Below are 44,041 nucleotides of genomic sequence, written 5' to 3'. Positions count from 1 at the left end.
AATCTCCAGGGAAATGGCATTTCATCCGGTCTAAATGACCTTGAAGAATGCCCCGGTATTAAGTATACTCACGCGATTTCAAGAGACGTTGCGAGGAGGAGTGATTGATGAGCGATATTCTTGGCGGTTGGAAGCGGAGTCATTATTGCGGCAACATCACGAAGGCTGATGTCGGCAGTGAAGTTGCCCTCATGGGGTGGGTGCTGCGGCGCCGGGACCACGGTGGGCTGATTTTTGCCGATCTTCGCGACCGCGAGGGTCTTGCCCAGATAGTATTCGATCCCGCCAAGGATGCCGAAGCCCATCAGAAAGCCGAAGCAATCCGCAATGAATATGTTGTCGCCATCAGGGGTGAGGTCGTTCCCCGTCCTGAAGGAACCATCAATCCGAACATGAAGACAGGTGAAGTCGAGGTGCTTGTCACTGAATGCAAGATCCTCAACCGATCGAAACCTCTTCCCTTTACGCTTGATGATTATGTCGAGGTTGCAGAGAACCTGCGCTTGAAGTATCGCTATCTCGATCTGCGTCGTCCATCCCTTCAGCAAAACCTGATTCTCCGCTCGAAGGTTGCCCAGATTGCCCGTCAGTACCTCACCGATAACGGATTTCTCGAAATCGAAACCCCCTTCCTGACCAAGTCCACTCCAGAAGGTGCTCGTGATTTCCTCGTCCCTTCCCGAATCAACCAGGGGACGTTTTACGCTTTGCCTCAATCCCCGCAGATTTTCAAGCAGATACTCATGGTTTCGGGGTTTGACCGTTACTTCCAGATCGTTCGCTGCTTTCGGGACGAGGACCTGCGTGCCGACCGGCAGCCGGAGTTCACGCAAATTGACTGTGAGATGTCCTTTATCGACCGCGAGGATATCATTTTGGTGATGGAAGGGCTTATTGCCCGGATTTTCGGCCAGGTCAAGGGGGTCGACGTGCCGCTTCCGATGCCCCGTATGACTTATGCCGAGGCGATACGCCGGTATGGCGTCGATAACCCGGACGTTCGTTTCGGTCTGGAGCTGGTCGAACTGACCGATATCGTCAAGGGAGCCGGATTCAAGGTTTTTGCCGACGTGGCTTCGGGCGGGGGGATCATCAAAGGGCTCAATGCCAAAGGATGCGCGAAATTTTCCCGCAAGGAAATCGACGATCTTACCGAATTCGCCAGGATATACGGCGCCAAGGGACTTGCCTACGTCAAGATTGAAGGGGGCGAGTGGCATTCTCCCATTGCCAAATTCTTTACCGCGGAGGAGATTGCGGCGATGAACGTGGCCTTTGGCGCCGAAGAAGGTGACCTGCTGCTGTTTGTTGCCGATAAACCGAAGGTGGTCAACGATTCTCTCGGCAAGCTCCGCAATCATCTTGCCGCGCTGCTCGGACTAACTGACAAGAACACGTTCAAGTTTGTCTGGATCACCGACTTTCCGCTTCTTGAGTGGGATGAAGAGGAGAAGCGATGGGCGGCCGTGCATCATCCGTTCACCGCCCCGATGGATGAAGATGTCGAGAAGGTTGAATCTGATCCCGGCACCTGCCGTGCAAAGGCGTACGATCTGGTTTTGAACGGCAACGAGATCGGTGGAGGAAGCATCAGGATCCATCAGCAGCACGTCCAGGCCCTTATGTTCAGGATGCTCGGTCTTCCGGAAGAAGAAGCCCGCCTCAAGTTCGGGTTCCTGCTTGATGCTCTTGAGTGCGGTACGCCGCCGCACGGAGGAATTGCCTTCGGGATGGACCGTCTCATTATGCTTCTTACCGGAAGCGATTCTATCCGCGACGTCATCGCCTTCCCTAAAACGCAAAAGGGGACCTGTCTCATGTCTGAAGCTCCGTCACATGTGGACGCAAAACAACTTCGGGAACTTGGTCTCAAGGTTACGATCAAGCAGTGAAGTGATACTGAGTATCCAACGGTGTTGAAGCAATCTGCAGCTATTGCCGGGGCTCTGATAGTATCCGGCTGCGCTTCCAGCCTTCCTCACTACAGGATGGAGGCGCTTACAAGGGCGTATGCCATCAAGGCTCAGGGTGCGCAGGGGTGCTTCCCCGGTGAGTATGCGAGTCTCCTTGCAGCTCTTGATGCCGGGGACAGGCTTATGCAGAAGGACGGCAGTGAGGAAGCAGACCGATACTATCTGCTGGCATTAAGAAAGGCCGACATACTTGCGCGGAAGCTGGCTGAGGCGAAGGAGCGTCAGGAAGCCGACCGCCGTGAGGCCGAGGAACGGCAACGGGAGGCCGACCGACGGAAATCTCTCGAGGATTTGCGGAGAAAGCTGGAGGCAGAGCGGATCCGGAATGAACGCGAATCCCGGACGATGACCGAAAAGTCCGGCTCCGTCGGCGTAAAAGAGCGAGAGTCGCGTCAATTGCCGCAGTACCATACAGTCAAGAGAGGAGAGACGTTGCCGCAGATCGCGGCCCAGCCTGAGGTGTATAACGATGTCACGTTGTGGCCGCTACTGTATCGTGCCAACCGCGACCAAATCAGGGACCCCAGGCGCATATGGCCAGGCCAGATGCTCAGGATTCCCCGCAATGTGAGCCGCGAGGACATAGCTGAGGCACGACGTTATGCTCAAGAGCGGCCAGCGCCGTGATCCGATGTTGTATTCGAGTGGAAAAAGCCGGGTAAAACCCGGCTTTTTTGCGTTTAATCTGTTGGTTTTTTGTTGTATACAAAAAATGGTTTTTGCTTGACAGTAAAAAACCTTTTGTATACTGTATACAAACCGAGTTGATGTATGTTGGCGCACCCTAATGTAAGGGCTCCGGATTGCAAAATGCCCGGCTGTATGAGGCCGGGAGTCATGGCTCTGATGCCGAGCACCAAATACAATGCTAAGGAGAGAACATGGCAACACACAAGATTATTTGGACGGAAATTGACGAAGCACCTGCTCTGGCAACCTACTCTTTGCTCCCGATAGTCCAGGCGTTTACCAAGAGTACCGGTGTCGAGGTCGAAACAAGGGATATTTCTCTGGCCGGCAGGATTCTCGCCAACTTTCCCGAATCCTTGACGGAGAGCCAGAGGATTCCCGATTATTTGACCCAGCTGGGTGAGCTTACCCAGAGCCCGGAAGCGAATATCATCAAGCTTCCTAATATTAGCGCTTCGGTTCCTCAGCTCAAGGAGGCCATTAAAGAGCTCCAGAGCCAGGGGTATAAGGTCCCCGACTACCCCGAAAATCCCAAGACCGACGCCGAGAAAGAGATTCAGGCACGTTATGCCAAGGTGCTCGGCAGCGCAGTCAATCCGGTGTTGCGCGAAGGCAACTCCGATCGTCGCGCCCCGCTTTCCGTGAAGAACTTTTCCAAGAAGAACCCGCACAAGCTCGCCCCTTGGTCACCCGATTCCAAGGCACACGTGGCCCACATGAACGGCGGCGATTTTTACGGTAATGAGAAGTCGGTCGTCATGGAAGAGGGTGGCGATTTCAGGATCGAGCTGGTCGGCAAGGACGGGAAGACCGCCATCCTGAAGGATAAGCTGACCGCTGCCAAGGGAGAGATTCTCTCCGCCACTTTCTTGAGCGCCAAGGCTCTGCGGAACTTCTATGCCGAACAGATTGAGGATGCGCAGAAAACGGGGCTGCTCCTCTCCCTGCACCTCAAGGCAACCATGATGAAGGTCTCCGACCCGGTCATGTTTGGCCATGGTGTGTCCGTCTTCTTTAAGGATGTCGTTGAGAAGCATGCCTCAACCTTCAAGGAGCTGGGCGTGAACCCCAACCTGGGCCTGGGCGAGCTCTACAAGAAGATCCAGGTGCTGCCGGAAGCCAAGCGGGCGGAGATCGAGGCAGATATCAAGGCGGTCTACGCAAAGCGCCCGGCCCTGGCCATGGTCGATTCCGACAAGGGGATCACCAACCTGCATGCGCCCAACGACATCATCGTTGACGCCTCTATGCCGGTTGTGGTGCGCGACGGCGGCAAGATGTGGGGTCCCGATGGACAGCTGCACGACACCAAGGCCCTGATTCCCGACCGCTGCTATGCCACCTTCTATCAGGAGATCATTGAAGACTGCCAGAAAAACGGCGCCTTTGATCCGGCCACCATGGGTTCGGTGCCCAACGTGGGTCTCATGGCCCAGAAGGCCGAAGAATACGGCTCACATCCCACCACCTTCATAATCCCGACCGACGGGGCCCTCCGCGTGGTGGATGCGGCCGGCAAGGTGCTGATGGAGCACGCTGTCGAGCAGGACGACATCTGGCGTATGTCCCGTGTAAAGGACATCCCCATTCAGGACTGGGTCAAGCTGGCCGTGAACCGGGCCCGGGCCACTGGTGCCCCCGCCGTCTTCTGGCTGGACAAGAACCGGGCTCACGACAGAAATGTAATCGCGAAGGTGGAAAAATACCTGAAAGACTATGACACCACTGGCCTGGAGTTCCATATCTTGGCACCTGTTGATGCCATGAAGTTCTCCCTTGCCCGGATCCGGAAGGGCCTGGACACCATTTCGGTAACCGGTAACGTCCTCCGGGACTACCTGACCGACCTCTTCCCGATCCTTGAGCTGGGCACGAGCGCCAAGATGCTCTCCATCGTGCCGCTTCTGGCCGGTGGCGGTCTGTTCGAGACCGGAGCGGGCGGCTCGGCTCCCAAGCACGTGCAGCAGTTCGTGAAGGAGGGGTACCTGCGCTGGGATTCCCTCGGGGAGTTCTCGGCCCTGGCCGCATCCCTGGAGCATCTTGGCACCACCTTCAAGAACGACAAGGCCCTAGTCTTGGCTGAGACCTTGTACCAGGCTATCGCCAAGTTCCTGGACAACAACAAGTCGCCCGCCCGCAAGGTTGGCCAGATCGACAACCGGGGGAGCCACTTCTATCTCGCCATGTACTGGGCCCAGGCACTGGCCGCCCAGACCAAGGACGCCGGGCTGCAGGCCAAATTTGCCAAGGTTGCCAATCAGTTGGAAGAAAACGAAGCCAAGATCAACGAAGAGTTGCTGGCAGCTCAGGGTAAGCCGGTTGACATGGGGGGATACTACCACTCGAATTTCGAAAAAACTTCCAAGGCAATGCGCCCAAGCGCCACCTTGAATGCAATCGTTGATGCTATTTGATCGAAATAGAGAAGCGACGCGGTAGGAAAACAATACAGACAAGGAGGAAACAGTAATGGCACGTAAGAAGATTGCTCTTATCGGTGGTGGTCAGATCGGTGGCGTTCTTGCTCAGCTTTGCGCCCTGCGAGAACTGGGTGACGTGGTAATGTTCGATATCGTGGAAGGTCTCCCCCAGGGCAAAATGCTCGACATCGCCGAAGTCGGCCCCGTTGACCGTTTTGACGTCAATCTGAAAGGGACCAACAGCTACGCAGATATCGAAGGCTCCGACGTCGTTATCGTTACCGCAGGCCTCCCCCGCAAACCCGGCATGAGCCGAGACGACCTTATCGAGGTCAACTCTAAAATCATGACGCAGGTCGCCGAAGGGATCAAGCAGTACGCGCCCAACTCCTATGTTATCATCATCTCCAATCCGCTTGATGCGATGGTGACCCTCTGTCAGAAGATTACCGGCTTCCCTTACAATCGCGTCATTGGTCAGGCTGGCGTGCTCGACTCGGCTCGATTCGCCAGTTTCATCGCTTGGGAGCTGGGCGTTTCGGTCAAGGACGTGAATGCCATGACGCTGGGCGGTCATGGTGACGACATGGTACCCCTGGTCCGTTATGCCAGCGTCAACGGTATCCCGGTCATGGAACTGCTGGAGCAGAAGTACAAGAGCGCCGAGAAGGCCAAGGAGGTCATGGAGACCATGGTCAAGCGGACCCGCGGGGCAGGCGGCGAGGTAGTCGCCCTTCTCAAGACCGGTTCTGCCTTCTACTCACCGGCCTCCTCTGCCATTGCCATGGCCGAGTCGATCCTCAAGGACCAGAAGCGCGTTCTCCCGACCTGCTGCTACCTCCAGGGTGAGTTCGGGGTGAACGGCTATTATGTTGGCGTTCCCGCCGTTCTCGGCGAGAAGGGCGTGGAGCGGATCATTGAGTTCAAGCTGGATGCCGAAGAGCAGGCAATGATGGACAAGTCGGTTGCGGCTGTCAAGAGCCTTGTCGACAGCCTGAAATAAAGGGTAATACGAGTTCTGAAGCATGGCAAGAGAAGGGCTAGCGGCCCTTCTCTTGCCATATTTGAGGCAGTATCACCGATTCGCTCGGCATCTATCCCAGATGCACTATTGTGTTTGTATACACCACGTGTTATATACCGTATGCAATTTTGTGCCGCAAAGGCATCAATTCTGTAAAGGAGCGTACCTAGATGGAAAAGAAGCTTCCAACAATCGAGATCATCGAGAAGTACTGCAAGGGCTGCCACATCTGTGTCGAGTTTTGCCCGACAAAAGTACTTGAGATGAAGGGTTTCGTTGCCTCCGTTAAAAATCTTGAGGCTTGCATCAAGTGCATGCAATGCGAGCTGAGATGCCCGGATTTCGCGATCAAGGTGACACCTTAATTTATTCATTCAGGAGGTAGATGTCGTGGCTAAGAAAGTTGCATTCATGCAGGGTAACGAAGCGGCTGCGCAAGGCGCTCTTTATGCCGGTTGTAAGTTCTTCGCCGGTTACCCGATCACTCCTTCCACGGAGGTGGCCGAGGTCATGTCGGGTGAACTACCCAAGGTAGGCGGCAAGTTCATCCAGATGGAGGATGAGATCGGCGCCATGGCGGCTGTTATCGGCGCTGCTCTGACAGGAAAGAAGGTGCTTACCGCAACCTCCGGTCCGGGCCTTTCCCTGAAGCAGGAGAGCATCGGCTATGCCTGCATCACTGAAGTGCCGTGCGTCATTATCAACGTCATGCGTGGCGGCCCCTCCACCGGCATGCCGACAGGCCCTTCCCAATCTGACGTCATGTGCGCCAAGTGGGGCACCCATGGCGATCACCCGGCTATCTGTCTCGTTCCCGCGTCCGTCCAGGAGCTTTTTGAAGAGACTGTGCGTGCCTTCAACCTTGCAGAGAAATACCGCACGCCGGTTATGGTCATGCCTGACGAAATCGTCGGTCACATGCGCGAGCGGATCGTCTTCCCCGAGCCGGGCGAACTGGAGGTCATTAACCGTACCCAGCCTACGGTTCCCCCCGAGCAGTACAAGCCTTACGATACCCAGTTCGGCGATGTTCCTCCGCTAGCGGCCTTCGGTTCCGGCTATCGGTTCCATGTGACCGGCCTCAACAAGATGGCCGACGGTTTCCCTACGACCAAGGCTGCGATTGTTCAGGCTGAGGAGGAGCGTCAGGTTCGTAAGGTCGAGGCAAACAGGGCCGACATCATGAAGTGGGAAGAGTATCTGGTTGATGACGCTGAAGTCGTGGTTGTCGCCTTTGGATCGACCTCCCGTTCGGCTCGCTTCGCCGTTAATGAGGCACGCAAGCAAGGTATCAAAGCCGGTCTTTTCCGCCTGATCACCTTCTGGCCGTTCCCCGAGGAGCGGCTTCTCGAGATTTCCAAGAAGGTCAAGGCTTTCATTACCCCCGAGATGAACCTCGGCATGTGCACCGGCGTAGTAAAGGGGTGTATCGAGGGTAATGCCCCGGTTCACGGCATCTTCCGTGTGGACGGAGAGCCGATTAACCCCAATGAGATCCTGAGCAAGATGAAGGAGGTCAAGTAACCATGGCTTTTGATTATGATAAGTACATCCGCCCTGGCAAGCTGCCGCATATCTGGTGTCCCGGCTGCGGTCACGGGATTGTCATGAAGGGCCTCATCAGGGCTATCGATGCTGTTGGCCTCGAGAAGAACAATACCGCCATTGTTTCCGGCATTGGCTGTGCCTCACGTCTCCCCGGTTACATGGATTGCTGCACTCTCCACACCGCTCACGGCCGTGCCGCTGCGTTCGCCACCGGCGTGAAGATGGCTCGTCCCGAGATGAACGTGATCCTTGTTGGTGGTGACGGCGATGGTACCGCCATCGGCGGTAACCATTTCATCCACGCCTGCCGCCGCAATATTGATATGACCTATATCATCATGAATAACAACATCTACGGAATGACGGGCGGTCAGTTCTCTCCCTGCACCCCGACCGGTGCCAAGGCGTCGACTACCCCCTATGGTAACCCTGATCCGGCGTTCGATGTTGCCAAGCTGGCAATTGGTGCCGGTGCAACATTCGTTGCCCGCGGTACCGCATACCACGCAACGCAGATTGACAAGCTCATTGTGGAAGCAATTCAGCACAAAGGCTTCTCTGTTGTCGAAATTCTCGATGATTGCCCCACCACCTATGGCCGGCGCAACAAATTCCGTTCGGTTATCGAAATGATGAACCGGCTCAAGGAGGTTGCGGTACCTGTGAAGGCTGCGGAAAAGATGACCCCTGAGCAGCTCGAAGGGAAGATTCTGACTGGAGTTCTGCACAAGGTCGAGAAGCCTGAGTACACTGCGGAATACGCAAAGGTCATCGAGCGGGCCCAAGCCGCGAAGTAATCTATCAACGTAAAAGGAGAAAGACAGATGTCTGGAAGATATGAATTGAGATTTTCCGGTGCCGGCGGCCAGGGTCTGATCCTTGCGGGTGTCATCATGGCAGAGGCTGCTTCCATCTACGATGGCAAGCAGGCGGTTCAGTCCCAGAGCTATGGTCCTGAAGCCCGTGGTGGCGCCTCCAAGTCTGAAGTCGTGATTTCAGAAGGCCCGATCGATTATCCCAAGGCGACGGTTGTCGACGCGCTGCTTGCTCTTACCCAGGAAGCGTGCGACAAGTATAGTCATGACCTGAAGGAGGGAGGGGTGCTCCTCATCGATTCCGATCTGGTCACCAAAGCCCCTGCTGGCAACTACAACGTTGTTTCGTTCCCGATCATCAACACCGCCAAGAATGAAGTAGGGCGGGAGATTGTTGCGAACATCGTGGCCCTCGGCGCAATGGTTGCTCTTACTGGCGTCGTGTCGAAGGAAAGCGCCGAGAAGGCGGTTCTCGCACGTGTTCCCGAGGCCTTTGTCGATCTCAACAAGAAGGCTTTCCAGATGGGGTATGAAAAGGCCATGGCCGCCAAGAAGTAAAGGATTGCCCTGTTGATGAATAAGGCCCGGCGCTTAATGTGCCGGGCCTTTTCTTATGGGGAAGGCTCCCTTGCGTGAGCCGGCGTTTTGGAGTATAAGGTACCGATACTAAGCCAAGTCGCCAGTTTCTGCTTTAACGGGGGTGCAGCATGAGCCTGGAACTGTGCAGAATGTCTCTCCAGCAAACTCGGGATCTGCTGGAGCTCACGGATACTACGCTCCGAAGTCTCTGTTGCAGGCGTTTCACCAACGAAGAGTTGTATGTCGAGGCCATCAGGAGAGTCCTCGGCGGCAAGGGGAGACGGGGGCCGCACAGCATTTTTCTTGTCATCGACGGGGAGCCAGGCTCGTTGAGCCGCGGTCGGGTCTTTCATCTCCGTCCCGGCGAGATGGTTGAGGCATCGGAATACGTCGTAATAGATCCGGGCTCCGTCTATGCTATCCCTTTTATCAAAGATGCCGTACTTGTCTCTAACTGGGATGAAAAGACCGAGTCGATGGACAAGTACCAGGCGTCGTTTCATCCGCAGATCAAGGAATTTGTCGGCGTCCCCATAACCAACTTTATTGCGTGTCGTATCAGTGGCGAGTACCGAGGAGCGATATTTGCCTTCAATTATGCGCGTGAGGCTACGGAGTACGATGCAGGGGTCCTCGTAATCCTGGCGGTAGTCATCGGTTCCTTGGTTACGCTTTCCAATGAGGTACGGGAGACCGAACGCGCGTTCGTGTACACTATCGAGGCCCTGGCCCGGGCCTGTGAGGCTGCCGAAGAATCGACCGGAGAACATATTGTAAGGGTGAACCGTTATGCCGGTGCACTCGCCGCCAATATGGGACTATCCACGGATTTCGTCGAAACTATTTCTTACTCTGCCCAGATGCATGACGTTGGGAAGATAAAGGTCCCGAATGAAATTTTGTTGAAGCCGGGTCAACTTACTCCCGAGGAAGAACGATTGATCAAGCTTCACCCAGTCTTTGGAGAGCGGATTCTGGGTGATTCGCCCCGGTTGCGCATTGCCCGCGAAATAGCTATTGCTCATCATGAGAACTGGGATGGCAGTGGCTATCCATATGGTTTGAACGGGGACCGGATCCCCCTGGCTGGTCGTATAGTAAAGGTTGCCGACGTTTATGATGCTCTCAGGTCCCGTCGAAGCTATAAGGCTCCCATGGGCCACCGTGAAGCCCTTGAGGTTTTTCGCTCTGGGGATGCCCGTATCGATCCGAAGAGGCATTTCGATCCGGAAATACTGAAAACCTTCTTTGAAATTGAGCATATGTACGAGGCTATTTACGAAAGTGTTACAGGTGCCACGACGCACGACTGGTTATTTTGACTTTGACTGATCTGCAGAAATCTATTATTAATCTGTGAAAAACTTTTTGACCAAGGAGTCCCGATGTTTCTTCTTCCCAAGGGAAATCCGTTGTATGAGAATATCGCGGCGACAAAAGTCAAGCTGCCGGAGCTGTTAGACAAACTGAAGGGAAGCTCCTTTACCGGCTATCTGAAATTTACCTTTCCCTCAGCCCTGGCAGTCCTTTTTTTCGAGGCGGGGAAGCTGATCAGTGCGATGCTCGAACAGGAGGGGAAGAAATCCAGCGGATTTGAAGCGATTGCAGGGTTGTGCAATCTCATTTTTGGAGGGGGCGGATCGCTCAGCGTCTATAAACTCTCTAAGGACCTGACGATGTGTCTCCATGCCATGATTCACGGGGATGTCCTGTACCAAGGGCAGGAACTCAAGCTGATCGACATCAAGGGCCTTCTTGAAAGACTTAAGGCGCAACGGCTTAACGGCTGTTTGCGTATTTATACCGACGACCGTGCCGCCCTGATCTTCTACAAGGAAGGTGCTCCTCTGGGGTTCTTCCACGACGGGTCTACGGACATAGAGACATCCGCCTCGGAGTCGCAGAAGATTGCCGGCTTGCCGGGTGCGAAGATTGATGTTCTCTCCACAAAGAGTGCCGATGAATTGATGCATTACGACCTGCTGGAAATGGTCAATATAGGAAAGCTTTGGGAGTCGACCGCAGGCCGCTTTGCGACGGAGCGCGATCAGATCAGAAGAGAAGCGGAAGCCGTCGACAGGAAACAGTCGGACGAACAGCTGAAGGAGCTTGAGGATGATCTCAAGGAAGTTGCTGTGGCCTACTTGGGAAGGATGGGCGCTTCCTTGGTCGATAAGGAACTGGGTGACCGCGGTGGACGAGCGATACTGCGCGACGCTTCCCAGGTGGCGGAGTTCCTTGCTGGCATGGAGCGGGGCTCAAAGATGCTGACCAGTATCTCCAAGACCAAGGAGATGCTGGAAACGATGAAGAACGAGATTGCTGAACGTACCAAGGGCTGAGAATTTATTTTGAGTGTGCACGTGGGGGGACAATGGCAGATATCAGCACGGTTGATCTGATACAGATAATTTTCTGGTTCCTGGCTGGATGTATCAGTTTCTACTTCAGCATAGGCAATGCCCGGGTTTGGACCAGTATCTCGATGGGGTTCTTTCTCATCTTTCTGAGCCAACTGTATGTCGTCGAAAAGGCCCTTGACGCACCCTGGACCGCATACACACAGCTTGAGGCGATACATTACATCATTGGTACCATCTCGATCATGGTGATGACCCATGGCTTTCAGGAATACTACATCTTCAGCCGCACTCTGGAGCTGGGCGGGAGCAAGCAGGCGGTTTATCTGACAATATTAGGTCTGCTGGCTGCCTCGGCAGGATTCGTTTTTATCAATCCCGAGCCTCAGTACACCATGCTGCGGAATATCCGCATGATCGAGAACACCACCTGGGTCTTTCTGTCACTCGTCAACCTCGATATGGTCAGAAAGATATACCTCCAGATTCGCGATTCGGTCATCGCCAGGGGCTTCATTGCCTTCGGTGTTGTTTTTGTCGCGATCTTCCTCTGGAAAGGGTCGGAACTTTATCTGCAAGTCTATAACTGGGACACTGACTGGAAGCTCATAATGCTGAATCTCGGTGCCACCGTGCCTGATCAGTTCATGGGACGAAGAGATTTTTCGGTTCTTGTCCATGATGTTGCCGGACTTCTTTCCGGTTTTTCGGTGGGAGGTACGTTCATCTATCTCGTCAGGCTGCTCCGTTGAGGCGATTTTCGCGATACGCTTTCAGGGGAAAGGGCTGCAAGGCCCTTTTCTTATTTCGACGGCGTTCCCTGACCGTGCATAGAGAGGCGGAGACGTAGTGGAGCATCTATTCAGGGATTATCTTGAGAACCACCATGGGTACTGGGTGCTCTTCGTCTGGACGTTCCTGGAGGGGGAAGCCGGTCTGATCCTGGCAGGTTTTCTCGCATACCAGGGGTATCTCTCCCTTCCTGCCGTGATTGTCACTGCCGCCGGCGGAGCCTTCCTTGGAGACCAGTTTTATTTTTACCTCGGACGATGGCAGGGGAAATGGCTGCTCAAGGCGTTTACTCTGATTGCCCGGAAGTTCCGTAAGGCATTGCGTCTCATTGAACGTTACGGCACGTTTGTAGCGTTCGTATCCCGTTATACCTATGGGTTCCGCATCATACTTCCCATTATTCTCGGCATGTCAACGTTTTCAGCTCCCCGCTTCCTCTGGTTGAATGTTTTGAGCGCACTGGCCTGGGCGCTCATCTTTTCGATGGCGGGGTATATCTTCGGCAAAAGCGCCTCACTCTTCGTGGAGGACGTTGGCCGTTACGAAATCCATTTACTCGCTGTGCTGGCGGGATTAATATTCTCTATGTGGCTCTTGCATCTCGTCCATGCACAACTGAGGCGTAAGCCGGCACGCCAGAGGCTCAAGCGGATGAGAGACGGGCGCAAAGCCAGGGAGGAACGGTGAGCAGCAGTGAACGGGAGTCAGCAAAGGTAAGCCTGCAAGAGCGAATCTCGGTGGTTCTGGTCGAACCGCAGAGCCCGGGGAATGTGGGGATGGTCTGTCGGGCCATGAAGAACATGGGACTGCGCGAGTTGCGTATAGTCAAGGGGGGCCGGCTCGATCATCCCGAAGCTACCAAGTTCGCCGTTTCGGCGAAGGATCTGCTCGAAGGGGCACAGGTTTTTCCGTCGCTTGAGGAAGCCCTTGCCGACACCGAGTTGACGGTTGCCACCACCCGGCGCCACGGTAAGTACCGGCAGGAGATCTTCACCCCGGGGGAGATTGTCGGGAAAATTGGCGCTAACCTCTCCGGAAACAAGGTTGCTCTTGTATTCGGTCGAGAGGACAACGGCCTCACGACCGATGAGCTTTCCCTCTGCCGCTGGCATGCGACCATCCCCACGTCGGAGGAGTACGGCTCCCTGAATCTGGCTCAGGCAGTGCTGGTTTTCTGCTACGAGCTCTTCAAGGGATTGGGCGAATGGTCTTCGGAACGAGAGGGGAGAGGGCTTGCCGGTACGTCGGAATTGGAGTCGCTCTTCGGCCAGATGGAGCACACGCTGTTGCGAATCGGTTTTCTTAATCCCCAGAACCCGGCGCATTTGATGAGGAGTCTGCGGCGCATCTTCTCCCGGGCCGAACTGGATGAGCGTGAAGTCGCCATCCTGAGGGGGATGATGACGCAGATCGACTGGGCAGCGGATCAATTCCGAGGCAAGAAGGGACGATGAACAGCGCAACGTTACTCGGGCTTGTGGCAGGGGCCATCACCAGCATCGCGGCCGTCCCTCAGGTGGTTAAAGCCTATCGCTCGCGACAGGTTCGGGATATTTCCATCTGGCAGCCGGTATTGCTTGTTGCCGGCATGGTTCTCTGGCTTGTGTACGGCGTACTGCTGGGGGATATACCGCTCATCGCCGCAAACATCTTTTCCATTGCCTGCAACGGGATTCTCATAGTCATGAAATTCTGCTACCGGGAAAATGACAAGATCCCGGCCGATGATTATTCTTTAGAAAACATTCAGAAGACGGAGGAGCTATGAAACGGATTGCATGGCTGCTATTGGCAGTGTTTGCCTTCACCGGGCTTACGGGGTGCGGGTACAATGTCATGCAGGCGAAGGAAGAAGCGGTTTTCGCGACCTGGGGCGATGTCGAAGCGACCTATCAGCGTCGCGCCGATCTTATCCCGAACCTTGTGGAAGTGGTGAAGGGATACGCCAAACACGAAGCCGACACCCTGAAGGCGGTGACCGAAGCGCGGGCCAAGGTCGGATCGGTGCGGGTGAGCAAGGAGATGCTCGGCGATCCCCAGACCTTCAGCAAGTTCCAGCAGGCCCAGGGGGAGCTTTCCGGGGCACTGTCGCGCCTGATGGTCGTTGTGGAGCGCTATCCTGACCTGAAGGCCAACCAGAATTTCATGGATCTCCAGAACCAGCTCGAGGGGACCGAAAACCGCATCAATGTCGCCCGCACCCGATACAACCGGGCGGTACAGGATTTCAACACCAGCATCCGGACCTTCCCGAACAGCCTCACCAATTCGCTTCTCCTGCACCTGACGCGAAAAGAACCGTTCAAGGCCGATGAAGGGGCGAAGAGCGCGCCCAAGGTGAAGTTCTAGAGTGTAATGAAGAGATTCCTCCTTGCCATACTCCTGTTGTGCCTCCTTCCAGGCGTTGCTGCGGCGCTTGACGTCCCCCCGCTGAAGGGATATGTCAACGATTACGCCGCGTTGATTTCGGGAGAGACCGCCCAGCGGCTCGAACAGAGTCTTGCCGCGTTTGAGAGAAGCGATTCCACCCAAATTGTCATCCTCACGGTTCCTTCCCTTGAGGGAGATGATCTGGAAAGCTTTTCCATCAGGGTGGCAGAGGCGTGGAAGATCGGTCAACGAGGGAAGGACAACGGCGTAATCCTTCTTGTCGCGAAGGCTGAGCGGAAGGTGCGGATCGAGGTGGGGCGGGGGCTCGAAGGTAAACTGACCGACCTTGTCTCGGGGCGGATCGTGAGAGGGGAAATCACCCCGCGGTTCAAACGGGGAGATTTTGACGGTGGAGTGGTTGCCGGCGTGTCGGCAATCATGGCGACGGTCCGGGGTGAATATGCCGCCACCCCTCGGGACCTCCGGCACGGGAAAAAGAGCGCCCCTCCGCTCATCGGGCTGCTGATTTTCCTCGGGGTCGCCTGTGTCTTTTTCGGGGCCATCTCCCGCATACTGGGGGCCCTGGCAGGAACTGTCGGCCTGCCGGTTGTGGCACTTCTCACGTTTCCCGGGCTTGGGCTCGCGGTACTGGCAGTGCTGGCGGTTGCCGGCTTTCTGCTTGGCCTCTTCTTTGTGGCTCTTTTCGGTGGCGGCGGAAGGGGCGGCGGGATGTTCTGGGGAGGTCCCCCCTTTGGGGGAGGATTCGGTGGCGGGTGGTCTTCTGGGGGGGGCGGATTCTCCGGCGGCGGCGGCGATTTCGGTGGTGGTGGCGCTTCGGGCGACTGGTAGTTACGGCAAAGGACGGAACGTGCAACGGGCGGAAACCTTTTTCTCACCCGCGGAGCGGGAACAGATCAGGAAGGCGGTGGCATCGGCGGAAGCGACCACTTCCGGCGAAATTGCCACGATGGTCGTCGAGTCGAGCGATAGCTATCGCGAGGCCCAGACCCTCGGTGCGGTCCTGCTGGCGGGGTTTGTGGCGGTCGTGGTTGCGGTCGCCTTTCACCATGTCACGATCTGGTCCTACATCCCCCTGGTCTTTGGGCTCTATTTCCCGGCCCTGCTTCTCTTTCGGGCGTTTCCGCGCCTGAAGCTCTCTTTCGTCGGCCGCCGTCGTCTCCATGAAGCCGTCAGGGAGAGGGCGTTCAGGGCCTTTTACGAAAAGGGACTCTACCGGACGCGCGAAGAAACCGGGATCCTGATTTTCATTTCATTGCTGGAGCGAAAGGTCTGGATACTCGGCGACCGTGGGATCAACGAAAAGATAGCGCCGAATTTCTGGGGGGAGATAGCCGGCACCCTTGCGGGGGGACTTCGCGAAGGGAAGGGGGGGGAGACCCTCTGTGGCGCCGTTGCCGCCTGCGGTGCCGAACTTTCCCGGCATTTCCCCCGCAGGCCTGACGATATCAATGAACTTCAGGACGAGATTCTCGCTTCGGACCTCTCTTCCGACTGATCGTCCGCCCCCTTTCGTCAGTGCATGCCCGGGCCTGCTCCGAGCTTCGGTCTTCGCAGCAGCAGGAGGAGGGGGATGACCCCGAGGAACGTGAGCCCGACGATCCAGAAGATGTGGTTGTAGGCCAGCATTCCCGCCTGACGCCGAACGATGCCGTAGAGGGCCGCCAATGTCTTGGTTTCGGCGGTCGCACCGTCGACCCCCCGCATGATCATCGCCTGCTTCATCACCCCGATCCGTTCGCGCGCGAGCGGATCGAACGCACTGACGTTGCCGACGAGGACGTTCTGGTAAAATTGGGCATAGCGTGCCAGGAGGGTTGCAGCCACGGCGATCCCGACGCTTCCTCCGATGTTTCGCAGAAGATTGAACATCCCGGTGGCATTTCCCATTTCTTCCCGCGGAATCGAGGCGAGGGTCACGGTGGTGAGGGGGACGAAGAGCATGGCAAGCCCCACGCCGAGAATGACCCGCGGCCAGACGAAATCCCAGTAGGAAGCCTCAAGCGTGAAGCGCTGCATCAGAAACATCGAGGCGGCCCCGATCAACAACCCCGCCAGAACCACCTTCCGACCGTCGTACTTCGAAATTATCACCCCCACAAACGGCATCGTGATCAGGGTCGCAAGCCCCCCTGGGGCAAGGACCATTCCGGCCAGGGTCGCATCGTACCCCATGAGCGTCTGCAGGAAGAGGGGGATCAGCATGATGGAACTGTAGAGGCAAAAGCCGATCATGAACATCACGAAGTTGCCGGCCGAAAAGGAGAGATCCTTGAAAAGTCGGAGGTTGATGATCGGGTGTTCGTGTTTCAGTTCCACGTAAACCAGCGCCAGAAGCGTGACGGCAGAGAGGACCGAACAGGCGACGATGAAGGAGGAGTTGAACCAGTCGTCCTGTTGCCCCTTGTCGAGGACGATCTGGAGCGCACCGAGCCCCACCGTGAGGAGGGCCAGCCCCCACCAGTCGATGGCGGCCCGGGCCCGGCGCAGGTAGGGAGGGTCGAAGATGAAGTAGGTCGCCATGATCACGGCGATGATGCCGATGGGGATGTTGATGTAAAAGATCCAGCGCCAGTTCAGGTTGTCGGTGATCCAGCCGCCGAGGGCCGGGCCGATGATCGGGCCGAACATGGCGCCGATGCCGAAGATGGCGTTCGCCATGCCCCGTTCGTGGGGTGGAAAGGTTTCAAGGAGGATCGCCTGGCTGCTCGGGATGAGGGCACCACCCGCCGCTCCCTGGATCACGCGGAAGAGGATCAGGGTGGCGAGGTTGGGCGCAGCGCCGCAGAGAAACGATGCTGCCGTAAAGAGGGTGATGCAGGTGATGAGAAACCGCTTGCGGCCGAAAATGCGCGAGAACCAGCCGGTCATCGGCAAGACCACGGCGTTGCTGACCAGGTACGAGGTAAGCACCCAGGTAATCTCGTCGGTCCCGGCGTTGAGGCTCCCCTGCATATGGGGAAGCGCAACGTTCGCCACGGAGGTGTCGACGATCTCCATGATGGTCGGAAGCATCACCGTGATGGTGATAAGCCATTTGTTGACGACCTTGTCCGGCGCGTTCATGCAAACCTCGATGCGACCAATTGCTAGAAAGGCCAGAGACCCCGGAGTACGTCGCCGGCTTTGCGATCCACGGAGACCGTCGGCACGACGCTCATGCCTACCCGCAGCAGATGTTGCGGATCGCTGTTCCTGTCGATGGTGATTTTTACGGGTATGCGCTGGACGACCTTCACGTAGTTCCCCGTGGCGTTTTCCGGCGGGAGGAGGGAGAATGCGGCGCCGGTCCCTGCCATGATGCTGTCGACGTGACCCGAGAAGGTTCGGCCCGGGTAACTGTCGACGGTGAATTCGACCTTTTGCCCCGGCCGCATGTGGGTGAGCTGGCTTTCCTTGTAATTGGCCGTAACCCAGATATCGTCCAGCGTCACTACCGCCAGGAGCGGCTGGCCGGCCTGAACCGTATTTCCCACCTCCACCGATTTGCGCGTCACGTACCCCTCGGCGGGAGCATATATCTTTGTGTACGAGAGGTTATTGACGGTTTCTTTGAGTATCGCTTCACGCTGGGCCACCCGGGCTTCCCGGCCGCCGTTTCCCGAGAGCCCCAGTTCTGCCCGGGCTTTGTGAACCCTTTCTTCCGCCTCCGTCAGTTGGGCGGCGGCGACCAGACGGGCGGTGCGAAGGCGGTCGAGCTGCTCCTTCGGGATCACTTCCTTTGCGTAGAGGGCATCGCCGCGCTTAAGGTCCGTTTCCGCCTGCTCCAGCCGGGCGCGGGCGTTGGTTGCCGCGGCCCGTGCCACCTCGATGGCGGCGTAGTCGCTGCTCGTCTCGTTTCTGGCCATGTCGAGCGCGGCGGCCGCCTCTTTCACCTTCACGCCGTAATCGGTCGGGTCGAGCTCCACCAGAAGCTCTCCCTTCCTGACGGCCTGATTGTCCTCGACATACACCGCCACGACCGAGCCGGGCACGCGAGCCGAAACCGCATGAACGTGGGCCTCGACGAAGGCGTTGTCCGTTGAGATGTGGGTCTGGCTGCGGATGAACCAGCGGACCCCGATGACGAGGCCGACGATGATGATGACAAGGAGGATGATCCCGGCCCGTTTCCGCCCCCCGTTCCCACGGGGCTTGGGATCCTTCGGGAGCGGGGTGCCCGTGTCGGTGTCTGACTTGATATGTTCTTGCGGTGCAGACTCTTCTGTGGCCATCTTTAAAGTTCTCCCATAGCTTTTTTGACCCGTGCCGTTGCCACCTGACTGTCATAGATCGCGCGATAGAAATCGGTCTTGATCTGGGTGAGGAGTGTCTGGGCATCGAGCACGTCGGTGGCGGTTCCTACCTGTTCTTTATAGCGGTCGCGATTGATCCGCAGGTTCTCTTCCCCTTGGCGGATCGCCTCCTGGACGGTCGCGATCTGTTCCTCCGCCACCCGGGCATCGTTCAGGGCAGTCTGGATCTCGACCCTGATCTGCTCCCGCAGCAGGCGAAGATTGTCCCGCTGCTTGAGCATGCTCTCCACCGCTTCCCGGCGCCGAGAAGTGGAGGCGAACCCGTCGAAGAGATTGATTTTCAGTCCGAATACCGCCGAATAAATCGCCTGTTCCCGCACCTTGCTGTTCTCGACGTAATCGATTCCCGCCTTGACGTACAGCTCGGGAAAGAATGCGCTGCGCGCTTCGTCGACTTCCTTCTCTCCCGCGTCGACCGTTCGGGCAAGGGCGGCGATTTCCGGCCGGTTTGCCAGCGCCTTTCGTTCGGCATCCGCTGCCGTGGGAAGAACGTGCTCGGCCGGCTTCTCGGTGAGATCGGCACGAAAGGAGAGAGGGCGCCCGGTCAGGTAGTTGAGGGTCAACCAGCTATTTTCGAGGCTATTCGCTGCGGCGAGTCTTTTCTGACGGCTATCGGCGAGTTTGACCTCTGCCTGGAGGAGATCGTTGCGAGTCACAACCCCCTGCTCGTAAAGGTTTTTAGCGATACTCAGGTGATCGGTACGCTGTACGACCTCTTCCTCGGCGGCAGCCAGCAGTTTCTTTGCCTCCAGAATTCCGTAATACGCCTCGACAACCTGGAGAAAGACCTCCTTTTCCCGTGCGTCATACTCCCGCGCTGTTGCCTCCCGGAGAAGCGAGGCACGGCGGTATCGGGACGCGGTACGGCCGAAATCGTAGACGGTCTGGGTGGCGGTTAGACTAAGAAACCCGAAGTTTGCGTCCTGGGTTTCGGCGCTGATTCCCTGGATCCGGACCGCCTGGGGCGCCGCCTGGACCGTGTATCCCCCCTGGAGATCGAGGCGGGGAAGGTACCCGCTCTTGGCCTGGGTGACGGCTTCCGAGGCAATCTTGCGGTCGTGGCCCGTGACGGCGAGGGTGTAGTTGGCAGACGACGCGAGCCGGAGGCACTCCTCCAGAGTTGTGGACTCTCCCCTGGCCATTGCCGGAACGAGGAGCGCAAACAGTGCGGTCAAGCGGAGCAACTTCTTCATGGGTTACTCTCCTGGGAGCTGCGCAATTTCTTGAGAATGGCGAGAAGGGCTTCTTTCTCTGCTCCGGTGAGGGGAGCGAGAAATTTTTCGGTAACCTGTCCCGCGATTGCGCAGAGCTCGCGCTCAAGTTCCTTGCCCAGTTCCGTCAGGCAGATGCGATGCGCGCGCCGGTCGTCGGGATCGGGGAGGCGTCGCAGAAGTCCCTGGCGCTCTAACCGGTCGATGAGTCCGCTGATTGTGGTGCGGTCGATCTGCGTCTTGAGCGACAGGATAGTCTGGGACAGGCCGTCCTCCTGCCAGAGAAACGCAAGGAGGCTGAATTGCGGAGGCGTAAGCTCGTAGGGGTCGAGCTGCTCCTTGAAGATGCCGAACCCCCGCTGGTAGACCTTGGCAATCAGAAAGCCGATGCTGTTTTCGATGTCGTACATGGGAAACCTCGGCGTAAGGTGGCAATAAACAAGCTCATTATACGTATAATCAGTATGCTGTCAATATGCGCAAGCGTGTAGAATATGGGCCTTCCGTGAGTACGTTGTGACTTATTCAGGTGTGGAGTCAATCTTGATGACGGAAGGTCAGTCGGCCGGCGGCAACGGTGCGCCGCCACCCCGGCCGGCCGCGGCGAAATCGTTCGGCATACGGTCGGCGCCGGCGGCGGGAGCTGTCGGAGGCGAAACGGGCGAAGCGGGGGGGCGATAGAGACGACGGTACAGTTCCGCTCCCGCCAGCACTTTCTTTACGTATTCGCGCGTTTCGTAATAGGGGATGTTCTCGATGAATTCATCTTCGCTGCGGTAGGTGAGAGATTTGCGCCAGCGGTTCACTGCCCTTGATCCCGCATTGTAGGCGGCCACGGCGGAGACGATGTTGCCGTTGTACTGGGTGAGTAGCGACCGCAGGTGACGGATGCCGAGCGAAATGTTGAAGGCTGGCTCTTTGAGGTGCGAGGAAATGCCGTTTTGTGTCCCGTTGACGGCAAGTGCCCTGGCCGTGGCGGGCATGAGTTGCATGAGACCAACGGCCCCCACGGGGGATACGGCCCTTGGGGAGAAGCTGCTCTCAGCTTTCATGAGCGAAAAGACCAGCTCTTCGGGGACACCAAGGCTTGCTGCCGGTGCCGTCACGGCATCACGGAAAGCGCGGGGATAGAGAAGGCCCCACTGGACGAGTGTGTCGGAGGTGATCCTCCGGGGCGTTTCGGTACGGAGAAGGGCCGCCGCATAGGCGTAATCATCCATCTCCAGGCAGAGACGTGCCAGGCCGAGGAGGTTCCTTTTCCGGGCATTCCCCTTCTTCCTTGCGGCGGCGAGCTCCTTGCGCGCTTCGTCGTTGAGGCCGAAGGAAATGAGGGTCTTTATCCTTTCGTACCCCGTAGGAATCGGCAGACACTGCGCCAGGTCCGGGGCGAGGGGCGGCGACTCTCCCCCCATGCCGTATTTCTTTCGGACCTCGGACCCATAGAACGATACAGGATTCTCTTCTGTGAGAGTGGCAAAGACGAGCCGTGCCCCTTCGCTGTCGCCGGTCCCTTCCAGGGCGCGTCCGTACCAGTAGAGAGCGCGTTCGCGGTAATCCGCCGCCGGCAAGAGTGCCTTGAATCCTTCAGCCGCGCCCTTGAAGTCGCCCTGATTGTAGCGGGCCCAAGCCGCTTCCCATGTGGCACGGCGGGTCAGTCCGGGGTCGGAAGTCGTGGTGATGAGCTTTTCGAGCAGGCGCCCCTGTTCCTGGTATTGTCCCTGGAATTTGCGGATGAAGGCGGCTTCCAGAAGTGCATCGTCGGCGAGCTCGCACGGAGGGGAGGTGCCGGAAATTGCCAGATAGGCCGCCACAGCCTCTTCTTCCCGGCCGCACTTGTCGAGCGTTCTGGCGAGCCAGAACCGGATATCGGCCGCAAGCGCCGGCTTGAGCTCGTGGTCAAGGATGGATGCGAAGATCCTGGCCGCGTCTTTGTAATGCCTTGTCTTGAAGAGCGACTGGGCGGTCTTGAAGGTGATCTTCGTGACAAAATCGGCAGGCTGGCCCTGGAGCGGTATGGCCTCGAATGCCTGGCGTGCCGGCTCGTACCTCCCCAGGTTGTAGAGGGTGGTACCCCGCCGGAAAAGCTCCTCCGGGCTGTACGGTGCGACCACGATTCCCTTGCGGGCGAGACGGTTGAGGCTCTCTTCCGATTGCTTGGCAACGGGCGATGCCGGATAGTTGAGCCAGAGGTTTCTGAAGTCCTGGGCGGCTCGGGCGTCGTCCCCGAGCCCTTCGCGGCAGAGGGTGGCCTGGTAAGTGGCGGTGAGCGAGTCGGAACCGGAGGGGTAACTTTCCACAAACCCGACATACGCGGTAAGCGCTTCCCGGAAATCGTTGCGGGCGAAAAGGATGTCGCCCCGCAGCAGCCTTGCCCGGCGCAGGAGAGGGCTGTCGGGCCAGGCGGCGATGAGGGCGTTTGCGGCCTTGAGCGCCTCGTAGTAGCGGTCCGTCGCCTTAAGGGCCTCGGCCTCCCCGAGGAGCGCGTAATCGGCCAGAAGCGGAAGATCCCTTGCTGCACGCCCGAGAAGCTCGGAGGCGTCGGCCCACTGTTCGAGCCGAAGGGCCGCGATTCCTGCCATGAAGCTTTTTTCCGGGGAATCGGGGGCGGACTGGAGCGTGTCCCAGGCGCCGCGGTAGTCTTTCGTCTTCAGGCTCAGGGCTCCCTTTTGCAGTGCGGGGTCGGTAATGGGGGGGAGGCTCTTGGACGAGGCGGAAACGACAAGCGTGAGTGTCAGGACGAGGGAAAGCAAGATGCGCGACAGCATGGGGGCAAATCCTTTAAAGCTTCAGGCACCACTGGAAGCATTGTCCGGCAAGTACCTTAATTTCGTGATGAATGGGCGGACAACAAAAAGCCGGCTCCAACCACCGGCCGGCGCAACCTGCGGGGATAGTAACCGCAATCCGTGACAAAAATCAAAGGGATTTTGGCTCCTGCCCCTGCGGTATACTGATTGACAAGGGTTGAACAAAGTATGCATAGTAACGCGGGTCTGAACCCTCGCCGGCAAAGGAATCGGAAGATGAAACAGAAACGTGAGACAGTTGAGCGGTTTGTCCGTGAACAGGGGGGGATGGTTGAGTTCCGCGAGCTGATGCGCGCCTTTGGGGTTTCCAAGGCCCACCGCCTGAATTTCAAGGAGTTCGTGGACCGGCTGGTGACCGAAGGGGCGCTGGTGAAGCTCAAGGGGAACCGTTACGGGCTGGCCGGGGCGGAAGACCGCATCGTCGGCCGGCTCTCGTGCCATCGCGACGGCTATGGTTTTGTCACCCCCGAGGGGGGAGGGGACGATGTCTATATCCCGGCCCGCTCGCTTCGGGGAAATATGCACGGCGATCTGGTGGAGGTCCGCGTCGAGGTTCTCAAGGGTGGGGGGAAGAAGGAAGGGAGGATCGTCCGGACCCTTGAACGGGGCCTCAAGAAGGTTGTCGGCCGCTTCCAGGCGCTCAAGGGATTCGGGGTCCTCATCCCCGATGATACCCGCCTCACCCAGGAGATCGTCATCCCCCAGAAATGGTCGGCCGGTGCCCGAAACGGGCAGGTGGTGTCGGCCGAAATCGTGGTCTATCCCACCGAGCGCGCCAAGGCCGAGGGAAGGATCATCGAGATCCTGGGAAATCCCGAGGATCCGGAAGTCGAGGTGAGGACCATCGTTGCCAGGCACGAGCTTCCCTTCGAGTTTCCGGCCGATGTCCTGGCCGAAGCCCGTGCCGTTGCGCAGACGGTGAGCGAGTCCGAAGCGCGCCGGCGCATCGATCTGCGGGAACGGCTGACCGTGACCATCGACGGCGAGACAGCCCGCGATTTCGACGATGCCGTCTCCGTCCTGAAGGAGCGGGGTGGCAACATCCGTCTCTGGGTTTCCATTGCCGACGTTTCCCACTACGTGAGGCCCGGCTCTCCCCTTGACCGCGAAGCGTACCTGAGGGGGACCTCGGTCTACTTTCCCGACCGTTGCATCCCGATGCTGCCGGAGGAGCTCTCCAACGGCATCTGCTCGCTCAACCCCCGGGTCGAGCGTCTCACGCTCACCGCCGAGATGCTCTTCACCCGGACGGCGACGCTCAAGGAGGCTTCGTTCTATCCGAGTGTCATCAGGAGTGCCGCCCGCCTCACCTACACCACCGTCCGCAGGATTCTCGTCGACGGTGATCCCGAGGCGATCGAGGCCAACCGGCACCTCGTGGCGGATCTCACGGTGATGAAGGAGCTGGCCGAACGGCTCATGGTGAAGCGGCGCAAGCGCGGCAGCATCGATTTCGACCTTCCCGAACCCCAGATCGTGCTCGACCTCCAGGGACAGACCGAGGCGATCGTCAGGGCGGAGCGAAACCTGGCCCACCGGATCATCGAAGAGTTCATGCTGGCTGCCAACGAGGCGGTGGCCTCCCATGTGGAAGCCCGGGGCATTTCCTTTCTGTATCGGGTTCACGAACCCCCGGACCCGGCAAAGCTTGCCGACTTCCAGGAGTTCATCTTCAATTTCGGCTTTCATTTCCGCCTGGAAGAAGGAAAAGTCGACCCGGGAGAGCTCCAGCGGCTCATCGACGAAGCGGAAGGTAAGCCCGAAGAGAGGATGGTCAATGAAGTGCTGCTTCGCTGTATGAAGCAGGCGCGCTACAGTCACGAAAACCTCGGGCATTTCGGCCTGGCGGCCCGCTGCTATACCCATTTTACGTCCCCCATCCGCCGGTATCCCGACCTGGTGGTCCACCGGATTCTCAAGGCGCTGCTCGCGGGAAAGCTCACGGAGAAGGATATCGAGCGCCTTGAGTCCACTCTCCCCGAGACGGCGGAGCAGACGAGCCGGCGGGAGCGGGTGGCCATGGAGGCCGAGCGGGAGATCGTTGCCCTGAAGAAGGTCCAGTTCATGCGCGAGCGGATCGGCGAGGCCTACGACGGCTACATAACCGGCGTCTCCTCCTACGGCTTTTTCGTCGAGCTCGTGGACCTCTTCGTGGAGGGGATGGTCCACGTCTCGACCATGGGGGACGATTTTTACCGGTACGTTGAAAAGCAGCACGCCCTTGTGGGGGAGCGGAGCAGGGAGATGTACCGCATTGGCGACCGGGTGCGGGTCGTGGTCGCCGGGGCGAGCGTGGAACGAAAGCAGGTCGAGTTCGTGCTGGCTGGGCTTCACGAGGCCCGGGAGGGGGGGGAAGCGGAAGAGGAATATCCTCGCGTCCCCATCAGGGGAAAGCTGCCGAAGGGGTTCACGGAGCGGAGAAAACAGGGAGGGGGAGGCGGGCGCAAAGGCGCGCCGAAAGGGAGCGGGCGCGGCAGGAGAGGCCGGTGAAAGAGGTTGCGCACCTTCGCAGGGCTGTGCTAATGTCAAAAGGGTTTACACCAGACGTAAAGGGATTGTGAATGACTGAAGAGCCCCAGACGGTCCAGCCGTTTCTCGAACACCTCGCCGAGCTCCGCAAACGGCTCATCATCATCATCACCGCGGTCATCATCGGAATGGGATTTGCCTGGAACCTCTCCGGCAGCATCCTCAGTTTTGTCACCAAACCGCTGACCGGGCACACCTACCTTACCGACATCAAGAAGCGGGCCTACGAGGAGATCGGCAGGCGCTATCCAGCGGTTTACCGGCAACTCGACCTTGGGAAGGAGACCAGGGAGGCGCCGAAGGAGCGGATGCTCAACTATAGCGCCCCCCTGGAACCGTTCTTCGTCCAGTGCAAGATCTCGATCATCTCAGGCTTCATTCTGGCGTTGCCGATTGTTTTCTACCAGCTCTGGCTCTTCATCGCGCCGGGGTTGACGCGCAAAGAGCGCCGGATGGTGGTGCCGTTCGTCTCGGTTAGCACCGTCAGCTTCTGTGTCGGGGCTCTCTTCTTCCTCGTGATCATCTGGCCGGTCATCATCAACTTTTCACTCTCCTACGAGGCCGAAGGGCTGCGCAGCTGGTTCAACATGAGCGCATACATCAACTTCTGCCTGCGGCTCATCCTGATGTTCGGGCTGATTTTCGAGCTGCCGATCCTCATGCTGCTGCTGTCGCGCTTCGGGATCGTGACCTATGCGTTCCTGGCCCGCAACCGCCGCTATGCGCTGCTGGCCAGCTCGATTGTCGCCGCCTTCCATGCCGATCTCATCACCATGTTCGTCATCATGGCGCCGCTCTACATGATGTACGAAATCAGCATCTGGCTGGTGCTCGTCTTTGGCAGGAAGAAGCCGGCGGCGGTGCAGGAGGGCTCCGGAGAGACGGAGTGACGGGCTGACCATGCGGATATTCAGGAGCATCGACGAGATAACGGAACAGCTTCCCGGGGCCGTGGCGACCATCGGCAACTTCGATGGCGTTCATCTCGGTCATCGTGAAATTTTTCGCCGGGTTAAGCGCGATGCAGGGCTGCTCGGAGGCACATCCGTCGTCATCACGTTCATTCCCCATCCCGTCAAGGCGCTTGACCTGCAGCGGGATATGCGTCTCATCAATACCTATGCCGAGAAGGAGCTTCTCATCGAGGCTTCGGGTATCGACTGTCTGGTCACCATCCCGTTTACCCCTGGTTTTGCCGCAATAGGCGCCGAGGCGTTCGTCCGGGAGATCCTCGTCGGTCGGATCGGGATCCGCAAACTCATCATCGGCTCCGACTATGCCTTTGGGAGGCGGCGCGAAGGGGACGTGAATCTGCTTCGCAAGCTGGGAGAGCGGTTCGGGTTCGAGGTGGAGGTTCTCGAACAGATTTCCGGTGACGGCATCGTATACAGCAGCACTGCCGTGCGCCGGATGGTCGCCGAGGGGGATGTACGCGGGGTGGTCCGTCTCATCGGCCGCCATTTTTCCATCGGCGGCACGGTGGTCCACGGGCTGCACCGGGGGAAGGATCTCGGATTCCCGACGGCGAATATCTCCACGGAGAAGGAGCTGATCCCCAGGCCGGGGGTCTATGCCGTCAAGGTGAAGATTGGCGACGTCTTCTACGACGGCGCGTGCAACATCGGCAACAATCCCACCTTCGGCAACGAACGGGAGAGTATCGAGGTTTTCATCCTCGATTTCGACCGCGATATCTACGGAGAGGAGATCCGGGTCTATTTCATAGACCGGGTGCGGGACGAGTGCCGTTTCGCGGGGATCGAAGCGCTGAAGGAGGCGATCGCCCGTGACGTCGCGTCGTGCCGGGCGCTGCTGGCGGATGTCTCGATCATCGAATACCGGGAGTATCTCGGCGGGGTCATGGCGTGAGGGGCGTGTTCAGGGATCTCAGGTTCTGGCTCGGCCTGGCGGTAAGTTTCGCCCTCATATTCTTCCTGTTTCGCCACGTCGACGCCCGCCAGCTCCTGGCGGTCCTTCGCAGTGTCGACCCGGGGTATCTCTCGCTGGCGGTTTTCGCCACGTTCCTCGGCTACTTCTTCCGGGCCCTGCGCTGGAAGTATCTCGTGAAGCCCCTGAAAAAGGCCGCGTTCGGCAATCTCTTCTCGGCAACCCTCGTCGGGTACATGGCAAACAACCTGCTTCCGGCGCGTCTCGGCGAGTTTGTCAGGGCCTACGCCCTGGCGCAGCGCGAGCAGATCGACGGCAGTTCCGTCTTTGCGACGCTGGTGCTCGATCGCCTGCTGGACGGCTTCACGGTTCTGCTCCTGCTGCTCATCGCGCTGTTCGGCGTCAGGTTCCCGGCGGGTGGGGAGGCGGCCCAGAAAGGGCTCGTCGTCGGCGGGTGGGTGACTCTCGGTATTTATCTGGCGGCGATTGTCGTTCTGGTGTTTCTCAAACGGAACACCACCGGCACGCTCCGTTTCATGGAAACCTGCCTAAAACCCTTTCCGCGGCGCTTCGCCGAGCGGATCATCCCGCTCGTCGGGGCGTTCATCGGAGGGATCAGGCTGTCGACACACCCACGGGATCTTTGGGCCCTCTGCTGGACCTCCCTGGTGACATGGGGGATCGCGACGGTCACCGTAGATTTCGTCCTCCGCGCCTTCCACATTTCTCTTCCCCTTACGGCATCCGTCTTCATACTTGTCCTGCTCGTCTTTGCGGTCATGGTTCCCGCTTCCCCCGGCTTCATCGGCACGTATCACGCGGCCTGCACCTATGGCCTGCTGGCGTTCGGCGTGGAGCGCGAGATGGCTCTGAGTGTGGCGATCGTCGTCCACGCGGTGAATTTCTTCCCGGTGATCGCGGCCGGCCTTCTCTGCCTCTGGCGGGGCAGGATCACGCTCTCGGGGATTGAAGAGACGGGCATTCGCTGACGCGGTCGCCAGCCTCCTTCATTACAGGAAGTTTCAACAGTTCAACAAACGTCGCGGTCAAGATGGAGCGGCCGGTCCGCAAGGTTCGCAATACCGTGCTCCGGATGCGTTCCGTTTCTGTGGGGAAGTCAACATGAGAGTCGGTACCATAACCAGGCGGGTCGATCCAGCTGCGGTCCTGTCGTTCACGGTCCCCCTGCTAGTTTTTCTGCTAACCCTCGCGCCATCGGTTACGTTTTTCGACAGCGGCGAGTTCCTGACGGCCATTCATTCCCTCGGCATCGCCCATTCTCCGGGGTATCCGCTCTTTATCGATTACGCCAAGCCCTTTACCTGGCTCCCCTTCGGCAACATTGCGTTTCGCGCCAACATCGCGACTGCCGTTTCGGCCTCCGCTGCATGCTTCGGGGTCTATTTCATCACCCGCTATCTCCTTGATCGTGAGGCAGAGTCTGCCGACCAGCCGCTCCCGTCTCTGTATGCAAGCGGGAGCGCCCTGGCTGCGTCGCTCGCCTTCGCCTTTTCGGCCCGTCTCTGGCTCCAGTCGAATCATGACAAACCGTATCCGCTCGTCTCGTTCATGGCCGCAGTTGTCTTCTATCTCCTGCTCCGCTGGCGTGACCGATTCGACCTGGGCGAGGAGTGCCCTTACTATGTCTATGCCGGTGCGTTCATCTGCGGCCTCGCCACCGGCGCGCACCAGACGATCGTCCTGCTCCTTCCCGCCTACGCGTGGATGATCGTTTCGAAACAGTGGCGTCTCATCGGCCGGGTCAAGGAGATCATCATCGCCGTTGCCTTCGGGGTTTTCGGTTTTGCCATCCAGCTCCATCTCCCCCTCAGGGCGATCCGCCATCCGCTTCTCAACTGGGGTGATCCAAAGACCCTCGACCAGTTCCTTTGGAACCTCCTTCGGAAAGGGTACCCGAGCGAGCCCCCGGTGCGGGACTTGGCGCTTCTCTGGAAGCAGCTGTCCGCCTTCAACCTTCCCCGGGAGTTCACCTGGGCAGGTCTGGCGCTTGTTCTGCTCGGCCTTTTCGTTTCGCTGAAGCATCGCCGCAACGAGGTGATCGCCTATCTGCTCGGCATCGTCTGCTCCCTTCTCGTCATCGTCGGCTACTTCAACTCGCAGCCCGACATGATCTTTCTGACTGAGGAGTTCTTCACCCCCCTCTACCTCTTGGCCGCCGTGTTCCTCGGGCTCGGGTTCCATTGGCTTCTTACGAAGGGGATGTCGGGGATTGCCCGGAACAAGCTGACATCGCTTCCGGTGAAGGCCCTTGCCGCCCTGTTTCTCCTCCTGCTTCCTTCCTCCATCTGTGCGCTCAACTATTACGAGAACGACCAGAGTGAAAACTACGTGGCGTTCGATTACGCCACCAACACCCTCCGTTCGCTCCACCAGGGGAGTGTTCTCTTTACCTGGGGTGACAGCGGCGCATTCCCCCTCTGGTATCTCCAGGGGGTGGAACGGATGCGCGAGGACCTCGATCTGCTCCATACACCGCACCTCGTGTTTTCATGGTACCTCGACGCGTTTCCCCATCTGTTCAGTCACAGTCTTCTCCGTTCGATCCCGGCTGATTCCCAGGCTGCCGACACGACCCTGAAGCTGGCCATTGCGGAGCAGCTCGACTGGCGCCCGGTCTTCATCGACTTCTCAACCCGCTATTCCATTCCGTTTCCCGAGTACGGCCTCAGGCAGCGGGGAATCTGCTATCAGCTCGTCAAAGGGGGGGGATCGTCCCCCATCCCGCCGGACAGCGTGGTGTGGGGGCTGTACAGTGTTCGCGGTTATGAGAGCCAGATGGGATTTCGGGACCTGGACACCGGCAAGGCAATCCTGATTTATGCCAGCAGCCGCATGGAGGCGGGGGAGACGCTCCTGCGCCTTGGCCGGCGCGAGGATGGCGCCGCCGAACTGCGCGAGGCGGCTGCGATTTCGCCGGATCTGGCCCCACAGGTCAATCAGCTGCTTGCGGCATACGGAGTTCGTCCATGATCATCAGCGGAAAAACAAAGATTCTCGGCATTATCGGATGGCCGGTGGACCATTCCCTCTCCCCGCTCATGCAGAATGCGGCGCTGGAAGAGATGGGGCTCGATTATGCCTATGTCCCCTTTGCCGTTCGGGAGGAGGGGCTTGGCGATGCTGTTCGGGGGATGAGGGCGCTGGGGGTAGTGGGGTTTAACGTCACCATACCCCACAAGTCGGCGGTCATTCCGTACCTCGATCGGCTTTCCCACGATGCGGCTCTGATTGGGGCGGTAAATACGGTGAAGCGGGAAGGAGCCGACCTCGTCGGCTACAATACTGACGGTGTCGGTTTTTTGAAATCACTTCGGGAGGACCTCGGGGTGGACCCTGCCGGAGCGAACATTCTCCTGCTTGGTGCCGGGGGCGCCGCACGGTCGGCGCTCGTCGCACTGTGCCAGGCGGACGCGGCCCGGATCGTTATCGCGAACCGGAGCGTTGAGCGGGGGGAGGCACTGGCTGAGGAGTTTCGCCGACATTTTGCCGGCACACAAATTGCTGCTATAGGACTTGGTTTGCCGTCCGTTGCCGATGAGATTCAAAAAATTGACCTTCTCGTCAATACGACGTCCGTCGGGATGAAGGGGACGAGCTTTGAAACCCTCGATCTTTCCCTTCTCAGCCCCCAGTCGTCACTGTACGACATGGTCTACTCCCCTTGGGAAACCCCGCTGATCAAGGATGCCTTGCATCGCGGCCTGCGATGCGCGAACGGGATCGGGATGCTCGTTGCGCAGGGTGAGCGGGCCTTTGAAATCTGGACCGGAAGCGTGCCGCCATCCGGCGTCATGAAGAGACGGATTTTGGCAGCTCTGGGACGCTAACTACTTCTTGACATTGATTTTTTACCACTCTACGATTAATCCGATATTGCCATTGGAGTGTCTATGCAGGCCAGCCGACTGGGAGAACTCCTGGTTCGAAATAATGTTATCACCAAAGAGCAACTCACCAAGTCCCTCGAAGAACAGAAGAGTTCCGGCGGGCAACTCAGGCTCGGTTCCATTCTCATCAAGAACGGCCTGATTTCCGAATCGGACCTGACGACGTTTCTCTCCAAGCAGTACGGTGTTCCTTCTATCAATCTGAGCGAGTTCGAGGCCGACCCTTCCGTCGTCAAGATCATACCTGCCGATGTGGCCCAGAAATACCAGATCGTCCCGGTGAACAGGGCCGGCGCCACCCTGATCATCGCCATGAGCGATCCGTCCAACATTTTCGCCATCGACGACATCAAGTTCATGACCGGTTACAATGTCGAGGTGGTGGTGGCGTCGGAAACGGCAATCAAGGCTGCCATCGACAAGTATTACGACCAGTCGGCATCCCTTGCCGACGTCATGAACGATCTGGAAATGGATGATCTGGAGGTGATCGGCGACGAGGAGGACGTTGATGTCTCCTCCCTCGAACGAGCCACCGAGGATGCGCCGGTCGTCAAGCTCGTCAACCTGATCCTCACCGACGCCATCAAGAAGAAGGCGAGCGATATCTACATCGAGCCCTACGAGCGGACGTTCCGGGTCAGGTACCGGATCGACGGTGTCCTCTATGAGGTGATGAAACCCCCCCTGAAACTCAAAAACGCCATCACTTCCCGGATCAAGATCATGGCCGAGCTCGACATTGCCGAGCGGCGCCTTCCCCAGGACGGCCGGATCAAGATCAAGCTCGGAGGGGGGCAGGATATGGACTATCGCGTCTCCGTCCTGCCGACCCTGTTCGGCGAGAAAGTGGTCCTCCGGCTCTTGGACAAGTCGAACCTTCAGCTCGACATGACCAAGCTCGGCTACGAGTCCGAAGCGCTGCGGCATTTCCAGGAGGCGATCCACAAGCCGTTCGGCATGGTGCTCGTCACCGGCCCCACGGGGAGCGGCAAGACGGTTTCCCTCTATTCGGCGCTGTCCGAGCTCAACAAGGTCACCGAGAACATCTCCACCGCGGAAGACCCGGTGGAATTCAACTTTGCCGGCATCAACCAGGTCCAGATGCACGAGGATATCGGCCTCAATTTCGCGGCGGCGCTGCGCGCCTTCCTCCGTCAGGACCCGGACATCATCATGATCGGAGAGATCCGGGACTTCGAGACCGCCGAGATCGGCATCAAGGCCGCCCTGACCGGCCACATGGTCCTTTCGACGCTCCACACCAACGACGCACCCTCCACCATCAACCGTCTTCTCAACATGGGGATCGAGCCGTTCCTTGTCGCCTCGGCGGTGAACCTGATCACCGCCCAGCGCCTGGCCCGCCGTGTCTGCAGCGAATGCAAGGTGGTGGAGGAGGTCCCGGTGCAGGCACTCATCAATGCCGGGGTCCCGCCGGAAGAGGCTCCGGGATACGTCTGCTACAAGGGGGCGGGGTGTGCCAAGTGCAATAACACGGGGTACAAGGGACGGGTCGGTTTTTATCAGGTGATGCCGATGCTGGAGGAGATTCGGGAACTGATCCTGAACGGCGCAAACACGGCCGAGATCAAACGGGAGTCGATGCGCCTCGGCATCAAGACCATGCGCCAGTCGGGGCTGACCAAACTCAAGGAAGGGGTGACGTCCTTCGAAGAGGTGCTGCGCGTCACCGTGGCTGACGACTAGGAGGTTTACGCTCTATGGCAAACATGCATCAATTGCTGACCGAACTGGTGAACCGGGGGGGGTCGGACCTCCATCTCACCACCAATACCCCGCCCCAGATCCGCGTCGACGGCAAACTTATTCCCCTGGATATGCCCCCCCTCAACGCCGTCGACACCAAGCAGCTCTGTTACAGCATCCTGACCGAGCAGCAAAAGCACAAGTTCGAGGAGGTCAACGAGCTCGACCTCTCCTTCGGCATCAAGGGGCTCTCCCGCTTCCGGGGAAACGTCTTCGTGCAGCGGGGGGCCGTGGCCGGCGTGTTCCGGGTCATCCCGTACAAGATCCTTACCTTCGAAGAACTCGGTCTACCACCGGTTGTCAAGGAACTGGCCGAAAAACCGCGGGGGCTTATTCTGGTTACCGGTCCCACCGGCAGCGGCAAGTCGACAACCCTGGCCGCCATCATCGACAAGATCAATACCGAACGCCACGAGCACATCGTGACGGTTGAGGACCCGATCGAATACCTCCATCCCCACAAGAGCTGCGTCGTCAACCAGCGGGAGGTGGGGGCCGATACCAAGAGCTTCAAGAACGCCCTCAAGTACATCCTCCGCCAGGACCCGGACGTCGTCCTCGTCGGCGAGCTCCGTGACCTGGAGACCATCGAGGCCGCCCTGACGCTGGCCGAGACGGGCCACCTATGCCTCGCCACTCTTCATACCAACTCCTGCGTGCAGACCATCAACCGTATCGTCGATGTCTTCCCGCCGTACCAGCAGCCCCAGGTGCGCGCCCAACTTTCCTTCGTTCTGGAGGGGGTCATCTCCCAGTCGCTGCTCCCCAAGGCCAGCGGCAAGGGGAGGGTGCTGTCGCTGGAGGTCATGGTCCCCAACCCGGCCATCCGCAACCTGATCCGTGAGGACAAGATCCATCAGATCTACTCGCAGATGCAGGTCGGACAGGAGAAGTTCGGCATGCAGACCATGAACCAGTCTCTGTACACGTTGCTGCAGAAACGACTCATCGCCATGGACGTGGCGATGGCACGGTCGTCCGACCCCGACGAGCTCAAGCAGATGCTTGCAAGCGGGACGAGGCCCCAGGGGCCCCGTCCGGCCGTGAGATAGACGCGACAGACGGGCAGACCAGACGCCCAGGAGGAGAGCGATGCCTAAGTACAATTGGGAAGCCAGGAGCCGGACCGGCTCGATGCAGAAAGGGGTCATGGAGGCGGCTAACTTCTCCCTCGTCGAATCCCAGTTGAAACGATACGGGTTCACCAACATCTCGGTCAAGGAGGAGGGAAAGGGGCTCAGCATGGAGCTGAAGCTCCCCGGCTTCGCGAAAAAGGTCGAGACCAAGGATATCGTCGTCTTCACGCGGCAGTTCGCCACGATGATCGATTCCGGTCTTCCCCTCGTCCAGTGCCTGGACATCCTTTCCAGCCAGCAGGAGAACAAGACCTTCAAGGATGTTCTCGTCAAGGTCAAGGAGACCGTGGAGGGGGGGTCGACCTTTGCCGATGCCCTCTCCAAGCACCCGAAGGTGTTTGACGATCTCTACGTCAACCTGGTGGCGGCCGGTGAAATCGGCGGTATCCTCGACACCATCCTGAACCGTCTGGCGGCCTACATCGAAAAGGCGATGAAGCTCAAGAAGCAGATCAAGGGTGCCATGGTCTACCCGACGACCATCATGTCGATCGCGGTGATCGTCGTCGGTGTCATCCTGATTTTCGTCATCCCGACCTTTGCCAAGATGTTTGCCGACTTTGGAGGCGAGTTGCCGGCGCCGACCAAGTTCGTCATCGCGCTCAGCAACTTCATCGTCAAGTACATCATTCTCATCATCGGCCTGATCTTCGCGGTCATCGTGGCGATCAAGAAATACTACGCGACCCCGAAGGGGAGGAAGGTTATCGACGCCCTGGCGCTCAAGGCCCCCATCGCCGGCCCCCTGATCCGCAAGGTCTCCGTCGCCAAGTTCACCCGTACCCTTGGCACCATGATTTCCAGTGGCGTACCGATCATGGACGGTCTCGAGATCGTTGCCAAGACGGCGGGGAACAAGATCGTCGAGGAGGCGATTTTCAAGGTCAGGCAGGCAATCTCCGAAGGGAAGACCATGGCGGAGCCGCTGCAGGAGTGCGGCATCTTTCCGCCGATGGTTGTGCAGATGATCTCCGTCGGCGAGGCGACCGGGGCCATGGACGCCATGCTGACCAAGATTGCCGACTTCTACGACGATGAGGTGGACGAGGCGGTGGGCGCCATGACGGCCATGATGGAGCCGCTGCTCATGGTGTTCCTCGGGACTACGGTCGGTGGTCTCGTTGTTGCCATGTACCTGCCGATCTTCAAGCTTGCCGGTGCCGTCGGCGGATAAGATGATTGCAAGCAGACGCCTTCTCTGGTTTATCTTTGCCAGAGTCGTGGTTATCACCCTTTTCCTCGCTTCCACCATCGTCCTGAAGGTGAAGGGGAGCGGCACGCTTGGTGAAGAAGCCCTTGACGGCATTACGAAACTGATAATTGCCACCTACGGCTTTTCGATCCTGTCACTTCTTTTTATACGGATAGTCAAGCGCTACAGCCAGACCCTGACCTACATCCAGATTGCCTGGGATATCCTGTTCGTCACGGTTCTGATCATCTTCACCGGAGGTATTGGAAGTCCGTTTTCGTTCCTCTACCTGCTCGCCATAACCAACGCGAGCATTCTTATCGCACGCCGCGAGGCTCTTTACACGGCCTCGCTCTGTGCCATCCTCTACGGCGCGATCATCGACCTCCAGTACTACGGCAGGCTGGCCGCCATCGGCTTGAGTCCCGTTGCCGCCCTGCAGTATGGCACGACCTATATTTTCTACACCCTGTTCATCAATTTCCTCGCCTTTTACCTCACCGCCCTGCTCACTGGCTATCTCGCCGAGCGGGCGCGGCGCAGCGAGTCGGAGCTCGAGCAGAAGGTCATAGATTTTGAGGAACTTGAGCGCCTCAACAGTGCCATCGTTTCGAACCTCAACAGTGGCCTGACGACCATAACCAGCGAAGGGAGGATCCGGGTCTTCAACCGCTATGCGGAAGCGATGACCGGGGTAACACAGCAGGATGCCTACGACAGAAGCCTGTTCGACCTCATTCCCGGCTTTCGCCACTACGCTTCGCATATCACCGATGTAAAACGGGGGGAATTCGAGTACAAAGCCAGTGACGGCAGGACGCTGGTCATCGGTTTCAGCAGCGCACCTCTGTTAAGTCCCTCATCGGAAGGGGCCGGAGTGCTGATCAATTTCCAGGACCTCACCAGTATCAAGCGGATGGAGGAGAGCCTGAAACGGGCAGACCGTCTGGTTGCCATCGGCGAGCTGGCCGCGCGCATCGCCCATGAAATACGGAACCCCCTTGCCTCGATCAGCGGCTCGGTTCAGCTCATAGCCGCCGGGAAAGGGGTCCAAAACAAAGACCAGCGCCTCTTTGGCATCGTATTGAGAGAGACGGACCGCTTGAACCATCTCATTGAGGATTTCCTGGCCTACGCCCGTCCGACCCAGCCGGCACCGGCGGCCGTCAATCTTCACTCGATGGTCGACGAGATCAGGTCGCTTCTTAATGCCGATCAGCGTTTTTCACGGATCGAGGTGGACAACCGCGTCGATTCCTTGCTGGAGCTTACTGTCGACCCTCACCTCTTCCGCCAGGTGCTCTGGAACCTTCTGGTGAACGCGGCCGATGCCATGCCCGAGGGGGGCACGGTTTCGGTTTACGGCCGGTGTGAGGATGAGCTGCGGGCTGGTGGCGAGCGGCGGCAGACATACCGGATCACGGTGGCGGATACGGGATGCGGCATGAGTGCCGACCTGGCCTCCCATGCCTTCGAACCCTTTTATACGACCAAGCCCGGTGGCACCGGTCTCGGTCTTGCCACCGTCTATCGCATTGTCGAGGCCCATGGTGGGAGAATAGCCGTCAAGAGCAGGGAAGGGGAAGGAACGGAATTTACCATCTACCTTCCAGCCCGTTGCCAATGACGTATGATCGCGAATCATCCGGGAGAGCTATTGTGGGAATAAGGATACTGGTAGTCGACGATGAACTGAGCATGCGCGAATTTCTCGCCATCCTCCTCGAGCGGGAAGGATACGCGGTGGATCAGGCGGAAAGTGCCGAGGCGGCCCTGGCCTTACTCAACGCCGGCTCCTACGACCTGGTGATCTCCGACGTCAAGATGCCGGGGCTCGATGGCATCACTCTGCTCGAAAGAATAAAGGAGGGCACCCCCGAGACCGCGGTGCTCATGATGACCGCGTTTTCGACTGCCGAACAGGCGGTCGAGGCAATGAAGCTAGGTGCCTACGATTACATTGCCAAGCCGTTCAAGGTCGAAGAAATCAAGATCCTGGTCCGCAATGCCCTGGAGAAGCGCGATCTCAAGCGTGAAAACCAGCGGCTGCGCCAGGAGGTGCAAGAGCGGTTCAGCTTCAGCGGTCTCATCGGCAAGAGCAAGAAGATGCGCGACCTCTACGGGCTCATTGAAAAGGTCGCCCCCAGCATGGCCAACATCCTGATCCTCGGGGAAAGCGGCACCGGCAAGGAACTCGTCGCCCGGGCCATTCACTACAACAGCCCGCGGAAGAACAAACCGTTTGTGGCAGTGAACTGCGGAGCGATCCCCGAGACGCTCATGGAGAGCGAGCTCTTCGGCCACAAGAAGGGCTCCTTCACCGGGGCCATCGGTGACCGGGCCGGTCTCTTCGAGCAGGCGGAAGGGGGGACCCTCTTCCTTGACGAAATCGGCGAGGTGCCGCTGCAGCTACAGGCTAAGCTGTTGCGCGTCCTGCAGGAAAAGGAATTCCGGCGGATAGGGGGGATCGCCGACCAGAAGGCCGACGTGCGTATCGTTGCCGCCTCGAACCGAAACCTCGAAGAGCAGGTCCGGGAAAACTCTTTCCGGGAAGACCTCTTTTACCGCCTCAACGTCGTTCAGCTCCAGATGCCGCCGCTCAGGGAGCGGAGCGACGATATTCCCCTCCTGGTGAACCACTTCTTCAGAAAATATCTCCCCACCCCCCATGACGGTGAGTTTGTCACCCCGGCCGCCCTGAAGCTGCTGATGTCCTATGCCTTCCCGGGAAACGTCCGCGAACTGGAAAACCTCGTGGAACGGTGCGCGGTTCTCGGCAATCACGAGATTGACGTGGCGTGTCTTCCTTCCCAAGTCAGGGGGACTCAGCTGCAATCGGGAGCGTCCTGCGACGAGTTTGTGATCCCCCCCGAGGGGATGGATCTTGAGGGGTATCTGGATGGAATCGAGAAGAAGATACTCCTGCAGGCCCTTGACCGCAGCGGCGGGGTGAAGAAGAAGGCTGCGGAACTGCTTGGGCTGACCTTCAGGTCGTTCCGCTACCGGCTGGCAAAGTTCGGGATGGATGAGGAGTAGGTGGTGACAAATTATGTCACGTGCAGTGACGAAATGAGGGATGGTGGCGGCCGAGTTTCCGGATAACAGCAGCTATAATGCAGTAACAAGTTGAAATTGTTTGGCGAAAAATTTTGGTCCGTCTTTTGCTTATAGAAAGACAACGTTTAAGGATTAAACGGATACTTGGCCAACTATCCAAATTCACCCGCAGTTGAAGCAGTACAAAGAAAGGAGAATCATATGTTACAGAAACTGAGAAGCAAGAAAGGTTTCACCCTCATCGAACTGCTGATCGTCGTGGCGATCATCGGGATTCTGGCGGCGATTGCGATTCCGCAGTTCGCGGCCTATCGGACCAAAGGGTATAATGCGGCAGCAACAAGCGACTTGCGGAACTTCAAGACCCAAATGGAGTCTTCGTACGCTGATAATCAAAAATATCAAAACTACTAATCATTAGACATTGTGAAAGGAGAACGCTAATGAGTAAGCAGAATTTAATCAAGATTTGTTTCGTCGTCGCAACTCTTATGGCTGCCGGGACAGCCTACGCTTCGTCAGGTATTACATCGTCGGTTACTCTGGGGGGTGGTGCCTTTGCACCCTCGCAAAACGTAACAATAAACGTGGCTGCTACAGACAGTTCCTATGCTGCCTACTCAGGCCACTTGCAAGGCGACAAAGTTTTCTTCAGCAATAATGTTGATCCGAAACTTTACTATGGCACAAAGACCAAAGGTACTGCCATAACTAATACGGTTGCAGCTACGGATACAGCACCAAGCGGTTGGAGTTCCATGTAAAACAGTCTGTTCATAGTCTGAGGAAAAGGGTTGATTTAATCAGCCCTTTTTTTTATTACCAAATTTGTTTAGATAGTTGTGCCTGAAGCTAATGGAGTTTCTTGCCATCGATATGACTATGACCACGAACAGCAACTCTTCAATATGACCACTATAGACGATACCCTACTGACAGCCAGTTTTGACCATGCCGTCGCCCAGTTCCGAACCGGTAATCTTACCGAGGCCGAACGCTGCTACTGCGAGATTCTTGTCGCGCATCCCGGCCACCCCCGGGCACTCCAGGGGCTGGGTATCGTACGGTTTCAGTCTGGCGCTGCTAACGAGGGAGTACAACTTCTTAAGGAGGCGGTGACCAATGCGCCGGAGTATGCCGACGGTTGGACAAATCTGGGGCAGATGCTGAAGATTCAGGGACGTTTCGGCGAGGCGCGTGACGCCTACGAAAGGGCTGCGGCATTGGCGCCGGACGTTTGTGCAATCAGGTATAATCTTGGGTGGTTGCTCCTGAAAGAGGGGAAGCACGTTGCGGCTATCATGGAGCTCACCAAGGCACTCGAATTGCGTAGCGACTATGCCGATGCCGCATTCTTGCTGGGGGTGACGCTCGGGAGTGCCGGTGACCATGGGGGGGCCGTTGATGCATTTGCCTTGGCGGTAAAGAGCAGGCCTGATCACGCCGAAGCGTGGTGTAATCTCGGTTTTCAACAAGCGGAGACAGGCCAGCTGCACGAGGCGCAGCAGTCACTTCTTAGAGCGTTGCGCATCAACCCCACGCTCGCGGAGAGCTGGAACAATCTCGGCAACGTTTTGGTATTCCAAGGGAGGATTCGTAGCGCATTATATGTCTTTCGCAAGGCTTTCATGGCTTCGAAAGCCTTCGGCATCGCCATGTCCAATCGGCTGCTTGCCATGCAGTATCTGCCAAGTGTTACGGGCAAGGATCTACTGGACGAGAGCAGGTCTCTTGCTGCCATGCTCCCTGCTGTCGAACCATCCGGAACGGATGGCTGGCGGGTTACGCCTCACCCGGAACGCCGTCTGAAGATAGGCATTGTCTCTGGTGATCTGCACTCCCATCCGGTGGCCTTTTTTCTACTGCCATTTCTTGAGGCTCACGATCGGAGTCAGTACGAGATAACCTGCTACGCCGACGTTGCAGTATCCGATAGAGTAACAGCCTTGATACGCTCCTACGCCGACCGCTGGGTGGAGTCTGAGAGGCTTGCCAACGGCGAACTTGCGCAGCGTATCCGTGCCGAACAGATCGACATTCTCATTGATCTCGCCGGACATACCGGAGGAAGCCGGCTGCCGCTTTTCAAAGCAAAACCGGCTCCGATTCAGGTGACGTGGCTCGGGTATCCCGGGACGACAGGCTTGGAGGAAATCGACTATCGGTTGGCCGATGCGATCTCCGATCCTCCGGGCGACAGCGACAGGCACCATGCCGAGCGGCTGTATCGCCTGACCGATGGCTTCCTCTGCTATGCATCCCCGGACAACGCCCCAGATCCGGGGTACTCACCAATATCTGACAACGGCTTGGTCACCTTCGGTTGTTTTAATAATTACCCCAAGATCAATGACGATCTGCTTCGTCTCTGGGGCCAAATCCTGAACCGCGTTCCTGGTGCCCGTTTGTATCTGAAAAACCGGTCCCTGGGCGACTCAGCTGTCAAGGAGGGCCTCATCAAGCGGTTTGCACGGATAGACGGGGAGCCAGAGCGTCTCATTCTTGCCGGGCAGACTCCAACGTTTACCGAGCATCTTGCTCAGTACCGTATGGTCGATATCGCCTTAGACACCTTTCCCTATAACGGGACGACCACCACCTGTGAAGCGCTTTGGATGGGGGTGCCTGTAGTGACTTTGGCTGGCAACCGTCATGCGTCGCGAGTCGGAGCGAGTATCCTGTCCCGTGTGGGGCTTAAGCATTGGATCGCCGTTACCCCTGAACAGTATGTAGAGTCTGCGGTAAAGCTCGCTACTGATCAGGAAGGGCTGGAGAGCCTCCGGACAACCTTGCGGAGCCGGATGGCCGATTCGCCCCTGTGCAATGGAACTGCTTTCGCCCGGGAACTGGAGACGGCCCTCAGAACCATGTGGCGTCAGTGGTGCGAGAAACAGGGAAAGGTAGCCCGCGGCGCCGTCTCCTCGCACCTTGAAAGCCACCGTACCGGTCTGGATTCGCTCAACAGCGGGGATTACCCCGATGCCGAGGCCCGCTTCCGTGTCGCCTTGTCGCTGGATAGTCAGTTTGCCCCGGCCTGGAACGATCTGGGAATCGCCGTGTCCCGGCAAGGGCGCCGAGAAGAAGCGCTCGAGCATTTCCGTATGGCAGTTGCCTTGGACCCCGATTTTGCCAAGGCATGGAGTAACTTAGGGAATGTGCTCCTTGAGTGCAACTGTTTCAAGGAGGCGATTGAGGTCTGTGAAACCGCGCTGCGCATTGATCCGCACATGCTCGAGGCACGACAGAACCTTGGGATCGCGTTCATTTCGATGGGACGCCACAAGGACGCGCTAGCCTGTCTTTTCAAGGCGACCAAACTCGCTCCGAACGTATCTGCCGCTTGGGCGCTTGCAGGAGACGCCTGTCGGGAAGCGGGGCGACTGTCTCAGGCTGCTTCTTGCTATCGACGTGCATGGACCCTTGACCCCCTTGACTCAAATAATGCAGGGCTTCTGGCACGTCTGTGCGATGTACTGCTCGGAATCGGTGACCATTTTGGAGCGGCGCGACAGATGGCAAAGGCCTTGGCTACTGAGTCCGGAGATGCGGGCGTTCGATCTTCGCTCTTGATGGCCAGTAATTACCTTCCCGAAACTACCCAGGAGTTTCTCGCCGACGAGGCCAGGAAATGGGGGGAGCTCTTCGGCGCCGGTCTTCCTTGGTTATCGCCGCTGGAAGCCAAGCGGGGAGAACGGCTCAGGATCGGGTATGTTTCCGCTGACCTGCACCGTCACCCGGTTGGGACCCTGCTCAGGCCGGCGCTGTTGTTTCGCAACCGCGACTCCTTTGAAGTCTACTGCTATTCCAATTCGCACCGGGAAGACGAACTTACCGCGGAACTTAAGGGGGTGGTGGACGGTTGGAGGGTAATCGCTGGGATGAGCGACCAGAATGCGGCTGAACTGATCCGCCGGGACGGTATCGATATTCTGGTCGATCTCTCCGGTCACACAGCGGGTAATCGGCTTACTCTCTTCGCTCGCAGACCCGCACCAGTGCAGGTTTCGTGGCTCGGATACTGTCACACGACCGGCATGTCAACCGTGGATTACCTGCTCTCCGATTCCGACACGACGCTGCCTGGCGAGGAGCATCTGTACACGGAACAGGTGATCCGGCTACCCAACAGCCGGTTTTGTTACATGGCGCCCAGTTTCGTTCCTGACGTCGATCCGCTGCCGGCGTTGGAGAACGGGTTTATCACCTTCGGCAGTTTCAACAACCTTTCTAAGGTCAACGAGCAGGTCGTGGCCCTGTGGGGAGAGGTACTGAGGGCAGTACCCGATTCTCGCCTCATTTTGAAGTGGAAGTCGCTTGAAAGTGGGGTGGTGCGGCAACGGTTCAGAAAGATGTTCCTGCGTCAAGGGGTAGATCCCCGCCGCATTGAATTCCGCGGTGGTTCGCCCCATTTTCTGATGCTGACGGAGTACGGGGATGTTGATATCGCGCTTGATCCGTTCCCTTTCACCGGCGGTCTGACCACCTGCGAGGCCCTCTGGATGGGGGTCCCGGTTGTGACCCTGCGTGGTTCGACTCCCATCAGCCGTCAGACTGCTTCGATTCTGAAGCAGGTCGGGCTTACCGACTGGATTGCTGATTCTCCGGACGAGTTAGTCGCTGCCGTCACGAAGCATGCCTCATCCCCGGCTGACTTGGCCCGATTAAGGCTTGGATTGAGGGAACGGATGGCAGCTTCTCCGTTTTGCGATGGTCCTCGATTCTCAGCCGATCTCGAAGCCATCTTTCGGCAGATTTGGAAACAGACGACTATGCGAGAACACTCCCCGGGGGAGATTGACAGTTTGCTGACTGCTGTCGCCGAGGGCGCCCAAGATTTGTATGCTAAAGCGCGTTACGGTCAGGCCGAGGATGTCTATCGGGATATCCTTCGGTGGGCATCGGAGCATCCGCAGGCTCTGCACGGACTGGGAATGACGTTCTTCAAGAGGGGCAATTCCAGGGAAGGGATTCCCTTCCTCGAAAAGGCGATTGACTTTAAGCCTGATTACGAGGAGGCATACTTCAATCTGGCCGGGATGCTCAAGAGTCTCGACCGCCTCGATGAAGCGGAGCAGCGGTTCAGGCAGGCGCTGGCGCTAAATCCCAAGAACGCCGCGGCCTTGTCTAACCTGGCAGGTGTGCTTTGGACCCAGGGGCGGGCGGCTGCGGCTGTGGAGCTCTTCCGGCAGGCGCTTGCGCGGCGCCCCGGTTTTGGCCCAGCGGTTACCGGCTTGTTATTGTCATTCAATTATGTGTCTGGCACTACTTCCGAAGAGGTCTTAACCGAACATCGGGCTTGGGGGACGACATTCGAACGGGACATCAAGCCCTGTCGCCGCTGGCTGACACTGCCTGACCCTGAAAAGCGTCTCAGAATAGGATATGTTTCTTCAGATCTTGGACATCACCCGGTCGGCTACTTCATGGTGAATCCGATCACCCACCGGCACCGTGACCGGATCGAAGTCTTTTGCTATTCTAACCGCAACGGAGATGACGACCTAACCCGCTATTTCCGCGAGCACTCCGACTGTTGGCGCCAAATTCACGGGCTTTCCGACGATGAAGTTGCAAAGCTTGTCCGCCAGGATCGGATCGATATTCTCGTTGATCTTTCCGGCCACACCGGTGGTAGCCGCATGGGCCTGTTTGCCCGCCAG

36 protein-coding genes are annotated in these 44,041 nt (G+C 58.1%); 31 read left to right on the top strand and 5 right to left on the bottom strand.

The features are described 5' to 3' along the window. The first annotated feature begins 107 nt into the window (after positions 1 to 107). The 17 genes from aspS (at position 108) to M6689_RS09885 (ending at position 16,087) form a co-directional block, all read left to right on the top strand. Positions 108 to 1,892: an aspartate--tRNA ligase gene (aspS, locus tag M6689_RS09965; protein WP_298270983.1), complete on the top strand. Its 1,785-nt coding sequence runs from the start codon at positions 108 to 110 to the stop codon at positions 1,890 to 1,892. A 21-nt stretch (positions 1,893 to 1,913) separates the two neighbouring features. Beyond that, positions 1,914 to 2,600 (top strand): LysM peptidoglycan-binding domain-containing protein, encoded by a 687-nt coding sequence (locus M6689_RS09960; protein ID WP_298270980.1) that lies wholly within the window; start codon positions 1,914 to 1,916, stop codon positions 2,598 to 2,600. 254 nt (positions 2,601 to 2,854) lie between these two features. Next, positions 2,855 to 5,077, top strand: a complete 2,223-nt coding sequence (locus tag M6689_RS09955) for an NADP-dependent isocitrate dehydrogenase (protein ID WP_298270977.1) — start codon at positions 2,855 to 2,857, stop codon at positions 5,075 to 5,077. A 55-nt stretch (positions 5,078 to 5,132) separates the two neighbouring features. Then, positions 5,133 to 6,086 (top strand): malate dehydrogenase, encoded by a 954-nt coding sequence (mdh, locus tag M6689_RS09950; RefSeq protein WP_298270975.1) that lies wholly within the window; start codon positions 5,133 to 5,135, stop codon positions 6,084 to 6,086. A gap of 191 nt (positions 6,087 to 6,277) precedes the next feature. Continuing rightward, positions 6,278 to 6,472, top strand: a complete 195-nt coding sequence (locus tag M6689_RS09945; protein WP_039742300.1) for a 4Fe-4S binding protein — start codon at positions 6,278 to 6,280, stop codon at positions 6,470 to 6,472. Between the two features lie 25 nt (positions 6,473 to 6,497). After that, positions 6,498 to 7,631 (top strand): 2-oxoacid:acceptor oxidoreductase subunit alpha, encoded by a 1,134-nt coding sequence (locus M6689_RS09940; protein WP_298270971.1) that lies wholly within the window; start codon positions 6,498 to 6,500, stop codon positions 7,629 to 7,631. Positions 7,632 to 7,633: 2 nt separating this feature from the next. Continuing rightward, positions 7,634 to 8,452, top strand: coding sequence for a 2-oxoacid:ferredoxin oxidoreductase subunit beta (locus M6689_RS09935; RefSeq protein WP_298270969.1), 819 nt, complete (start codon positions 7,634 to 7,636; stop codon positions 8,450 to 8,452). Positions 8,453 to 8,479: 27 nt separating this feature from the next. Beyond that, positions 8,480 to 9,028: a 2-oxoacid:acceptor oxidoreductase family protein gene (locus M6689_RS09930; protein WP_298270966.1), complete on the top strand. Its 549-nt coding sequence runs from the start codon at positions 8,480 to 8,482 to the stop codon at positions 9,026 to 9,028. Between the two features lie 149 nt (positions 9,029 to 9,177). Then, positions 9,178 to 10,371: an HD domain-containing phosphohydrolase gene (locus M6689_RS09925; protein ID WP_298270963.1), complete on the top strand. Its 1,194-nt coding sequence runs from the start codon at positions 9,178 to 9,180 to the stop codon at positions 10,369 to 10,371. A 63-nt stretch (positions 10,372 to 10,434) separates the two neighbouring features. After that, entirely contained in the window at positions 10,435 to 11,391 is a 957-nt protein-coding gene (locus tag M6689_RS09920; RefSeq protein ID WP_298270961.1) for a GTPase-activating protein, read from the top strand. Between the two features lie 32 nt (positions 11,392 to 11,423). After that, positions 11,424 to 12,161, top strand: a complete 738-nt coding sequence (locus M6689_RS09915; RefSeq protein WP_298270959.1) for a hypothetical protein — start codon at positions 11,424 to 11,426, stop codon at positions 12,159 to 12,161. Positions 12,162 to 12,258: 97 nt separating this feature from the next. After that, entirely contained in the window at positions 12,259 to 12,888 is a 630-nt protein-coding gene (locus M6689_RS09910; RefSeq protein ID WP_298270957.1) for a DedA family protein, read from the top strand. Beyond that, positions 12,885 to 13,655 (top strand): RNA methyltransferase, encoded by a 771-nt coding sequence (locus M6689_RS09905; RefSeq protein WP_298270955.1) that lies wholly within the window; start codon positions 12,885 to 12,887, stop codon positions 13,653 to 13,655. The genes M6689_RS09910 and M6689_RS09905 overlap by 4 nt, the downstream gene beginning before the upstream one ends. Next, entirely contained in the window at positions 13,652 to 13,969 is a 318-nt protein-coding gene (locus M6689_RS09900; protein ID WP_298270953.1) for a SemiSWEET family sugar transporter, read from the top strand. The genes M6689_RS09905 and M6689_RS09900 overlap by 4 nt, the downstream gene beginning before the upstream one ends. Continuing rightward, positions 13,966 to 14,550: a LemA family protein gene (locus M6689_RS09895; RefSeq protein ID WP_298270950.1), complete on the top strand. Its 585-nt coding sequence runs from the start codon at positions 13,966 to 13,968 to the stop codon at positions 14,548 to 14,550. Before M6689_RS09900 ends, M6689_RS09895 begins: the two co-directional genes overlap by 4 nt. A gap of 6 nt (positions 14,551 to 14,556) precedes the next feature. Next, positions 14,557 to 15,420 carry a YgcG family protein gene (locus tag M6689_RS09890; RefSeq protein ID WP_298270948.1) on the top strand — a complete coding sequence of 288 codons (864 nt, stop codon included), beginning with the start codon at positions 14,557 to 14,559 and terminating at the stop codon, positions 15,418 to 15,420. A gap of 19 nt (positions 15,421 to 15,439) precedes the next feature. Next, entirely contained in the window at positions 15,440 to 16,087 is a 648-nt protein-coding gene (locus M6689_RS09885) for a hypothetical protein (protein WP_298270986.1), read from the top strand. A 17-nt stretch (positions 16,088 to 16,104) separates the two neighbouring features. Here the strand turns inward: M6689_RS09885 and M6689_RS09880 are convergent, their stop codons facing one another. The 5 genes from M6689_RS09880 to M6689_RS09860 form a co-directional block, all read right to left on the bottom strand. Next, positions 16,105 to 17,655 (bottom strand): DHA2 family efflux MFS transporter permease subunit, encoded by a 1,551-nt coding sequence (locus M6689_RS09880; protein ID WP_298270946.1) that lies wholly within the window; start codon positions 17,653 to 17,655, stop codon positions 16,105 to 16,107. Positions 17,656 to 17,678: 23 nt separating this feature from the next. Next, a complete protein-coding gene (locus M6689_RS09875) occupies positions 17,679 to 18,803 on the bottom strand; it encodes an HlyD family secretion protein (protein ID WP_298270944.1) in 1,125 nt (374 codons plus the stop codon). Positions 18,804 to 18,805: 2 nt separating this feature from the next. Next, on the bottom strand, positions 18,806 to 20,077 hold the full coding sequence (locus M6689_RS09870; RefSeq protein WP_298270941.1) for a TolC family protein: 1,272 nt from the start codon (positions 20,075 to 20,077) through the stop codon (positions 18,806 to 18,808). Further along, positions 20,074 to 20,505 carry a MarR family transcriptional regulator gene (locus M6689_RS09865; RefSeq protein WP_298270939.1) on the bottom strand — a complete coding sequence of 144 codons (432 nt, stop codon included), beginning with the start codon at positions 20,503 to 20,505 and terminating at the stop codon, positions 20,074 to 20,076. The genes M6689_RS09870 and M6689_RS09865 overlap by 4 nt, the downstream gene beginning before the upstream one ends. A gap of 147 nt (positions 20,506 to 20,652) precedes the next feature. Then, a complete protein-coding gene (locus M6689_RS09860; RefSeq protein ID WP_298270937.1) occupies positions 20,653 to 22,860 on the bottom strand; it encodes a transglycosylase SLT domain-containing protein in 2,208 nt (735 codons plus the stop codon). Positions 22,861 to 23,118: 258 nt separating this feature from the next. Between M6689_RS09860 and rnr the strand changes: the two genes are divergently transcribed. The 14 genes from rnr to M6689_RS09790 form a co-directional block, all read left to right on the top strand. Next, positions 23,119 to 25,392 (top strand): ribonuclease R, encoded by a 2,274-nt coding sequence (rnr, locus tag M6689_RS09855; RefSeq protein WP_298270934.1) that lies wholly within the window; start codon positions 23,119 to 23,121, stop codon positions 25,390 to 25,392. A 71-nt stretch (positions 25,393 to 25,463) separates the two neighbouring features. After that, positions 25,464 to 26,321: a twin-arginine translocase subunit TatC gene (gene tatC / locus M6689_RS09850; RefSeq protein ID WP_298270931.1), complete on the top strand. Its 858-nt coding sequence runs from the start codon at positions 25,464 to 25,466 to the stop codon at positions 26,319 to 26,321. A 10-nt stretch (positions 26,322 to 26,331) separates the two neighbouring features. Then, entirely contained in the window at positions 26,332 to 27,300 is a 969-nt protein-coding gene (locus M6689_RS09845) for a bifunctional riboflavin kinase/FAD synthetase (protein ID WP_298270928.1), read from the top strand. Positions 27,301 to 27,305: 5 nt separating this feature from the next. Continuing rightward, positions 27,306 to 28,307: a lysylphosphatidylglycerol synthase transmembrane domain-containing protein gene (locus M6689_RS09840; protein ID WP_366949742.1), complete on the top strand. Its 1,002-nt coding sequence runs from the start codon at positions 27,306 to 27,308 to the stop codon at positions 28,305 to 28,307. A 133-nt stretch (positions 28,308 to 28,440) separates the two neighbouring features. Beyond that, positions 28,441 to 30,309, top strand: coding sequence for a DUF2723 domain-containing protein (locus tag M6689_RS09835; protein WP_298270923.1), 1,869 nt, complete (start codon positions 28,441 to 28,443; stop codon positions 30,307 to 30,309). Continuing rightward, entirely contained in the window at positions 30,306 to 31,166 is an 861-nt protein-coding gene (gene aroE / locus M6689_RS09830; protein WP_298270921.1) for a shikimate dehydrogenase, read from the top strand. Before M6689_RS09835 ends, aroE begins: the two co-directional genes overlap by 4 nt. A 63-nt stretch (positions 31,167 to 31,229) precedes the next feature. Then, complete coding sequence (gene pilB, locus M6689_RS09825) at positions 31,230 to 32,936, top strand: type IV-A pilus assembly ATPase PilB (RefSeq protein ID WP_298270919.1); 1,707 nt, start codon at positions 31,230 to 31,232, stop codon at positions 32,934 to 32,936. A 14-nt stretch (positions 32,937 to 32,950) separates the two neighbouring features. Further along, on the top strand, positions 32,951 to 34,048 hold the full coding sequence (locus tag M6689_RS09820) for a type IV pilus twitching motility protein PilT (protein WP_298270917.1): 1,098 nt from the start codon (positions 32,951 to 32,953) through the stop codon (positions 34,046 to 34,048). Between the two features lie 40 nt (positions 34,049 to 34,088). Continuing rightward, on the top strand, positions 34,089 to 35,306 hold the full coding sequence (locus M6689_RS09815) for a type II secretion system F family protein (RefSeq protein WP_298270914.1): 1,218 nt from the start codon (positions 34,089 to 34,091) through the stop codon (positions 35,304 to 35,306). 1 nt (position 35,307) lies between these two features. Next, positions 35,308 to 36,951, top strand: coding sequence for an ATP-binding protein (locus tag M6689_RS09810; protein WP_298270911.1), 1,644 nt, complete (start codon positions 35,308 to 35,310; stop codon positions 36,949 to 36,951). A 32-nt stretch (positions 36,952 to 36,983) separates the two neighbouring features. Next, positions 36,984 to 38,360, top strand: coding sequence for a sigma-54 dependent transcriptional regulator (locus M6689_RS09805; RefSeq protein WP_298270908.1), 1,377 nt, complete (start codon positions 36,984 to 36,986; stop codon positions 38,358 to 38,360). Between the two features lie 222 nt (positions 38,361 to 38,582). Then, a complete protein-coding gene (locus tag M6689_RS09800) occupies positions 38,583 to 38,795 on the top strand; it encodes a type IV pilin protein (protein ID WP_298270905.1) in 213 nt (70 codons plus the stop codon). Positions 38,796 to 38,824: 29 nt separating this feature from the next. Beyond that, complete coding sequence (locus M6689_RS09795; RefSeq protein ID WP_298270902.1) at positions 38,825 to 39,145, top strand: hypothetical protein; 321 nt, start codon at positions 38,825 to 38,827, stop codon at positions 39,143 to 39,145. Positions 39,146 to 39,289: 144 nt separating this feature from the next. Further along, positions 39,290 to 44,041, top strand: a 4,752-nt coding sequence (locus tag M6689_RS09790; RefSeq protein ID WP_298270899.1) for a tetratricopeptide repeat protein, incomplete at its 3' end; no start/stop codon positions are given.

It is taken from the genome of Geobacter sp., assembly GCF_027327745.1.
GTDB lineage: Bacteria > Desulfobacterota > Desulfuromonadia > Geobacterales > Geobacteraceae > Geobacter.
This window is presented reverse-complemented; position numbering and strand designations above follow the sequence as displayed.

Bases quoted from the DNA above. Each gene is read 5' to 3' on its own strand.
- aspS (WP_298270983.1), top strand. From the start codon at position 108: ATGAGCGATATTCTTGGCGGTTGGAAGCGGAGTCATTATTGCGGCAAC.
- M6689_RS09955 (WP_298270977.1), top strand. From the start codon at position 2,855: ATGGCAACACACAAGATTATTTGGACGGAAATTGACGAAGCACCTGCT.
- mdh (WP_298270975.1), top strand. From the start codon at position 5,133: ATGGCACGTAAGAAGATTGCTCTTATCGGTGGTGGTCAGATCGGTGGC.
- M6689_RS09945 (WP_039742300.1), top strand. From the start codon at position 6,278: ATGGAAAAGAAGCTTCCAACAATCGAGATCATCGAGAAGTACTGCAAG.
- M6689_RS09935 (WP_298270969.1), top strand. From the start codon at position 7,634: ATGGCTTTTGATTATGATAAGTACATCCGCCCTGGCAAGCTGCCGCAT.
- M6689_RS09930 (WP_298270966.1), top strand. From the start codon at position 8,480: ATGTCTGGAAGATATGAATTGAGATTTTCCGGTGCCGGCGGCCAGGGT.
- M6689_RS09925 (WP_298270963.1), top strand. From the start codon at position 9,178: ATGAGCCTGGAACTGTGCAGAATGTCTCTCCAGCAAACTCGGGATCTG.
- M6689_RS09920 (WP_298270961.1), top strand. From the start codon at position 10,435: ATGTTTCTTCTTCCCAAGGGAAATCCGTTGTATGAGAATATCGCGGCG.
- M6689_RS09915 (WP_298270959.1), top strand. From the start codon at position 11,424: ATGGCAGATATCAGCACGGTTGATCTGATACAGATAATTTTCTGGTTC.
- M6689_RS09900 (WP_298270953.1), top strand. From the start codon at position 13,652: ATGAACAGCGCAACGTTACTCGGGCTTGTGGCAGGGGCCATCACCAGC.
- M6689_RS09895 (WP_298270950.1), top strand. From the start codon at position 13,966: ATGAAACGGATTGCATGGCTGCTATTGGCAGTGTTTGCCTTCACCGGG.
- M6689_RS09890 (WP_298270948.1), top strand. From the start codon at position 14,557: ATGAAGAGATTCCTCCTTGCCATACTCCTGTTGTGCCTCCTTCCAGGC.
- M6689_RS09880 (WP_298270946.1), bottom strand. From the start codon at position 17,655: ATGAACGCGCCGGACAAGGTCGTCAACAAATGGCTTATCACCATCACG.
- M6689_RS09875 (WP_298270944.1), bottom strand. From the start codon at position 18,803: ATGGCCACAGAAGAGTCTGCACCGCAAGAACATATCAAGTCAGACACC.
- M6689_RS09870 (WP_298270941.1), bottom strand. From the start codon at position 20,077: ATGAAGAAGTTGCTCCGCTTGACCGCACTGTTTGCGCTCCTCGTTCCG.
- M6689_RS09865 (WP_298270939.1), bottom strand. From the start codon at position 20,505: ATGTACGACATCGAAAACAGCATCGGCTTTCTGATTGCCAAGGTCTAC.
- M6689_RS09860 (WP_298270937.1), bottom strand. From the start codon at position 22,860: ATGCTGTCGCGCATCTTGCTTTCCCTCGTCCTGACACTCACGCTTGTC.
- rnr (WP_298270934.1), top strand. From the start codon at position 23,119: ATGAAACAGAAACGTGAGACAGTTGAGCGGTTTGTCCGTGAACAGGGG.
- tatC (WP_298270931.1), top strand. From the start codon at position 25,464: ATGACTGAAGAGCCCCAGACGGTCCAGCCGTTTCTCGAACACCTCGCC.
- M6689_RS09845 (WP_298270928.1), top strand. From the start codon at position 26,332: ATGCGGATATTCAGGAGCATCGACGAGATAACGGAACAGCTTCCCGGG.
- M6689_RS09835 (WP_298270923.1), top strand. From the start codon at position 28,441: ATGAGAGTCGGTACCATAACCAGGCGGGTCGATCCAGCTGCGGTCCTG.
- aroE (WP_298270921.1), top strand. From the start codon at position 30,306: ATGATCATCAGCGGAAAAACAAAGATTCTCGGCATTATCGGATGGCCG.
- pilB (WP_298270919.1), top strand. From the start codon at position 31,230: ATGCAGGCCAGCCGACTGGGAGAACTCCTGGTTCGAAATAATGTTATC.
- M6689_RS09820 (WP_298270917.1), top strand. From the start codon at position 32,951: ATGGCAAACATGCATCAATTGCTGACCGAACTGGTGAACCGGGGGGGG.
- M6689_RS09815 (WP_298270914.1), top strand. From the start codon at position 34,089: ATGCCTAAGTACAATTGGGAAGCCAGGAGCCGGACCGGCTCGATGCAG.
- M6689_RS09810 (WP_298270911.1), top strand. From the start codon at position 35,308: ATGATTGCAAGCAGACGCCTTCTCTGGTTTATCTTTGCCAGAGTCGTG.
- M6689_RS09800 (WP_298270905.1), top strand. From the start codon at position 38,583: ATGTTACAGAAACTGAGAAGCAAGAAAGGTTTCACCCTCATCGAACTG.
- M6689_RS09795 (WP_298270902.1), top strand. From the start codon at position 38,825: ATGAGTAAGCAGAATTTAATCAAGATTTGTTTCGTCGTCGCAACTCTT.